General features: G+C 73.3%; 32 protein-coding genes and 2 pseudogenes. 19 read left to right on the forward strand and 15 right to left on the reverse strand.

Annotated features, from left to right (window positions below):
• Positions 1–88 precede the first annotated feature (88 nt).
• Both ABZY33_RS29485 and ABZY33_RS29490 read right to left on the reverse strand, forming a co-directional pair.
• On the reverse strand, positions 89–736 hold the full coding sequence (locus ABZY33_RS29485) for an MBL fold metallo-hydrolase (RefSeq protein ID WP_356494742.1): 648 nt from the start codon (positions 734–736) through the stop codon (positions 89–91).
• Positions 736–1,821: an S-(hydroxymethyl)mycothiol dehydrogenase gene (locus ABZY33_RS29490; protein WP_356494743.1), complete on the reverse strand. Its 1,086-nt coding sequence runs from the start codon at positions 1,819–1,821 to the stop codon at positions 736–738. The genes ABZY33_RS29485 and ABZY33_RS29490 overlap by 1 nt, the downstream gene beginning before the upstream one ends.
• A gap of 177 nt (positions 1,822–1,998) precedes the next feature.
• Here ABZY33_RS29490 and ABZY33_RS29495 point away from each other — a divergent pair, with 177 nt between their 5' ends.
• Positions 1,999–2,784, forward strand: coding sequence for an ABC transporter permease (locus ABZY33_RS29495; protein ID WP_356494744.1), 786 nt, complete (start codon positions 1,999–2,001; stop codon positions 2,782–2,784).
• A 55-nt stretch (positions 2,785–2,839) separates the two neighbouring features.
• On the opposite strand, the gene ABZY33_RS29500 is transcribed toward ABZY33_RS29495, so the two are convergent.
• From ABZY33_RS29500 to ABZY33_RS29510, 3 genes are all read right to left on the reverse strand, one after another.
• Complete coding sequence (locus tag ABZY33_RS29500) at positions 2,840–3,328, reverse strand: glutathione peroxidase (RefSeq protein WP_356494745.1); 489 nt, start codon at positions 3,326–3,328, stop codon at positions 2,840–2,842.
• Positions 3,329–3,421: 93 nt separating this feature from the next.
• Entirely contained in the window at positions 3,422–3,634 is a 213-nt protein-coding gene (locus tag ABZY33_RS29505) for a hypothetical protein (protein WP_356494746.1), read from the reverse strand.
• 49 nt (positions 3,635–3,683) lie between these two features.
• A complete protein-coding gene (locus ABZY33_RS29510) occupies positions 3,684–3,887 on the reverse strand; it encodes a hypothetical protein (RefSeq protein WP_356494747.1) in 204 nt (67 codons plus the stop codon).
• A 76-nt stretch (positions 3,888–3,963) separates the two neighbouring features.
• Between ABZY33_RS29510 and ABZY33_RS29515 the strand changes: the two genes are divergently transcribed.
• Both ABZY33_RS29515 and ABZY33_RS29520 read left to right on the forward strand, forming a co-directional pair.
• Complete coding sequence (locus ABZY33_RS29515) at positions 3,964–4,533, forward strand: AAA family ATPase (RefSeq protein WP_356494748.1); 570 nt, start codon at positions 3,964–3,966, stop codon at positions 4,531–4,533.
• 61 nt (positions 4,534–4,594) lie between these two features.
• Positions 4,595–6,106 carry an MFS transporter gene (locus tag ABZY33_RS29520; RefSeq protein WP_356494749.1) on the forward strand — a complete coding sequence of 504 codons (1,512 nt, stop codon included), beginning with the start codon at positions 4,595–4,597 and terminating at the stop codon, positions 6,104–6,106.
• A 37-nt stretch (positions 6,107–6,143) separates the two neighbouring features.
• On the opposite strand, the gene ABZY33_RS29525 is transcribed toward ABZY33_RS29520, so the two are convergent.
• Positions 6,144–6,587: an SsgA family sporulation/cell division regulator gene (locus tag ABZY33_RS29525; RefSeq protein WP_356494750.1), complete on the reverse strand. Its 444-nt coding sequence runs from the start codon at positions 6,585–6,587 to the stop codon at positions 6,144–6,146.
• 260 nt (positions 6,588–6,847) lie between these two features.
• On the opposite strand from ABZY33_RS29525, the gene ABZY33_RS29530 reads away from it, so the two are divergent.
• The 8 genes from ABZY33_RS29530 to ABZY33_RS29565 all read left to right on the forward strand — a co-directional run bounded on the left by ABZY33_RS29530 (position 6,848) and on the right by ABZY33_RS29565 (position 17,331).
• Positions 6,848–8,404, forward strand: coding sequence for an ATP-dependent DNA ligase (locus tag ABZY33_RS29530; RefSeq protein WP_356494751.1), 1,557 nt, complete (start codon positions 6,848–6,850; stop codon positions 8,402–8,404).
• A gap of 151 nt (positions 8,405–8,555) precedes the next feature.
• The gene (locus tag ABZY33_RS29535; protein ID WP_356494752.1) at positions 8,556–9,041 is read left to right on the forward strand and encodes a TrkA C-terminal domain-containing protein; all 486 of its coding nucleotides are present in this window, start codon (positions 8,556–8,558) and stop codon (positions 9,039–9,041) included.
• A gap of 4 nt (positions 9,042–9,045) precedes the next feature.
• The gene (locus ABZY33_RS29540) at positions 9,046–10,287 is read left to right on the forward strand and encodes a cation:proton antiporter (RefSeq protein ID WP_356494753.1); all 1,242 of its coding nucleotides are present in this window, start codon (positions 9,046–9,048) and stop codon (positions 10,285–10,287) included.
• 140 nt (positions 10,288–10,427) lie between these two features.
• On the forward strand, positions 10,428–11,960 hold the full coding sequence (locus tag ABZY33_RS29545; protein WP_356494754.1) for an MFS transporter: 1,533 nt from the start codon (positions 10,428–10,430) through the stop codon (positions 11,958–11,960).
• A gap of 149 nt (positions 11,961–12,109) precedes the next feature.
• Positions 12,110–12,637, forward strand: coding sequence for a GAF domain-containing protein (locus ABZY33_RS29550; protein WP_356494755.1), 528 nt, complete (start codon positions 12,110–12,112; stop codon positions 12,635–12,637).
• Between the two features lie 98 nt (positions 12,638–12,735).
• Positions 12,736–13,212, forward strand: a complete 477-nt coding sequence (locus ABZY33_RS29555) for an NUDIX domain-containing protein (protein WP_356494756.1) — start codon at positions 12,736–12,738, stop codon at positions 13,210–13,212.
• A gap of 96 nt (positions 13,213–13,308) precedes the next feature.
• Positions 13,309–14,703, forward strand: coding sequence for an NADP-dependent succinic semialdehyde dehydrogenase (locus ABZY33_RS29560; RefSeq protein WP_356494757.1), 1,395 nt, complete (start codon positions 13,309–13,311; stop codon positions 14,701–14,703).
• A 144-nt stretch (positions 14,704–14,847) separates the two neighbouring features.
• Positions 14,848–17,331, forward strand: a complete 2,484-nt coding sequence (locus tag ABZY33_RS29565; protein WP_356494758.1) for a polysaccharide lyase 8 family protein — start codon at positions 14,848–14,850, stop codon at positions 17,329–17,331.
• Here ABZY33_RS29565 and ABZY33_RS29570 read toward each other — a convergent pair.
• The 3 genes from ABZY33_RS29570 to xylA form a co-directional block, all read right to left on the reverse strand.
• Positions 17,312–18,421: a substrate-binding domain-containing protein gene (locus ABZY33_RS29570; RefSeq protein ID WP_356494759.1), complete on the reverse strand. Its 1,110-nt coding sequence runs from the start codon at positions 18,419–18,421 to the stop codon at positions 17,312–17,314. The two genes, ABZY33_RS29565 and ABZY33_RS29570, sit on opposite strands and share 20 nt — an antisense overlap.
• Positions 18,422–18,564: 143 nt before the next feature.
• Positions 18,565–19,023 carry a hypothetical protein gene (locus ABZY33_RS29575; RefSeq protein ID WP_356494760.1) on the reverse strand — a complete coding sequence of 153 codons (459 nt, stop codon included), beginning with the start codon at positions 19,021–19,023 and terminating at the stop codon, positions 18,565–18,567.
• A 63-nt stretch (positions 19,024–19,086) separates the two neighbouring features.
• Positions 19,087–20,253: a xylose isomerase gene (xylA, locus tag ABZY33_RS29580; RefSeq protein WP_356494761.1), complete on the reverse strand. Its 1,167-nt coding sequence runs from the start codon at positions 20,251–20,253 to the stop codon at positions 19,087–19,089.
• A 170-nt stretch (positions 20,254–20,423) separates the two neighbouring features.
• On the opposite strand from xylA, the gene xylB reads away from it, so the two are divergent.
• The 6 genes from xylB (at position 20,424) to sph (ending at position 28,854) form a co-directional block, all read left to right on the forward strand.
• A complete protein-coding gene (gene xylB / locus ABZY33_RS29585) occupies positions 20,424–21,860 on the forward strand; it encodes a xylulokinase (RefSeq protein ID WP_356494762.1) in 1,437 nt (478 codons plus the stop codon).
• A gap of 813 nt (positions 21,861–22,673) precedes the next feature.
• Positions 22,674–23,867, forward strand: a complete 1,194-nt coding sequence (locus ABZY33_RS29590) for an ROK family transcriptional regulator (RefSeq protein WP_356494763.1) — start codon at positions 22,674–22,676, stop codon at positions 23,865–23,867.
• 305 nt (positions 23,868–24,172) lie between these two features.
• A complete protein-coding gene (locus tag ABZY33_RS29595; RefSeq protein ID WP_356494764.1) occupies positions 24,173–24,778 on the forward strand; it encodes an N-acetylmuramoyl-L-alanine amidase in 606 nt (201 codons plus the stop codon).
• A 174-nt stretch (positions 24,779–24,952) separates the two neighbouring features.
• Positions 24,953–26,215 (forward strand): GAF domain-containing protein, encoded by a 1,263-nt coding sequence (locus ABZY33_RS29600; RefSeq protein WP_356494765.1) that lies wholly within the window; start codon positions 24,953–24,955, stop codon positions 26,213–26,215.
• A 77-nt stretch (positions 26,216–26,292) separates the two neighbouring features.
• Positions 26,293–27,816 carry an aldehyde dehydrogenase family protein gene (locus ABZY33_RS29605; RefSeq protein ID WP_356494766.1) on the forward strand — a complete coding sequence of 508 codons (1,524 nt, stop codon included), beginning with the start codon at positions 26,293–26,295 and terminating at the stop codon, positions 27,814–27,816.
• A 54-nt stretch (positions 27,817–27,870) separates the two neighbouring features.
• Positions 27,871–28,854, forward strand: coding sequence for a sphingomyelin phosphodiesterase (gene sph / locus ABZY33_RS29610; protein ID WP_356494767.1), 984 nt, complete (start codon positions 27,871–27,873; stop codon positions 28,852–28,854).
• Positions 28,855–28,909: 55 nt separating this feature from the next.
• Here sph and ABZY33_RS29615 read toward each other — a convergent pair whose 3' ends face one another.
• On the reverse strand, positions 28,910–32,464 hold the full coding sequence (locus ABZY33_RS29615) for a choice-of-anchor D domain-containing protein (RefSeq protein ID WP_356494768.1): 3,555 nt from the start codon (positions 32,462–32,464) through the stop codon (positions 28,910–28,912).
• Between the two features lie 421 nt (positions 32,465–32,885).
• On the opposite strand from ABZY33_RS29615, the gene uppS reads away from it, so the two are divergent.
• Together uppS and ABZY33_RS29625 are read left to right on the forward strand one after the other, a co-directional pair.
• The gene (gene uppS / locus ABZY33_RS29620; RefSeq protein WP_356494769.1) at positions 32,886–33,611 is read left to right on the forward strand and encodes a polyprenyl diphosphate synthase; all 726 of its coding nucleotides are present in this window, start codon (positions 32,886–32,888) and stop codon (positions 33,609–33,611) included.
• 77 nt (positions 33,612–33,688) lie between these two features.
• Positions 33,689–35,119: pseudogene (locus tag ABZY33_RS29625) on the forward strand (oxygenase MpaB family protein).
• Between the two features lie 13 nt (positions 35,120–35,132).
• Here ABZY33_RS29625 and ABZY33_RS29630 read toward each other — a convergent pair.
• From ABZY33_RS29630 to ABZY33_RS29650, 5 genes and pseudogenes are all read right to left on the reverse strand, one after another.
• Complete coding sequence (locus tag ABZY33_RS29630; protein ID WP_356494770.1) at positions 35,133–37,748, reverse strand: SpoIIE family protein phosphatase; 2,616 nt, start codon at positions 37,746–37,748, stop codon at positions 35,133–35,135.
• Between the two features lie 102 nt (positions 37,749–37,850).
• Positions 37,851–43,184: a pullulanase-type alpha-1,6-glucosidase gene (gene pulA / locus ABZY33_RS29635; RefSeq protein ID WP_356494771.1), complete on the reverse strand. Its 5,334-nt coding sequence runs from the start codon at positions 43,182–43,184 to the stop codon at positions 37,851–37,853.
• 141 nt (positions 43,185–43,325) lie between these two features.
• On the reverse strand, positions 43,326–45,026 hold the full coding sequence (locus tag ABZY33_RS29640) for a carbohydrate-binding module family 20 domain-containing protein (RefSeq protein WP_356494772.1): 1,701 nt from the start codon (positions 45,024–45,026) through the stop codon (positions 43,326–43,328).
• A 293-nt stretch (positions 45,027–45,319) separates the two neighbouring features.
• Positions 45,320–46,405 carry a LacI family DNA-binding transcriptional regulator gene (locus ABZY33_RS29645; protein WP_356494773.1) on the reverse strand — a complete coding sequence of 362 codons (1,086 nt, stop codon included), beginning with the start codon at positions 46,403–46,405 and terminating at the stop codon, positions 45,320–45,322.
• Positions 46,393–46,603, reverse strand: a pseudogene (locus ABZY33_RS29650) (alpha-glucosidase); the annotation flags it as partial. The gene ABZY33_RS29645 and the pseudogene ABZY33_RS29650, both read right to left, overlap by 13 nt.

The raw sequence follows: 46,603 nt of genomic DNA on the forward strand, positions 1-46,603 counted from the left end.
GGCGTACCGGTCCGCCATCTGCTCCTTCACGGAGGTCCAGGTCCCGGCGATCACCGACGGACCGCCGCCCGGCCGCACATGCACGCCGTCAGTGACCGCGCTGGATCCACGCGTCGAGGTTCGGTGCCTCCGCGCCGATCGACGTGCTGTCCCCGTGTCCGGTGCGGACCTCGGTCTCGGGCGGCAGGGTCAGCAGCCGGTCGCGGATCGAGGCGACGATCGTCGGGAAGTCGCTGAAGGTGCGCCCGGTCGCGCCGGGGCCGCCCTGGAACAGGGTGTCGCCGGTGAAGACCGTGCCGAGCGCGGGCGCGTACAGACTCACCGCGCCGTGGCAGTGGCCCGGCGTGTGCAGCACGGTCAGCTCCACGCCGGCGACCGTCAGCCGCTGCCCGTCCGCGAGTTCGCCGTCCGGCGCCCGGTCGGGGTGGGTGCGCTTCCACAGCTCGGTGTCGGCGGGGTGCAGCAAGACCGGCGCGCCGGTGCGGGCGGCGAGGGCGGGCGCCGCGTCGATGTGGTCGTCGTGCGCGTGGGTGCAGACGATCGCGACGAGCCGCCGGTCGCCGACGGCCGCGGCGATGGCGTCGGCGTCGTGCGCCGCGTCGATGACGAGCACCTCGGAGTCGTCGCCCACGAGCCAGACGTTGTTGTCGACGTCCCACGTGCCGCCGTCGAGGGAGAACGTGCCGGACGTGACCAGGTGCTCGATCCGGGCCCCGGTGGAAGCGGCGGCGGCCATCAGAACATCACCACCGAACGCAGCACGTCACCCTGGTGCATCCGCTCGAACGCCTTCTCCACGTCCTCCAGGGCGATGGTCTCGGTGACGAACGCGTCGAGGTCGAGACGGCCCTGGAGGTACAGGTCGATGAGCATCGGGAAGTCGCGGGAGGGCAGGCAGTCGCCGTACCAGGACGACTTGAGCGCGCCGCCGCGTCCGAACACGTCGAGCAGCGGCAGTTCGAGCCGCATCTCCGGGGTGGGCACGCCGACGAGCACCACGGTCCCGGCCAGGTCCCGTGCGTAGAAGGCCTGTCGGTAGGTCTCGGGGCGGCCGACCGCCTCGATGACGACGTCCGCGCCGAAGCCGCCGGTCAGCTGGCGCACCGCCTCGACCGCGTCGGTGGAGCGCGAGTTGACGGTGTGCGTCGCCCCGAGCGAGCGGGCCGTCGCCAGCTTCCTGTCGTCGATGTCCACGGCGATGATCTTCGCGGCGCCGGCCAGGGCGGCGCCGACCACCGAGGCGTTCCCGACGCCGCCGCAGCCGATGACGGCGACGGAGTCGCCACGGCCGACCCCGCCGGTGTTGATGGCGGCACCGAGCCCGGCCATCACGCCGCAGCCGAGCAGTCCGGCCGCCGCGGGCGACGCGGACGGGTCCACCTTGGTGCACTGACCCGCGGCGACCAGCGTCTTCTCGGCGAACGCGCCGATGCCGAGGGCCGGGCTGAGCTCGGTGCCGTCGGCGAGGGTCATCTTCTGCCGCGCGTTGTGGGTGTTGAAGCAGTACTGGGGCCGCCCGCGCCGGCAGGCCCGGCACTGGCCGCAGACCGCGCGCCAGTTGAGGATCACGAAGTCACCGGGGGCGACCTCGGCGACCCCCTCCCCCACGGACTCGACGACCCCCGCCGCCTCGTGCCCCAGCAGGAACGGGAACTCGTCGTTGATCCCGCCCTCCCGGTAGTGCAGATCGGTGTGGCAGACCCCGCACGCCTGGATCTTCACGACGGCTTCGCCCGGTCCCGGGTCCGGCACCGTGATCGTCTCGATCGCCACCGGTGCGCCCTTGGCTCGCGCGATCACGCCCTGCACCTGCTGTGCCATGACGGTCAGCCCTCTTTCTTCTCGGCGTCGTCCTTCTACGCTCTGTGCCCGCCCATCGTCCCGCACGGACGGGGCCCGGAACAGCACCGGTGCCCAGGTGGGAGCGGTTGACGCGGGCTCGGGCCGAGACACTGCCCGCCCCGGGGCGAGCGATCGCCCCGGCTCTAGGCTGCCGGGGTGCCCGAGCGACCGGTGGCCGCGGCCACCCTGCTGCCCGTCGACGGCGTCCTCGCCGCCGCGCTCCTCGTGCTGCTGCTCGTGGCCGTGGCCACCGCCGCGGTGTTCCGGCTCGCCCCGGACGCCTCGGGGCGGCGAGCCCGGGAGATCGCGGTGGCGGGCGTCCGCGCGGCGGTCCAACTCGGCGCGGTCTCCCTGGTGATCGGCTGGGTGGTCCACCACGGGGCCGCCCTGTCGGCGTTCGTCCTGCTCATGTTCGGGGTGGCGGCGCGGACCGCGGGGCGCCGCATCACGGCGGACCGCGGCTGGGTGTGGGCGGCGCTGCCCATCGCCGGGCCGGTGGCGCCCGTCATCGGCGCGCTGATCGCCGCGGGAGTGCTGCCGGCGCGCGGGATCGCCCTGATCCCCGTCACCGGCATCCTCATCGGCGGGGCGCTCACCGCGACGGTCCTCGCCGGCCGCCGCGCCCTGGACGAGCTCACCACCCGCCGCGGCGAGGTCGAGGCCGGTCTTGCCCTCGGCCTCCTCCCCCGCGAGGCCCGCCTGGAGATCGCCCGCCCCGCCGCGTCCGACGCGCTGCTCCCCGGCCTCGACCAGACCCGCACGGTCGGCCTGGTCACCCTGCCCGGCGCGTTCGTCGGGATGCTCCTGGGCGGCTCGTCCCCGGTCATGGCCGGCGCGGTCCAGCTCTTCGTCCTGGTGGCGCTCCTCGCCGTACAGGCGATCGCGGTGGCGGCGACGGTCGAACTGGTGGCGCGGGGCCGGCTGCGCCGACCCCGCGCCTGACCGGCGCGCCGGGGACGGACCCCGGGCGCGCCGGCGGCCGCCGCGGACACGGAGGTCAGCGGGGCAGCACGGCCTCGACTGCCGAGGTGACCTCCGCCGCGTCGGGCTCGGTCTGCGGGGAGAAGCGGGCCGCGACGGTGCCGTCCGGGGCGATCAGGAACTTCTCGAAGTTCCACCGCACGTCACCGGTGTGCCCCTCGGCGTCGGCGGCGGCGACGAGCTGCTCGTAGAGCGGGTGCCGCTGCGCACCGTTGACGTCGACCTTCTCCGTCATGGGGAACGTCACGCCGTACGTGGCCGAGCAGAACTCGGCGATCTCGTCGGCCGTCCCGGGCTCCTGGCCCATGAATTGGTTGCAGGGCACGCCCAGCACCGTGAAGCCGCGGCCGGCGTACTGCTCGTGCAGCCGCTCCAGAGCCGCGTACTGCGGGGTGAGGCCGCACTTGGAGGCCACGTTGACGATCAGGACGGCCTGGCCCTGGTACTGGTCGAGCCGGGCGGGGCCGCCGCCGAGGGCGCCGATCTCGGTGTCGAGGACGGACATGGAACTCCTTGTGTGTCGGGGGCCGGCGGAGTGCCGCCGGTGCGCCCATTGTGCGCCGGGCCCCGGCCCCCTCCGCGCGCGGGCCCGGCCGCGTCAGCCCGCCGCATACTCGTGCGCGGGCGCGCCGCGCCACTCGATGTGCGGGGAGTCGCCGAGCACGAGGTCCTCCGCGTTCTCCAGGCCCGCGCGGCGCAGGAACTCGATGACGTCCGCGTCCGAGTGTGCGAGTCCGAGGGGCACGGCGTGCACCGTGACGGTGCGCCCGCCGCCCGCGGACGGCCGGTGGACGACTACCACTGCGGCCACGGATCCACCCCGCTGCCGGCGCGGCGGACGGAGGCCGGGGACGGGACCGTCATGACGCACCTCCGCTCTCCCGGGCCCGGCGGAGCAGTTCCTCCGTGGCGGCCGGGGTCAGCCGCTCGCCGGCCAGCACCCGGGACAGCCGCAGCAGGCGCCGGCGCAGGGCGGTGCGGCCGGGCTGCTCGGCCAGCCGCCGGTAGGTCTCGGACCATTCCTGCCGGGTCCGTACGAGGTCGTCGGTGATGGTGTGCCGCATACCTGGGATTAGATCGCATGTTCGAATTTACGTGCAAGCGGGGTCCGGCCGCCCGGGCGCGTGTGATCATGCCCGCATGACCACGGGCCGCATCATCTTCCTCAACGGCACGTCCAGTTCGGGCAAGTCGAGCATCGCCCGGGAGCTGCTCGATCTCCTGGACGACGGGGTGTTCTTCCATCTGGCGGTGGACGACTTCAACGCGATGCGCACCAAACGGGAGCTGGGGCCCGAGGAACTCGACGCGGCGCTGCGCCGCACCCGCACCGGCTTCCACCGCGCGATCGCGGCGATGGCCGTGGCGGGCAATGACATCGTCGTGGACCACGTGCTCAGCGAACCGTGGCGGCTGCGCGACTGCCTGGACGTCCTGCCCGCCGAGAGCGTGCTGTTCGTGGGCGTCCACTGCCCGCTCGGGGAACTGACCCGCCGGGAGCGGGTCCGCGGCGACCGCCCACCCGGCCTCGCCGCCCTCCAGTACGACCAGGTGCACCGGCACGGCCTCTACGACCTGGAGTGCGACACCGGCACGCTGAGCCCGCGCGCCTGCGCCGAACGGATCCGGGACTTCCTCCCGCACCGCCCGCACCCGACCGCCTTCACCCGGCTCAGGGAACGCGACCTGGGCGCGCTGCCGGTCTCCTAGCCGGGCGGCCCCCTCGGGCCGTCTCTCGCGTCCGGGCCCCGCGTCCCGCAGAATGTGCCCGATGACTGCCACGGCGCACCCCGCCCCGGAGGCCGCCCCGCAGGTCCGGCTCTCGTCGGCGCGCGGGCGGTGGATCCTGGCGTGCGTGGTGCTCGCGTCGGGGATGGCGATGCTCGACGGGACGGTGGTGAACGTCGCCCTGCCGACCATGGGCCGCGACCTCGGGGCCTCGCTGTCCGCGCTCCAGTGGGTCGTCAACGCCTACATGCTGACGCTCTCCGCCTTGTTGCTGTGGGGCGGGGCGATGGGCGACCGGGTGGGCCGGCGGCGCACCCTGGTGCTCGGCGTGGCCTGGTTCGCGCTCGCGTCGGCCCTGTGCGGACTCGCCCCCGGCGAGGGGACGCTGATCGCGGCGCGGGCCCTGCAGGGCATCGGCGCGGCGCTGCTGACGCCCGGGTCGCTGGCGCTGGTGCGGTCGGTCTTCCACCCCGACGACCAGGCGCGGGCCGTGGGCGCGTGGTCCGGTCTGACCGGGGTCGCGGGGGCGCTCGGCCCCTTCCTCGGCGGCTGGCTGATCGACGGGCCCGGCTGGCGGTGGATCTTCCTCATCAACGTGCCGCTCGCCGCGGCCGTGCTCGCGCTGGCGCTGCGGTACGTGCCCGAGAGCCGGGACGCCGCGGCCGCCGACGCGCCCTTCGACCTGCTCGGCGCCGTGCTCGCCGCGCTCTGCCTGGGCGGGGTCAGCTACGCGCTGATCGGCGCGTCCGGCACCGCGTCCGCGGTCTCCACCGGCCTGCCCGCGCTCGTCGGAGCCGCCGCGGGCAGCGCGTTCGTGCTCGTGGAGCGCCGCCGGGCGGCCCCGATGCTGCCGCCGTCGCTGTTCTCCTCGCGCCTGTTCAGCGCGGCGAACGCGATGACGCTGTGCCTGTACGCGGGGATCGGCGGCACGCTGTTCCTGCTGCCGGTGCAGCTCCAGGTCGCCCTCGGCTACGACGCGCTGCAGGCCGGTACGGCGACGCTGCCGGTGACCGTGCTGATGCTGCTGCTCTCCGCCCGGGCCGCCGATCTGGCGCACCGCGTCGGGCCGACGACGCCGCTGGTCGTCGGCCCGCTGGTGGCCGCGGCCGGGGTGCTGCTGATGCTGCGGATCGGCCCCGGCTCCGCGTACGTGACCGGGGTCCTGCCCGCGGTCGCCGTGCTGGGCCTGGGGATGAGCCTGTTCGTGGCCCCGCTGACGGCGACCGTCCTGGCGTCGGTGGACCCGGAGCGCGCCGGGCTCGCGAGCGGGGTGAACAACACGGCCGCACGGGTGGCTCAGCTGCTGGTCGTCGCCGCGCTGCCGCTGGCCGTGGGTCTGTCGGGGGCGGCGTACACCCGGCCCGCCGCGGTGAACGCCGCGTTCCACCGGGCGGCCTGCGCCTGCGCCCTGCTGTTCGCGCTGGCGGCCGTGGCGGCGGCGCTGTTCGTGCGGCCGCGCCATGTCCGCCCGCGGCTCGACGAGGCGCCGCGGCCGCAGTGCCGGTCCCATCTCGGCGTCGGGGCACCGGCGCTGGAGCCCGGCGACGACCGGTGACCCGGCCGGGGCGGCCCGGCTGAGGGGGCGCTCTCGCTCACGGCCCGCCGGGGTGGCCGAGGAGCGCGGCGAGCGCGCGGTCGACGCCACCCGTCACATCCTCCGCGCCCGCCGCTACCAGGGCGTACGTGCGCCGCAGGAAGCGGTGCAGGGTCGAGGTGTCGAAGTGGACGACGGCCATCCCCTCGGGCGCGTGCAGTTCGATCACGGTGCGGGCCCCGTCCCAGGGCCAGACATGCACGTCACCGGCGCCGGCCGGCCTGCGCAGCCCCTCGTCGAGGAGGGTGCGGGCGAACTCCCAGGTGACGTCGGTCCCGGCCAGGGTGACCGCGGCCGGGAAGACCAGGTGGACCGCGAGCGGGTCGGCGCAGGCGTAGCGGAGGCTGACGGTGACGGCGCGCTCGGGGCCGCCCGGCCCCTGGGCGGCGACCAGACGGGCGCGGGCGGGCTGGGCGAAGGCGGGGGGCAAGGTGGTCGGCATGGCGGGCTCCCTCTGTGCGCTGAAGTACCTGGTGCCCGTTGGAGGTGGCAGCGGGGCGGCGCGTGACGGCGGAACGCGAGCAGTCCGGTGCGGCCTGCACCGCGGGCTCTGTCCTCGCTCTGCCCTCCCCTCTATATTCCGGCATATCTCGTGAATGGTTCAAAGGCGGCGCTCGTTTCCTGGCCGAGCCCTTTCACCACCGCCCGTCCGGCCGACGCCCTACTGGTGCGCGGGCCGCGCGCCCGTAGCACCATGGCTCCATGCTCTTTGCCCGGCTGGCCCAGGTGTCCCAGGAGGTCGCCGCCGCTTCGGCGCGGTCCCGGAAGATCGAACTGCTCGCGGAGCTGTTCCGGGACGCCGACCCGGACGACGTGCCGATCGTCATCCCGTACCTGGCGGGGCGGCTCCCGCAGGGACGGCTCGGCATCGGCTGGCGGGTGCTGGGCGAGCGCGTGGCGCCGGCCGCCGAGCCGCGGCTGAACGTGCAGGACGTCGACGCGGCGCTGACCGCGCTCGGCGATGTGGCCGGCGCCGGATCGCAGGCGGAGCGGCGGCGCCTGGTGGGCGAGCTGATGGGGGCCGCGACCGAGGACGAGCAGCGGTTCCTGTTCGGCCTGGTGACCGGCGAGGTGCGCCAGGGCGCCCTGGACGCGGTCGCGCTCGAAGGACTGGCCCGGGCCACCGGCGCGCCCCCCGGGGACGTACGGCGCGCGGTGATGCTGGCGGGCGGGCTGCAGCCGGTCGCGCGGGCGCTGCTCGCGGCGGGGCCCGGCGCGCTCGCGGAGTTCCGGCTCACCGTGCGCCACCCCGTGCAGCCGATGCTGGCGCACTCCGCGGGCTCGGTCGGCGAGGCCCTCGACAAGCTGGGGGCGTGCGCCGTGGAGGAGAAGCTCGACGGCATCCGCGTGCAGGTGCACCGGGACGGCGACGAGGTCCGGGTCTTCACGCGCACGCTCGACGACATCACCGACCGGTTGCCGGAAGTGACGGCGGCGGCGCGGGAGTTGCCCGGCGAGCGGTTCATCCTGGACGGCGAGGTCATCGCGCTGGACGACAGCGGGCGGCCGCGCGCGTTCCAGGAGGTGGCCGGGCGGGTCGGGTCCCGGGTGGACGTGGCGCGGGCCGCCGGCGCGGTGCCCGTCTCCGCGGTCTTCTTCGACGCGCTGTACCTGGACGGGGACGATCTGCTGAACCTGCCCTTCGCCCGGCGGCACGAGCGGCTCGTGCTGCTCGTGCCGGAGCCGATGCGAGTGCGGCGGACCGTCGTCGAGGACGCCGCCGAGGCGGAGCAGCGGGCCGCGGCGCAGGAGTTCTTCGACGCGACGCTGGAGCGCGGTCACGAGGGGGTCGTCCTCAAGGGCCTGGAGGCCCCGTACAGCGCGGGGCGCCGGGGCGCGTCCTGGCTGAAGGTGAAGCCGGTGCACACGCTCGACCTCGTGGTGCTCGGCGCCGAGTGGGGGCACGGGCGGCGGACCGGAAAACTGTCGAACCTGCATCTGGGGGCGCGGCGGGCGGACGGGTCGTTCGCGATGCTCGGCAAGACGTTCAAGGGGCTCACCGACGCGCTGCTGGCCTGGCAGACGGAGCGGCTGCGGGAGCTGGCGGTCGGGGACGACGGGCAGGTGGTCACGGTCCGTCCCGAGTTGGTCGTGGAGATCGCGTACGACGGGTTGCAGCGGTCGACGCGGTATCCGGCGGGGGTGACCCTGCGGTTCGCGCGGGTGGTCCGGTACCGCGAGGACAAGACGCCGGAGCAGGCGGACACGGTGGAGACGGTGCTGGCGGCGCATCCGGCCCTGGGGGCGGACGCGGACTGACGCGGCGGACCGCTGACGACGATCCGCGACAGCTGACTATTTCTTTGCCAAAACATGAACCGTATAGGGTGACACTCGCACCGAAAGGTGCATCCGCCACCCACCGCCCGCCGGGACCACGGTCCGGCCACGCACGGACAAGGGGAGAGACGTGCCCGCTTCACGCCTGAGCAGGACACCATTGCCGGGAATCGGCTTCCGCTACGACCTGACCACGCGAGAACGGCGCCGGCTCTCCGTCGTCGCCCATCGGGACGGGGGCCGCACCCTCAACGCCTACCAGGCCGACGACCCGGACGCCTGCGCCCTGTCGCTCCGGCTCTCCGCGGGCGAGGCGGCGTACCTCATCGACGCGCTGATGCCCTCGCACCACAGCCCGAACCTGCTGCACACCACCGACCTCGGTCTGGTGGCCGAGCGGATCGAGATCCCCGGGGTGTCGCACTGGAACGGGCGGGTGCTCGGCGAGACGCATCTGCGCACCGAGACGGGTGCCTCGATCGTGGCGGTGCTGCGCCGGGCGGAGGCGATCCCGTCTCCGACGCCGGACTTCCGGCTCGCGGGCGGCGACACGGTCATCGTGATCGGCACCCGCGAGGGCGTCGAGGCGGCGGCCGCGATCCTGGGGCGGGAGTGACCGGATGCACTCCGCTGTCTTCCTCATCGAGTTCGGGGCGATCATCCTGGCCCTCGGTCTGCTGGGCCGGCTGGCCGGACGGATGCGGTTCTCCCCGATCCCGCTCTATCTGCTGGCGGGGCTCGCGTTCGGCGAGGGCGGGCTGCTGCCGCTCGGCGCGAGCGAGGAGTTCGTCGCGATCGGCGCCGAGATAGGCGTGATCCTGCTCCTGCTGATGCTCGGCCTGGAGTACACCGCCAGCGACCTCGTCAGCAATCTCAAGACGCAGTACCCGGCGGGGCTCGTCGACATGACGTGCAACGCGCTGCCGGGCGCCGCGGCCGCGCTGCTCATGGGGTGGGGCCCGGTCGCGGCCGTCGTGCTCGCCGGGGTCACCTGGATCTCGTCGTCGGGTGTGATCGCCAAGGTGCTCGGGGACCTGGGCCGGCTCGGCAACCGCGAGACGCCGGTCATCCTGAGCATCCTGGTCCTCGAAGACCTGGCGATGGCCGTCTACCTGCCGATCATCACCGCGCTGCTGGCCGGGGTCGGCTGGGCCGCGGGCGGGCTCACGCTCGCCATCGCGCTGGGCGCCGCCGGCCTCGTGCTCTTCGTGGCCGTGCGCTACGGGCGGCACATCTCCCGGTTCGTGTCGAGCGACGACCCGGAGAAGCTCCTTCTGGTCGTCCTCGGCCTGACGATCCTGGTCGCCGGGCTCGCCCAGCAGCTCCAGGTCTCCGCCGCCGTCGGCGCGTTCCTCGTCGGCATCGCCCTGTCCGGCGAGGTCGCCGAGGGGACCCACACGCTGCTCTCGCCGCTGCGCGACCTGTTCGCCGCCGTGTTCTTCGTCTTCTTCGGCCTGCACACCGATCCGGCGAGCATTCCGCCGGTACTGCTGCCCGCGCTGCTCCTCGCCGTGGTCACGGCCTGCACGAAGATCTTCACCGGATACTGGGCGGCGCGCCGGGCCGGGGTGTCGGTGAAGGGCCGCTGGCGGGCCGGGGGCGCGCTGGTCGCGCGCGGCGAGTTCTCCATCGTGATCGCGGGGCTCGCGGTGACGTCCGGCATCGAACCGCGGCTCGGCCCGCTGGCCACCGCGTACGTGCTGATCCTGGTGATCGTGGGCCCGCTCACCGCCCGCTACACCCAGCCGCTGGCCCAGCGGCTGGGGGCCCGGCGCTCCCCCGCGGCCACCGCCACGGGGGCCGCGGTGCCGGGGCCGCGGGCGGCGGAGGATGCCGCGCCGGTGGACGAGCAGATCGGCTGACGAGCGCGCGGAAGCAGCCCGAGGACGGCGGCCGGGGAGGAGAACAGGGCGTTCTCCTCCCCGGTCGCCGTCCTCGGGCGGGGCGCTTAGCGTGGTGGAGAGCTGGATCAGGGGGTGTACCTGGACGCCTGGAGGCCACCATGGATCGCCCGTCCGACTCCGCCGCGGAGCCGCCCGAGCCCGGCGTGCGGGCCACCGCGCCCGAAGGCGGCTCGGCGCCGCACACCGGCGGCGGGAAGCACGAGCACCGATGGCTGATCCTCGCCGTCATCGGCATCGCCCAGCTGATGGTCGTCCTCGACGCGACGATCGTGAACATCGCGCTGCCCTCCGCGCAGCAGGACCTAGGCTTCAGCGACGGCAACCGGCAGTGGATCGTCACCGCGTACGCGCTGGCGTTCGGCAGCCTGCTGCTGCTCGGCGGGCGGATCGCCGACCTGGTGGGCCGCAAGGCCGTCTTCATCGCCGGGCTCGTCGGCTTCGCGGCGGCCTCGGCGCTGGGCGGCGCCGCGACCAGCTTCGGGATGCTGGTCTTCGCCCGCGCCCTGCAAGGCGTGTTCGGCGCGCTGCTCGCGCCGGCCGCGCTGTCGCTGCTGACGACGACCTTCACGGACCCGCGTGAACGCGCCAAGGCGTTCGGTATCTACGGCGCCATCGCGGGCGCGGGCGGCGCGGTGGGGCTGCTGCTCGGCGGGGTGCTGACCGAGTACCTGGACTGGCGCTGGTGCCTGTACGTGAACCTGATCTTCGCCGTGGTGGCGATCGTCGGCGGCGTACGGCTGCTGCACGGCGGGCGCCCCAAGGACCGGCCGGAGCTGGACGTGCCGGGCACCGTCCTGGTCTCCGTCGGCCTGTTCTGCATCGTCTACGGGTTCTCGAACGCCGAGACGCACTCCTGGGGCAACTGGCTGACCTGGGGCTTCCTCGTCATCGGGGTGGCGCTGCTGGCCGCGTTCACCTGGTGGGAGCTGCGCGCGCCGCATCCGCTGCTGCCGATGCGCGTCATCCTGGACCGGGACCGCGGGGCGTCGTACCTCGCGATGTTCATCTCCGGTGCGGGCATGTTCGGCGTGTTCCTGTTCCTGACGTACTACTTGCAGCAGATCCTCGCGTACTCGCCGGTGATCACCGGCGTGGCGTTCCTGCCGATGGTGGCCTGCATGGTGTTCTCGTCCGTCGTCACGACGAACTTCCTGGTCCCGCGGCTGGGGCCGAAACCCATCGTGCCGCTCGGCATGGCCCTCTCCGCGGGCGGCATGGGCTGGCTCACCGCGCTCGATCTGCACAGCACCTACGCGGCGCACGTGCTGCCGCCGCTGCTCGTCGCCGGTATCGGGCTCGGCCTGATCTTCGCCACGGCGATGAACCTGGCCACGGCGGGCGTCGCCGACCACGACGCGGGGGTCGCCTCCGCCATGGTCAACACCAGTCAGCAGGTGGGCGGTTCGATCGGCACGGCGCTGCTCAACTCCCTGGCGACCACCGCCGCGACCAACTACCTCGTCGGCAAGCGGCCCTCGCCGCTGGTGCGGGCGCAGGCCTCGATGGAGAGCTACTCGACCGCGTTCTTCTGGTCCGCGCTGTTCTTCGCGGTCGGCTTCGTGGTGACGCTGGTGCTGTACCGGCCCGGCGTACCGAAGTCGGCGGCGGCCGCAGACGCCGTGCCCCTGTGACCGCGGCCGGGTTCCGGGCGTCCGGGACCCGGTTCGGGGCATTCCCTCACGGGGCATACCCCTTCTGCAAAGTCCGCCCGCCCGGCCGTGCGCCGGGCGGGCGACGCCGCCTGTAGGGGGCAGCCGTCAGGGGAACAGGGGGACGGGCCGTGCGCAACGTGCCGTACGAGACGTATCAGGTGGACAGCGAACAGCTCGCGACGGCGTTCGTCGAAGTGGCGGACGCGGCGGTCCGCGGCGCCGCCCAGGCGCTGGCCGCCCTCGTCGGCTGCTGTCCCTCGCTGCTCGGCGTGCCGACCGCCTCCGTGGTGCTCAAGCCGCCGACGGGGCGGGTGGACGTCGCCGCGTCGGACGACCGGGGGATGCGCCTCGAGCGGGCCTCGCTGTCCTGGGGCGAGGGCCCCGGCGCGGACTGCCGCGCCTCGGCCCAGCCCATCCGGGGCGTGCCCCTGGCACACCCCTACGCGCGGGCCAACTGGCCGTCGTACACGGCGATGGCGCGCTCCCTGGGCTTCGCGGGCGTGGTCGCGGTCCCGCTGCGCGCGGCGGACCGGGCGGTCGGCTCCCTGAGCCTGCTGTCGGACCGGGCCGGCCCGCCGGACGCGCTGCAACTGCGGCTCGGCCAGCACCTGGCGGACGCGACGGCCCTCGGCGTGCTGCCCCGCTGCCCCTCCTGACCCCGGCAGCGACCCGCTCACGTCCGGTGCGGGCCGCGCGGGAACGCGACCGCCACGCGTACTCGCGGTCCCGCGGTGTCCGCGGCGACACTGGCCTCATGGCTGACGGGACGAAGCGAACGAAACGCAGTGCGGGTCTGCTCCTCTTCCGCCGCGCTCCGGGCGGGCCGGAGGTGCTGCTGGGGCACATGGGCGGCCCGTTCTGGGCGCGCAGGGACGCCGGGGCGTGGAGCGTCCCGAAGGGTGAGTACGAGCCGGACGAGGCGCCCTGGGACGCGGCGCGGCGCGAGTTCCAGGAGGAGCTGGGGGTGCCCGCGCCGGAGGGTGTCGCGCTGCCGCTCGGCGAGACGGTGCAGGCCAACGGCAAGCACGTCACCGTCTGGGCGATGGAGGCGGACTTCGACCCGGCGGACATGGTGCCCGGCACCTTCACGATGGAGTGGCCGCGGGGCTCGGGCCGCATGACGGACTTCCCCGAGCTGGACCGGGTCGCGTGGTTCGGCCTGGACGCGGCGCGGGCCGCCGTGGTCAGGGCGCAGACGGTCTTCCTGGACCGGCTCGCCGCGCAGGTCTGAGGGCGCCCGGGCCGGGTACGCGGAGGTGCCCCCCGCGTTGCGCGGCCTGGCGCCGCGCGGGAAGGTCGAAGGAACCGCGCACAGGAGGTCGCCCCCATGCCCATCGCGACGGTCAATCCCGCGAACGGCGAGACATTGAAGACGTACGACGCACTCTCCCCCGAGGACGTCGAACAGAAGCTGGCCCTGGCGGCCCGGACGTTCGCGTCGTACCGCACGACGTCGTTCTTCGACCGGGCGCGGCTGCTCCAGCAGGCCGCCGACCTGCTGGACGCGGACACCCCGGACATCGCCCGCGTCATGACGACGGAGATGGGCAAGCCGATCGCCGCGGCCCGCGCCGAGGCGGCGAAGTGCGCGAAGGCGATGCGCTGGTACGCGGAGAACGCGCAGCACCTGCTGGCCGACGAGCACCCCGCGGAAGCGGATGTGAAGGATTCCGGGGCGGCCCGCGCGCACGTGCGCTACCGGCCGCTGGGCGTGGTGCTCGCGGTGATGCCGTGGAACTTCCCGCTGTGGCAGGTCGTCCGGTTCGCGGCGCCCGCCCTGATGGCCGGGAACGTCGGTCTGCTCAAGCACGCCTCGAACGTCCCGCAGACCGCGCTCTACCTGGAGGACCTGTTCCGCCGGGCCGGGTTCCCCGAGGGCTGCTTCCAGACGCTCCTGGTCGGCTCGGACGCCATCGAGTCCATTCTGCGCGACGAGCGGGTGGCGGCGGCGACCCTCACCGGCAGTGAGCCGGCCGGCCGCTCCGTCGCCGCGATCGCCGGTGACGAGGTGAAGAAGACGGTCCTGGAGCTGGGCGGCAGCGACCCGTACCTGGTCATGCCGTCGGCGGACGTCGCCAAGGCCGCGAAGACGGCGGTGACGGCCCGGGTGCAGAACAACGGCCAGTCGTGCATCGCCGCGAAGCGGTTCATCGTGCACGAGGACGTCTTCACCGAGTTCCGGGACGCCTTCGTCGAGGGCATGCGGGCGCTGAAGGTGGGCGATCCGCTCGACGAGTCGACGGACGTCGGCCCGCTCGCCAGCGAGCAGGGCAGGAAGGATCTGGAGGAGCTGGTGGACGAGGCCGTCGAGTCCGGGGCCACCGTGCTCTGCGGCGGACAGCGGCCCGAGAACCTCGCGGAGAGCGGCTGGTTCTACGAGCCGACGGTCCTCGCCGACATCCGGCCCGAGATGCGCATCCACCGCGAGGAGACGTTCGGCCCGGTCGCCACCCTGTACCGGGTCGCGGACCTGGACGAGGCCATCGCGGTGGCCAACGACACGCCGTTCGGGCTGAGTTCCAACCTGTGGACCGGCGACGAGGACGAGATCGAGCGGTTCGCCCGGGACAGCGGGGCGGGCGGCGTCTTCATCAACGGCATGACGGCCTCGCACCCGGCGCTGCCCTTCGGCGGCGCGAAGCGGTCCGGTTACGGGCGCGAACTCGCGGGTCACGGGATCAAGGAGTTCTGCAACGTCACCACCGTGTGGGTCGCCGCCTGAGCCACACGTCGGGCGGGCAGCGGCGAGGCCCGTCGGCGAACGATCAAAACGCTCACCTTGGTCGATCCTCTTGAGCGTTTGAAACTCCGGATGCTAGAAACCGCTTACTCCCCCCGCGGTCCCTCCAGCATCCGGAGTTCTTCCATGACGTCGCAGACGCCCGCTCTCCCGCTCTCCGCCGCGCCGTGGTCCCGGCGCGGTTTCCTCGCCTCGACCGCGGCCGCCGGGGCGGCGCTCACCGTCGGCCTCCCCCAGCGGGCGACCGCCGCCGCCGGGGACGCGCCCGGCGCGGCGGACGACGAGTTCGCCACGCTGCGGGCCAAGTGGCGGGCGCTCTACCTGGGCGCGGGCTTCAGCCCGACCGCCGAGCCCTTCCGGTCGAAGCTCGCCACGCTCGGCACCCAGGCCGCCGCCTGGCGCGACGCCATGGCCCCGGCCGACGGCTCGCTGTGGCCGGACGCGGTCTTCGGCGACCCGGACCCCGACACGGACACCGAGTCCTACGGCTACTCGGAGAAGATCCAGACCAGCTACGAGCGCATCCGCGTGATGGCGGAGGCGTTCTGCCAGCCCGGCACCGGCCTCACCGGCGACGCCGCCCTGCGGACCGCCGTCCTGACCGCCGTCGACCACATGAGCGCGCAGGTCTACCACAAGGACCGCGCCCAGTTCGGGAACTGGTACAACTTCCAGATCGGCGCCCCGCAGCGGCTGCTCGACATCGCGATCCTGATGTACGAGCACCTCAGCGCCGCGCAGCTGACCGCCGCGGTCGAGGCCGTCGACCACTTCGTCCCGGACTCGCTGGTCGCCAAGTACACCGGCACCAGCACCGGCGCCAACCGCATCGATCTGTGCCGCGTCCTCGCGCTGCGCGGCATCCTCGACGGCACCGCCGCGAAGGTCGCGCTCGCGCGGGACGCCGTCTCGCCGGTCTTCCCGTACGTCACCTCGGGCGACGGCCTCTACGCCGACGGCTCGCTGATCCAGCACACCTACGTGCCGTACACGGGCTCCTACGGCGCTGTCCTCATCGACGGCCTGAGCAAGCTGTTCGCGCTGCTCGGCGGCTCCACCTGGGCGATCACCGACAGCGGCCGGCAGCTCTTCCTGGACTCGGTGGAGGACGCGTACGCACCGTTCCTGCACGACGGTCTCATGATGGACAACGTCTCGGGGCGGGCGATCAGCCGGGGCCTGGTCGCCGGCGATCCCCTCAAGGTCCAGCAGGACGACCACGCGCGCGGGCACGCGATCATCGCATCGGTCCTGCTGCTCGGGCAGGGGGCGAGCGCCGGGGAGAACGCGCGCTGGCAGGCGCTGGCCAAGGGCTGGTACACCCGCGACCGCTACAGCGACGTGACGACGGGCCGCACGCTCGGGGTCGCCGCGCTGTCCCGGGTGACGGCTCTGCTGGCCGACTCCGCCGTGAAGCCGGCCGCCGAACCGGTCGGCCACCGGGTGTTCCCGTCGATGGCGCGGGCCACGCACCGCAGCAAGCGGTTCACGGCCTCGGTGTCGATGTCCTCGAAGGCGATCACCTTCTACGAGAACGGCAACGGCGAGAACGTCCGCGGCTGGCACACGGGTTCGGGGCTGCTCTCGTGGTGGGCCGAGGGCGACAGCGCCGGCGGCGGCCAGTACAGCGACGGCTTCTGGCCGACCGTGGACCCCTACCGGCTGCCCGGCACGACGGTCTCTCGCAAGCCGCTCGCGGACGGGGAGGGCGGCACATGGGGCGCGGCGCGACCCGACACGACCTGGGTCGGCGGCGCGACGGACGGCACCTACGGCGTGCTCGCCCAGGACGTGCGGGGTCTGTCGTCGACGCTGCGGGCGAAGAAGTCGTGGTTCTTCCTCGATGACGCGGTGGTGTGCCTGGGCGCGGGCATCACGAGCACCGACAGCGCCGGGGTGGAGAGCGTCGTCGACAGCCGCAATCTGGGGGCCTCCGGTACGGCGCGCCTGACGATCGACGGGCGCCCGCAGCCGGCGCGCCATCCCTGGAACGCGGCGTTCCCTCGCGCCCGGTGGGCCCACGTCGCGGGGCACGGCGGCTACGTCTTCCCCGGCGGCACGTCCCTGACGGCGCTGCGCGAGGAGCGTACGGGCACGTGGAAGTCGATCAACGGCGGTGGCGCGGCCGACCCGGTGACGCGCCGGTACGTGACGCTGCTCGCGGACCACGGCAGCGACCCGGCGGACGCGTCGTACGCCTACGTGCTGCTGCCCGGGGCGAGTGAGGGGCGCACGGCGGCGCGGGCGGCGGACCGCCACTGGCTGGCCGTCGACGTCAACTCGGGGGCGCGGCAGGGCGTGCGGGTGCCCTCACTGGGCTTCACCGGGGTGACGTTCTGGGAGCCCGGGACGGTCGGCGCGGTGACGGTCGACGCGCCGCTCGTCGTGCAGGTCCAGGAGAAGCGGGACGGTACGGCGACGGTGTCGGTGAGCGACCCGAACCGCGCGGTGAAGGCGGCGACGCTGGTCTGGCGGCGCCGGGTGCGGTCCGTGACGTCCAGGCCGGGGTCGGTGACGGCGGCCGGGACGGGCCGCGAACTGCGGCTCACGTTCGGCGACCTGAGCGCGACGGGCGGCGGCACGCAGAAGGTCACCGTCCGGCTCGGCTGACCGGCGGCGCGGCGCACGAGGCCCGCATGCGCAGCTCCGGGAGGACATCGATGTGCTGGCCCGCCTCGCTGGCCTGTGGCGCCTCGGTGAGCCGGGTCAGCAGCAGTTCGGCGGCGCGCCGGCCCACCGTCCGCTTGGCCGGGGCGACCGCCGTCAGCGGCAGGTCGGCGAGCGCGGCGATCTCGTCGTCGTACGTGATCACGGACAGGTCCTCGGGGACGCGGACGCCGTGGGCGCGCAGCCGGGGCACGAGGACGATCGCGTCGGCGTCGCTGTGCAGGACCGCGGCGCTCGCCCCGTGCTCCGCGACGGCCGCGCGCAGGAAGGCGAAGGTCCGCTCGAACCGCTCGGCCTCGGTGGCGGCGGGCTCCCGCGCCGGGTCCGGTCCGGGGGCGGCGCGCAGCCCGAGCGCCGCCACGGCCGCCTCGAAGCCGCGCCGCAACTGCGCGGTGGTGGGCGATTCCTGGGCCACCAGGACGAGGGTGCGGTGGCCGAGCGCGGCCAGGTGCCGGACGGCCTCGGCGGCGCCGTGGGCGTGGTCGGAGCGGACCCGGTCGAGGGCGGCGGCCGGGTGGCCGAGCGGTGCCGAGCGCTCGACCAGGACCGTGGGCACGGGCCGCTCCGTGATCCGCAGCCCCTCCCCCGGGCCCGGCACGCCCCGGTCCCAACTGGGCGTCAGGAGCAGCCCGTCGGCGCCGGCCGCGAGCAACCGGTCGACCTGGGCGGAGTCCTCGCCCGGCAGGTACCGCGACAGCGCGACCACGAGACGGGCGCCGCGCTCCTCCACGGCTTCCCGCGCCCCGCGCACGACTTCCGCGTAGTAGTACTCGGTGGTCGGCACCACCATGCCGATCACCGCGCCCTCGGCCGTCCGCGCGGCGGGCCGCGGGAGTTCGGCCGTCTCGCCGGGCCAGACCACGGCGCCGTGCAGGCGCTGGAGGCGGCCCTGGGCGGCGAGGGTCTCGACGTCGCGGCGCAGGGTGACCGGGGAGACGTCCAGTTCGCGGGCGAGGTCGGCGACGCGCAGCGTGCCGCGTTCGCGCAGCAGTTCCAGCACGCGTGTGTGGCGCCGGTCGACGTGCAGCCGCATGAGTCCGGCCCTCCCCGTTGCTCCTGCCCGGTCCACCGGCCGTCCCCGGCGGGCGCGTCATCGTATCGATCATCTGCGCTCAGAACGATCCCCGGAACGGACCCTCGGGCGGTGCGACGCGCGAAGCCCGTGTCCGGGGTGGCTCAGGGGCCGTCCTGTTCGGGCAGCAGGGATGCGACGTCGCTGGGCAGGAGGCCGCTGGGGAAGGCGCTGGGCAGTTCGCTCGGCAGCTCGGTCGGCAGACCTGACGGCAGCTCGCTCGGCAGCTTGCTCGGCACCGCGCTGGGGAGTTCACTCGGCAGCTCGCTCGGGAGACTCAGCGACGGTGAGGGCGCGCCGGTGCGGCTGCTCCCGTCCGGCGAGGGCTTGTCGTCGCCGTCCGAGGAGCGTGTCATGACGAGCACGACGACGCCGACGATCACCACGGCGGCGAGCAGTACGGCGATCCACACGTACGGGCGGCGCGGCCCCGGGCGCGGGGGCTCCGGGGGCGGCGGAGCGCCGAACGGCCCGCCGGGGGGCGGGCCGAACCCGCCGCCCCGGGGCGGCCGGTCACTGGGCGGCGGAGGTGGCTGGTGCGGGGGCGGCGGGGGCGCGGACATGCCCCCAGCTTCCTCGCCCAGGGGGCCGGCGCGCGACCCCCTGGCGTGACTTCGGACGGTGGGTCAGCCGCGCGCGGCCAGCAGGTGGTCCATCGCGAGCTGGTCGAGGCGCTCGAACGCCATGCCGCGCTCGGCGGCGGCCTCGACGTCGAACTCCTCGTACGCGCTCTTGTCCGCGAGCAGCGCGGCGACCCCGTCGGCAGCGGTCGGCTGCGCCAGTTCGTCCAGGCGGGACGCGCGCAGCGCCTCCTGCACCTCGGGGTCGGCGCGGAAGGCGGCCGCGCGATCCTTGAGGATCAGGTAGTTGCGCATGCAACCCGCGGCGGACTCCCAGACGCCGTCGAAGTCCTCGGTGCGCGGCGGCTTGAAGTCGAAGTGCCGGGGGCCCTCGTAGCCCGCGGTCTCCAGCAGGTCGACGAGCCAGAACGCGGCGCGCAGGTCGCCCGCGCCGAAGCGCAGGTCCTGGTCGTAGCGGGTGCCGTGCTGGCCGTTGAGGTCGATGTGGAAGAGCTTGCCCGCCCACAGGGCCTGGGCGATGCCGTGCGGGAAGTTGAGGCCCGCCATCTGCTCGTGGCCGACCTCCGGGTTGACGCCGTACATCTCCGGGCGCTCCAGGCGCTCGATGAAGGCGAGGGCGTGCCCGACGGTGGGCAGCAGGATGTCGCCGCGCGGCTCGTTCGGCTTGGGCTCGATGGCGAACTTGAGGTCGTAGCCCTGCTCGATCACGTACTCGCCGAGGAGGTCGAAGGCCTCCTTCATCCGGTCCAGGGCGAGGCGCACGTCCTTGGCGCCGCCGGACTCGGCGCCCTCGCGGCCGCCCCAGGCGACGTACGTCTTCGCGCCCAGTTCCGCGGCGAGGTCGATGTTGCGGATCACCTTGCGCAGCGCGTAGCGGCGTACGTCGCGGTCGTTGGCGGTGAAGCCGCCGTCCTTGAAGACCGGGTGGGTGAAGAGGTTCGTCGTGGCCATCGGCACGACCATGCCCGCGGCGTCCAGGGCCTGGCGGAAGCGCTTGACGTGGGACTCGCGCTCGGTGTCGGAGGACCCGAAGGGGATCAGGTCGTCGTCGTGGAACGTGACGCCGTACGCGCCGAGCTCGCCCAGGCGCCGCACGGACTCGACCGGGTCGAGCGCGGGCCGGGTGGCGTCGCCGAACGGGTCGCGTCCCTGCCAGCCGACGGTCCACAGACCGAAGCTGAACTTGTCCTCGGGGGTGGGCTGGTACGTCATCTTGCGGCTCCCTCGCCGTTCGCGGACATGGCAATGTCGTGCCGCCCGCCTATTTCGTCATGGCACTTTACAAATTAGTATGCAGGCACGCCGCTGGGAAGAGCCGGCCCGGATCGGACCTTCTCGCCTACGTCCCGGTCCCGGGACCGCCGGAAGATCAGGAGAGCCGCATGTCAGCTGCCGATGGACCCTTCGTCGTCGGGGTGGACAGTTCCACGCAGTCCACGAAAGCCCTGGTCGTCGACGCCGCCACGGGCGCGGTCGTGGCCAGCGGGCAGGCGCCGCACACGGTGACCTCGGGCGCGGGCCGCGAGAGCGACCCCGAGGAGTGGTACGCCGCGCTGTGCTCGGCGCTCGCCCAGTGCGGTGACGCGGCGCGGCGGGCGGCGGCCGTCTCCGTCGGCGGGCAGCAGCACGGGCTCGTCACGCTCGACGCGGCCGGCCGGCCGGTGCGCCCCGCGCTGCTCTGGAACGACGTGCGCTCCGCGCCGCAGGCCCGGCGCCTGACCGACGAGCTGGGCGGGGCACGGGTGTGGGCCGAGCGCTTCGGCAGCGTGCCCGGCGCCTCGTTCACGGTGGCGAAGTGGGCGTGGCTGGCCGAGCACGAGCCGCAGGCCGTCCGGGCGACCGCGGCGGTGCGGCTGCCCCACGACTACCTGACGGGCCGGCTGACCGGCACGGGCACCACAGACCGCGGTGACGCGTCCGGCACCGGCTGGTGGGCGTCGGCGACCGAGGCCTACGACGAGGACGTGCTCGGCCGGGTCGGACTCGATCCGGCGCTGCTGCCGAGGGTGGTCCGCCCCGGCGAGGTCGCGGGCACGGTCCACGCCGCCGCGGGCGAACTCCCCTTCGCCCCGGGCACGCTGGTGGCCGCGGGCACCGGGGACAACGCGGCGGCCGCGCTCGGCCTCGGGCTGCTGCCGGGCACGCCCGTGCTGAGCCTGGGCACCTCGGGCACGGTGTACGCGGTGTCGCGGCGCCGGCCCACGGACGCGAGCGGGACCGTCGCCGGGTTCGCCGCGGCCCACGGGGACTGGCTGCCGCTCGCCTGCACCCTGAACTGCACCCTCGCCGTGGACCGGATCGCGGCCCTGCTCGGCCTCGACCGCGAGGCGGTCGAGGAGGGCGGCGGCGCCACGATCCTGCCGTACCTGGACGGTGAGCGGACCCCCGACCTCCCCCATGCCTCCGGCCTGCTGACGGGGTTGCGGCACGACACGACGGGCGGACAGCTGCTCCAGGCGGCGTACGACGGGGCGGTGCACGCGCTGCTCGGCGCCCTCGACCGGGTCCTGGACGAGGACGCCGACCGGACCGCTCCCCTGCTGCTCATCGGCGGCGGCGCGCGCGGCACGGCCTGGCAGCAGACGGTACGACGCCTGTCGGGACGGCCGGTCCAGGTCCCCGAGGCCCGTGAACTGGTGGCCCTCGGCGCCGCCGCGCAGGCCGCGGGCCTGCTGACCGGCGAGGACCCGGCCGCGGTCGCCCGCCGCTGGGACACCGCGCGGGGGCCGGTCCTCGACGCCGTTCAGCGGGACGAGGCGGCGCTGGAGCGGATTTCGGGGGTGTTGGCGGGGGCGGCGTCGTTGTTGGAGGGGGCGTGAGGGGGCGGGTCGCGGGGTGCTGGTGAGGGGGTTCGTTGTTGGAGGGGGGCCGGGGCTCTGTCGATTGCGGGGTGGGGCCCTTGGGGTCGCGGGGCGGGGTTCCCGTGCTCGCGGGGCGGCGGTGGCCCGGGCGCCCGGTGCGCGGTTGCGGGGTGCGGTGGTCCGGCCCGCCCGGTGCGTGGTCGCCGGATGCGGTGGTCTGGCCATCTGGTGCGTGGTCGCGGGGCACGGCGGTCCAGCCGCCTGGTGCTCGGTCGCCGGGTGCCCGGTGGTCCAGCCGCCTGGGGCTCGGTCGCCGGGTGCCCGGTGGCCCAGCCGCCCAGTGCTCGTTCGCCGGGTGCCCGGTGGTCCAGCCGCCTGGGGCTCAGTCGCCGGGTGCCCGGTGGCCCGGCCGCCTGGGGCTCGGTCGCCGGGCGCGCGGTGGTCCAGCCGCCTGGTGCTCAGTCGCCGGGTGCCCGGTGGCCCAGCCGCCCAGTGCTCGGTCGCCGGGTGCCCGGTGGTCCAGCCGCCTGGTGCTCAGTCGCCGGGCGCGCGGTGGCCCGGGCGCCCGGTGCGCGGTCACGGGGCGCTGTGGCCCGCGGGCGCTGCGGTCGGCCACCCGCTGCCCGGCTCCCGGACACGACGACCCGCCCACCCGATACGCGGCCACAGGGCACCACGGCCCGACCACCCCACGCACGACCACCGAGCACGATGGCCCCGCCACCCGGCCCGCGCCCACCGAGCACGACGGCCCGCCCACCCGACGCGCGGTCGGGGCCGCCCGGCCGACCTGCGCGCGTCCCCCCGCACACTCACTGGGAACATGACCCCATGACCGCACCACTGCACCGGCCCCGCCCGGGGACGCCCGACACCCAGCAGGGCATGCGACGCCGCAACCTGTCCCGTGTGATGTACGCGGTCGCCGGTGAGGGCCCGCTGTCCCGGGCCGCGGTGGCGGGGCACATCGGGTTGACCCGGGCCGCCGTCTCCACGCTCGTCGACGAGCTGATCCGGGCGGGGCTGCTGGAGGAGCTGGGGCCGCAGCGGCCCGGTGGCGTCGGCCGCCCCGGCTCCGCGCTCGCGGTCAGCGGCCGGGGCCCGGCCGGGCTCGGCGCCGAGGTGGGCGTCGACCATCTCGCCGTGTGCGCGGTGGACCTGCGCGGCGAGGTACGGGCCCGCGCCGAGTTGCGGACCGGCAACCGGGGGCGCGCGCCACGCCCCGTCCTGACCGATCTCGCCGCGCTGGTGCGCGAGGTGAGCGAGGCAGCCACCGCCGAGGGGCTGCGGCCCGCGGGGCTGGCCGTCGCGGTCCCCGGCCTGGTCGCGCGCGGCACCCACACCGTCGTCCGCGCCCCGAACCTGGACTGGCACGACACGGACGTGGCCGCGCTGCTGCCGGACGGCATCCCGTTGCGCGTCGACAACGAGGCGAACTTCGGCGCTCTGGCCGAACTCTGGCTCGCCACCGACGCCCCCGCCGACTTCTTGCACGTGTCGGCGGAGATCGGCATCGGCGCGGCCCTCGTCGTCGACGGCCACCTGCTGCGCGGCACGCGCGGGTTCGCCGGGGAGCTGGGCCATGTGCCGGTCCGCCCCGAGGGCCCGGCCTGCCCGTGCGGCGGGCGCGGCTGTCTGGAGCAGTACGCGGGTGAGGAGGCGGTGCTGCGTGCGGCGGGTGTCGCACCGGGTGCGGACCGGGTGAACCTGCTCGCCGAACGGGCCGCGGCGGGCGACGCGGACACCCGCCGCGCGCTGCGCGACGCCGGTACCGCACTGGGCATCGCGCTGACCGGCGCGGTGAACCTGCTCGACCCGCGCGCGGTGGTCCTGGGCGGCGCGCTCTCCCGCCTGGCGCCGTGGCTGCTTCCGTCCCTGGAGCGGGAGTTGACGCGCCGTACGGCGACGCCCGCGGACGGGGTCGCCGTCTCCCGGTTCGGCTCGGACGGCCCCCTGCTCGGCGCGGCGCACTCCGTGGTGCGAGCGGTGCTCGACGATCCGATGGGCGTGACGCAGGAGGCGTGACACGGCGCCGGGCGGGCCCTGCGGGGCGTCAGGCACGTACGGCGCCGGTGGACGCGCGGCGGGCTCCGGGCGCGTACTCCGCGTTCCGGATGCCAGTGGTTCGGACCTCTGACGTGCGGTTGTTCACATCTCGTGGGTTGTCCACAGGTGCGCCGCGTCCTCTTCCGCCCTCCCCGGCGGGGCCCGTAACGTGAGCCGGGCGAACCGACCCGAGAACGCTCGCCGTGCGGCCGCGCGCCCGCTCCGGTTCCCCCCACCGTCCGACGCCCGTCGTCATGCCGTTCGTCCAGAGAGGCAGGATCGTCATGGACCGCGCAAGACACCTCCCCCACCCCAGCCGCCGCCGTCTGCTCCAGGCCGGTGCGCTGGCCGCCGTCCCGGGTGTGCTGCTGCCCGCGGGCCGGGCCGGCGCCCAGGCCGCGGCCGTCGACTACCCGTCGGCCGAGTCCGTCCCCGCCAGCACCTCCAACTACACGGTGTCCAGCCGCCCGTCGACCTACCGCGTCGACCGCGTCATCATCCACGTCACGCAGGAGACGTACGCGGACTCCGTCAAGATCTTCCAGAACCCGGCCAAGCAGGTCTCCATCCACTACCTCGTGCGCTCCTCCGACGGGCACATCGCCCAGTGCGTGCGCGAGAAGAACGTCGCCTGGCACGCGGGCAACTGGGGCTACAACACCCGCAGCATCGGCATCGAGCACGAGGGCTGGGTCGACAAGCCCGAGTACTTCACCGACGCCATGTACGAGAAGTCGGCGGCCCTGACGGCCTCGGTCTGCGCGCGGTACGGCATCCCGATGGACCGCGCGCACATCCTCGGCCATGTCGAGGTGCCCGGGACCGATCACACCGACCCGGGCCCGTACTGGGACTGGTCGCGCTACATCCGGATGGTCAACTTCGCCTGACACCCTCCGCAGCCGGGCGGCGTGGCCGAGGTCCGGCCCGTTCCTGACACTGGGCGGTCCCGGTTCCCGTCACGGACGGCATGTGCCACCTCGGGCGATCCGTGTCCCGCTCCTTGTCGGCCGGCACCACCGGGGCGACGATGGCCCCACCGCATCGCCGTCCTGGAGGCCGAGTTGACCGATCCCTGGGTCGCACTGGAACCGGGCACCGATCCCTGCGAGCGGGTCCGGACGGTGCGCCGCGCCCACGACCGGTTCACCGAGACCGGCACGGTCGTCCACCCGGTGCGCCCGGTCGTCGCCGACTCCTGGCGCCGGTCGGCGGGCGCGCACGTCAGCCCGGACGCCTCGGCGGCGGTCGAGCTGGCCGACGGCGACCTCGGGGCGTACCGCGCGGACCATCCCCTGGCCCGCGTGATGCCGCTGTTCCGCGAGTTGATGGGCACGTTCGCCACCGACGGGGAACATCTCCTGGCCGTCTGCGACGCACAGGGCCGGCTGCTGTGGGTCGAGGGCCATCCGGCCACCCGGCGGCGGGCGGTCGGCATGAACTTCGTGCCGGGCGCCCGCTGGTCGGAGTCGGCGGTGGGGACGAACGCGCCGGGTACGGCGGTCGCCGTGGACCGGGCGGTGCAGGTGTTCGCCGCCGAGCACTTCATCCGCCGGGTCCAGCCGTGGACCTGCGCCGCGGCCCCCGTGCACGATCCGCGCTCGGGGCGGTTGCTCGGTGCCGTCGACATCACCGGCGGGGACCGGCTCGCGCATCCGCACAGCCTGGCCTTCGTGCAGGCAGTCGCGCGCGCCGCCGAGTCCCAGCTGGCACTGCTCGTACCCCGTCCCGCGGCCGGACCCCGCCTGCACCTGAGCGCGCTCGGCCGTGACGAGGCGCTGCTGCTCACCGGCGCCGGCGCGCAGACCCGGCTCAGCCGCCGCCACAGCGAGTTGCTCGTCCTCCTCTCCCACCACCCGGAGGGCCTGACCGGCGACGAACTGCTGTGCGGCCTGTACGAGGACGAGTCGGTCACGCCGGTGACGCTCCGGGCCGAACTGGCCCGCCTGCGCCGGGTGGTGGGCCCCGACGTCCTGGCCTCGCGCCCCTACCGCCTCGCCGTACCGGTCGACTCGGACCTGACGACGGTCGAGCGGCGGCTCGGTTCGGGCGCGGTGACGGCGGCGTCCGCCGCGTACGCGGGCCCGCTGCTCCCGTCCTCCCGGGCCCCGGCGGTGGCCCGGATCCGGCGCCGGCTGGCCGACGGGCTGCGGGCGGCGCTGGTCGCGCGCGGCGACCCGGATCTGCTCGCGGACTGGGCGCACGCGCCGTGGGGCGAGGACGACCTCGGCGTCTGGCAGGCACTGGCGGCGGCGCGCCCCACCCCGCAGATCCTGGCCCGCCTCGCCGCGCTCGACGAGGAGCAGCGCGCGCCGTACGCAACGTAGCCGCAACGTCCCGGTGCCTAGCCTTCCGCGCGGACGGCTGCCCGACGGCGGGCGGCCCGCACCGGAGGCCAGCCACGATGACCCGTTACACCGCGCCCGGCACGCAGGGCTCCCTCGTCTCCTACCAGGCCCGCTACGACCACTTCATCGGCGGGGAGTACGTGCCGCCGGCCCGCGGTCAGTACTTCGAGAACCCGAGTCCGGTCAACGGGCAGCCGTTCACGGAGATCGCACGGGGCACCGCCGAGGACGTCGAGCGCGCCCTCGACGCCGCGCACGCCGCCGCGCCCGGCTGGGGCCGCACCTCCCCCGGCGCCCGGGCCGACGTCCTGTGGAAGATCGCCGACCGGATGGAGCAGCACCTCGACGAGCTCGCCGTCGCCGAGAGCTGGGAGAACGGCAAGCCGGTCCGGGAGACCCTCGCCGCCGACATCCCGCTGGCCATCGACCACTTCCGCTACTTCGCGGGCGCCGTCCGCGCCCAGGAGGGCAGCCTCTCGGAGCTCGACGACGACACGGTCGCGTACCACTTCCACGAGCCGCTCGGTGTCGTCGCGCAGATCATTCCGTGGAACTTCCCCATCCTGATGGCGACGTGGAAGCTGGCGCCGGCGCTCGCGGCCGGGAACGCGGTCGTCATCAAGCCGGCCGAGCAGACGCCCGCGTCGATCCACTTCTGGATGAGCCTGATCGCGGACCTGATCCCGCCGGGCGTCGTCAACATCGTCAACGGCTTCGGCGTCGAGGCGGGCAAGCCGCTCGCGTCCAGTCCGCGGGTGGCGAAGGTGGCGTTCACCGGCGAGACGACGACGGGCCGGCTGATCATGCAGTACGCGTCCGAGAACATCAAGCCGGTCACCCTCGAACTCGGCGGCAAGTCCCCGAACCTCTTCTTCGACGACGTCTGGGCCCAGGACGACGACTTCCGCGACAAGGCCCTCGAAGGCTTCACGATGTTCGCCCTCAACCAGGGCGAGGTCTGCACCTGCCCGTCCCGCGCGCTGATCCAGCAGGGCCACTACGACGAGTTCCTCGAAGCGGCCATCTCCCGCACCGAGGCCATCACGCCGGGCCACCCCCTGGACACCGACACGATGATCGGCGCCCAGGCCTCCAACGACCAGCTCGAGAAGATCCTCTCGTACCTGGACATCGGCCGGCAGGAGGGCGCGAAGGTCCTCACCGGCGGCCGGCGCGTCGAGCACGACGGCGAACTGGCGGGCGGCTACTACGTCCAGCCCACCATCTTCGAGGGCGCCAACCGCATGCGCGTCTTCCAGGAAGAGATCTTCGGTCCGGTCGTCTCGGTCGCCTCGTTCACCGACTTCGACGACGCCATCACCATCGCCAACGACACCCTGTACGGCCTCGGCGCGGGCGTCTGGACCCGCGACATGAACACGGCCTACCGAGCGGGCCGCGCGATCCAGGCGGGCCGCGTCTGGACCAACTGCTACCACGCGTACCCGGCACACGCGGCGTTCGGCGGCTACAAGCAGTCGGGGACCGGGCGGGAGAACCACAAGATGATGCTGGAGCACTACCAGCAGACGAAGAACCTCCTGGTCTCCTACAGTCCACAGAAGCTCGGGTTCTTCTAGCACCCCGGGCCGGGATCCACCGACCTCAACAGGCCCCCACCACCAGGAGTTGCCGTGCCGCGTCCCCCGCACCACCGCCTGCGCCAAACCCTTCCGGCCGCGTTCATCGCCTTGGTCGCGGTCGCGGCCGGGGCGCCCGGCGCCCATGCGGGGGCGGCGGCTCCAGCGCTGCGCGTGCTGACGTACAACACGTTCCTGATGAGCCAGACCCTGTATCCCAACTGGGGTCAGGAGCACCGCGCGACCGAGATTCCCCGGGCGTCGTTCTTCCGGGGCAATGACGTCGTCGTACTCCAGGAGGCCTTCGACAACTCCGCCTCGGACATCCTCAAGCGCGCGGCGTCCGGCGCCTACCCCTACCAGACTCCCGTCGTCGGACGCGGCACGAGCGGGTGGGACGCCACGAGCGGGGCGTACTCCTCGACCACGCCGGAGGACGGTGGCGTCACGCTCCTCAGCAAGTGGCCGATCGTGCGTAAGGAGCAGTACGTCTACAAGGACGCCTGCGGCTCCGACCGGTGGTCGAACAAGGGGTTCGTCTACGCGGTTCTCGACGTGAACGGCGCCAAGGTGCATGTCGTCGGGACGCACACGCAGTCGACCGACTCCGGTTGCGGCGACGGTGAGGCGCAGGCCGACCGCGCCGGGCAGTTCCGGGCCATCGCGGCCTTCCTCGCCGCGCGCGGCATCCCCGCCGGCGAGGAGGTGATCGTCGCCGGGGACATGAACGTCGACTCGCACGGCCCGGAGTACGCCTCGATGCTCGCGAACGCCGGTCTGGCGGCCCCCGACAGCCGTACCGGACACGCCTACTCCTTCGACACCCAGGACAACTCCGTCGCCCGCTACCGCTACCCCGACGACCCGCGCGAGGACCTCGACCACGTGCTGTTCAGGCAAGGGCACGCCCGCCCGGCCCGCTGGGACAACGAGGTGATCGCCGCGCACAGCGCCCCTTGGACCGTGTCGAGTTGGGGCAAGATCTACACCTACACCGACCTCTCCGACCACTATCCGCTGCTGGCCTCACCCCGCTGACGCCCCGTCCCCCGGCCCGGCGCATGCGCGCGGCGCCGGGCCAGGGGTGGTGGCGTCAGGAGTCCCAGACCTGGAACTCCGAGAGCTGACCGGCGGGCCAACCGGTGTTCGCCGTGAAGTTCAGCCGGAAGTAGCGCCGGCTCGTCGCGGGGAACGTGAGGGTGAGGGTGTTGTCGGCGGACGGGGTGAAGGAGTAGGCGGCGGACGCCTTGACGGTGGTGAAGGTCGTGCCGTCGGTGCTGCCGGCCAGGGACAGGGTCTGGCTGCGGGCCCCCCAGGTCGCGGGGAGCTGGAGAACGACGCGGCTCGCGCTCCTGTTCGCGCCCAGGTCGACCTGCACCCATTGCGGGAAGGCGTTGCCGGCGCTCTCCCAGTATGTGTTCTGGCTGCCGTCGGTGACGTGGGACGACGGGTAGACGTCGGCGTGGCTCGACTCGGAGGTCGGGCGGCCCGCCGCGAGGTTGGTGCCGGCCGAGCCGGATCCCGTACCGGACAGGGCCACGGTCAACGGGCTGTTGGCCGCGGAGCTGTTGACGGTGAGGGTGCCGGTACGCGTGCCGGGCGCGGTCGGCTTGAAGGTGACGCTGATGGTGCAGGAGGCACCGGCGGCGAGCGCCGATCCGCAGGTGTTGGTCTGGGCGAAGTCGCCGGTGGCGGCCACGGAGGAGATCGCCGCGGACGCGTCACCGGAGTTGGTGACCCGCACGGTCTGCGCGGCGCTGGTGCCGCCGGGCGCCGTGCTCGCGAAGGCCAGGGAGGTCGGTGAGGCGTCGAGGCCGGCCGCCGGTGAGGTGCCGCCGCCGGGGAAGATCTGGAACTCGGAGAGCTGGCCCGCGCCCCAGCCGGTGTTGGCGGTGATGGTGGCCCGGACGTAGCGGGCGTTGGCCGCGGGGAACGTGAGGGTGACGGTGTTGCCGGAGGCGGGGTCGAAGGTGTAGGCGGCCGCTGCCTTGAGGGTGGTGAAGGAGGAGCCGTCCGTCGAGCCCTGGAGCGACAGGGTCTGCGAGCGGGTGGCCCAGGCGGCGGACGGCGGCAGCTTGAGGACGACCTTGCCGACGCTCCAGGACTTTCCGAGGTCGACCTGCGCCCACTGCGGGAAGGAGGTGGCGCTCTCCCAGTAGCTGGAGGCGTCGGAGTCGGTCAGGTTCCCGGGGACGTAGGGGCTGTTGCTGGCGCTTGCGGACGCGCTGCGGCCGGCCGCGATGTTGGTGGAGCTGTCGACGCCGGTGCCGCTGAGGGACACCTTGGTGGGACTGTTGTTGGCGTTGCCGCTGACGGTGAGGGTGCCGGTGCGGGGACCGCCGGCGGTGGGCTTGAAGGTGACGGTCACCGCGCACGAGCCGCCGGCCGCGATGGACGTGCAGTTGTTGGTCTGCGTGAAGTCACCGCTCGCCGCGACCGAGGAGACGGTGGCCGCGCTGGTGCCGGAGTTGGTGAGGGTGACGGTCTGCGCGGTCGCCGTGGCGCCGACGGCGGTCGCCGGGTACGAGAGGCTGCCCGGTGCGGCCGAGACGACCGGGCCCGGCGCGGTGCCGGTGCCGGAGAGGGCCACGGTGTCGGTGACGCCGCCCGCGTTCACGGTCAGCGTGCCGCTGCGGGAGCCGGTCGCGGCCGGCTTGAAGGTGACGCTCACCGTGCACGAGCCGTGCGCGGCGATGGCCGAGCCACAGGTGTTGGTCTGGGCGAAGTCGCCGCTCGCCGCGATGGAGGAGACGGCGGCGGCCGAGCCGGTCGGGTTGGAGACGGTCACCGTCTGCGGGGCGCTGGTCGCCCCGCTCGCCACGGCGCCGAAGTCGAGGGCGCCCGGTGAGGCGCTGACGCCCTCGGCGGGGTAGGGCGGGTAGTCGGGCGCCGGCCAGGGGCCGCAGACCGGGGTGCCGCTGATGCCGGAGTTGCCGCCGCCGTCGGTGACTTTGAAGTTGTCGCCCTCGCAGCTGTAGACGGGGCTGGAGGCGCCGACGCCCGTCGCCGTGACGTTCGTGAAGCCGGCCGCGCCACCGGTCTGTTCCTGTAGAGCGAAGGTGCCGGTGCCCTGGATGGTGACGTTCTTGAGGTTGACGCCGCTGATGGTCCCCTCGACCCACTGCACGGCCTCGTACGGGCTCTGCTGGATCAGCGCGTTGGTCACGTTGACCGGGCCGGTGATGGCGCCCTGGCTGCCGTCGAACCAGAGAGCGCCGACGCCGAACTGCCAGTTCGGGTCGAGGCTTCCCGCCCGCACAATCGTGTTGTCGGAGATCGTCGTGGTGCCCACGGGGGTGGAGTTGAAGCGCTGGCCGACGTGGATGCCGCCGCCCTGCGCGAGCCCGGTGTCCTTGACGAGATTGCCGCTGACGGTGTTGTCGTGGCCGCCGTAGATGGCGATGGCGTTGGCGAGGATCTGCAGCTGGACGGTGTTGTGGGAGATGGTGTCGTAGGCGTCGGCGCCGAGCGCGGAGTCGGCCCAGGTCGCGATGGCGTCGTCACCGGTGTTGCGGATGTCGCTGTTGGTGACCGTGGAGTTGGTGACGCCGCCGTGGAAGTTGACGCCGTCGGCGGTCGTGTCGCGGATGCGCAGCCCGCTGAGCGTCAGCTTGTCCATCGGCCCGTCCATCCAGGCGCCGACCTTCACGTGCTCGATCCACAGGTTCGACACGGACGAGTTGCTCATCGCGCCGCCGACCGCGTTGACCTGGGCGCTGTCGTCGCGTTCCTGTACGTCGCCGAAGATCGCGAAGTTCCGGAGGTGGACGTCGGTGCTCGGTGACGGCGCCGACTTGCCGTAGAAACCGGGGGCCGCGCCGGTGACCGTCGAGTACCACATGCCGGCCCCGGCCACGGTCACGTCGTCGACCGCGATGTGGCCCGGGATCTTGAACGTGCCCGGCGGTATCCAGACCGTGCCCCCCGAACCGGCTGCCCGGACGGCGGAGTTGAAGGCATCGGTCGAGTCCTTGACACCGCTCGCGTCCGCGCCCTGCGCGACGACGGAGACCGAGCCGGAGGGCTGGGTGAGAGCCGCGCCGACCTGCTCGAAATCGGCGAGGTCGATCGTGTACGAGGAGGCGGTGGCGTTCGCGTCGACCTTCAGCTGGAAGGTGGTACCGGCCGGGTAGGTCGTCGGGAAGAGGCGGTGCGCCTCGTCGTAGAAGTGGTGCGGGTTGCTGCCCGGTGTGTTGGTGAAGGGGTAGCTGCCGTAGTACCAGCTGTAGGCGTTGGTGAGGGTGAAGTCGCTCTGCTTGACGCCGTTCACGTACAGCGACAGCGGAGCGGTGTAGACCGAACCGCCCGCGGTGTCCGGGATGCTGTAGCGGAAGTCGAACGAGTTGGTGGCGACCGGGGTGGTGAAGGTGACGTACTGGCCACTGCCCTTGAGGGTCACGGCCTTGCGGTACGAGGCCTCGTCGGCGAGCTGGCCCTGGGTGTAACTCGGCCCGATCACCGTGCCGTTGGTGGCGGAGTTCTCCGCCTGCACTTCGACGTAGGGCAGATCGGCGCCGGTGCCGCCGGTCGCCGCGGACGCCGCCGCGGACGCGGGCGCGGTGGCCGCGAACGCGCCTGCGGCCACCAGCGTCGAGGCGCTCACCGTCAGGGCGAGCCACCGTCTGAGACCTCTGAACGACTGAACCACCTGAGCTCCTTGGGGGGACGGGTAAGCCGGATCGGGCCGTCGGCACCGCGGGCCGGACGCAACGCTGCGTTGGAGCTGCGGATCAGTGAGCGGTGGAGCACGGGGCTGAGCGCGGGGCGCAGGAGCCGGCGCGGAGAGGAGCGGCGGTGTCGGCGCAAGGGGGACCGTAATGACTTCGACGCCGGAGCGCAATATTCAGATACTGGATTGCAGATTTCTTACTGTCTCTTGGAAGACTCTTCCCGTCGCGCCTGTGTCCCGGTGACGGTCACGGGCCACGGCCTCCCCCACGGCCGGGTAATCGGGCAGATGAGTCAAGGGTGACGGCCCGCCCGTTCGGCGGCCGATCCCCTTCGGCTCCGTCAGACTCCGGTGACGGGAGCCTGCGAAAGGGCACGTGGATGAGCGATGCGGGGTGGCCGTGACGGCGCGTGCGGTGCCGCGGCACGTGGCCTGCGTGATGGACGGCAACGGCCGGTGGGCCCAGCGGCGCGCACTCCCCCGCACCGCGGGCCACCGTGCCGCGGAGACCACCGTCATCGACATCATCGAGGCGGCCCGGGCAGCCGGGGTCGATTGGCTGAGCCTGTACGCCTTCTCCACCGAGAATTGGAACCGGCCGGGCGGAGAGGTCGACTACTTGATGCGCCTGGTGCGACAGGTGGTGCGCAAGCACGCGCCGCTGCTGCTCGCCCGCAATATCCGCTGCCGCTTCCTCGGCGCCGCGGACCCCCGCATCCCCCGCGCGCTGGCCCGCGACTTCGAGGACCTGGCGACGGTGACCGCCGGCAACCGCGGCATGACGCTGACCGTCGCCTTCGACCACGGCGGACGCCAGGACATCGTCGAGGCCGCCAGATCGCTCATCCGCAGTGGGACACCGGCCGAGGAGGTCACCGAGCGGCTCTTCGCGAACCATCTGCCGTTCCCCGACACCCCCGACGTGGACCTCGTCATCCGCACCTCCGGCGAGCAGCGCATCTCCAACTTCATGCTCTGGCAGGTGGCCTACGCCGAATGGATCTTCCCCGAGGTCTTCTGGCCGGATTTCCGCGCCCCCGATTTCCTTGCCTGCCTGCACACCTACCGGCGCCGTGACCGCCGCTTCGGCGGCGTGCCGCCCCAGACCACGGGAGATCCGTCATGACCCCCGAGAGCCCCGAGATCCCGCAAACCCCCGCGTCCCACGCGCCCCCCGGGGCGCACGAAACCGCCGCAGCGGACCTGTTCGGTGCGGATTCACAGTTCCGCGCCCTCTTCGACGACCCGCGCTGGGCGCTCGCCATGATCCGCGCCACCGTGCTGGAGGCCGCCCACCCGCAGATCGGTGCCGCGCTCGCCGACAACTCCACCTTCATGGCCCACCCTTGGCGTCGCCTGCGCAACACCTTCCTCAGCATGCGGCGCATGTTCGACGCCGACCCGGCGTCACGCGCGAGGGAGGCCGCCCGCCTCAACCGGCTGCACGCCCGCATGAGCGGCTCCGACTCCCGCGGGCGCGCCTACGACGCCATGGACCGCCCGGCCCGCGCCTGGGTGGTGGCCACCCTCTTCGACAGCGCTGTCACCATGTGCCGGCTGAGCGGCCAGCCGCTCGAACCGGACATCGTGGAGCGCATGTACGGCGAGTACCGCATGTTCCTCGCCGCGCTCGACGGCGACGCCGATGAACTGCCCGCGGAGTTGCGGGACTTCTGGCGGTACTTCGACAGGGTCGTCGAGAACGAGCTGGAGAACACCGAGGCGGCCCGCGTCATCCTCTACCGCCTCTTCGACCACCTGCCCGCTCCCGCGCTGCTCGACGGCGCACCGGCGTTGTGGGCCGCGGGCCGGGCCGTCGTCGGCCCCGTGCTCGGCGCGATCACCGTCGCCTCGCTTCCCGAACCCTACCGGCGCCGGGCCGGCCTGCCCGAGATGCCCGGGGCGACCACCCTCATGCAGGGCGCCTACCTCGCCGCCGGGCTCACCCGTTTCCTGCCCCAGGGCTGGATCAACGCCGAAACCATCATCGAGACCCTCTCCCTGTCACCCGACAGCGACGACCCCCGCGCCCGGACCGTGACCGCGCTGCGGGCGCGCATGAAGCGGGCGGCGGCACTGCTCCGTCTGCTGACCCCGCTGACCGGTGGCGGTGACCCCGGTCCCGGCACCGGCCCGTCGGCGGCCGCCGAAGAAGGCCGGCGCTCAGCACAGGAGTTCTTCCGTCAGGTGCTGGACCAGACCGGCGACGGCCACCTCGACTGGCCCGATCTCGCCGCCATGGCACGCGAGCTGGCCACCCGCCTCGACCTGGACGAACCCGAGGAGACCCGCCTCTACGACGCCTTCGCCGCCTGGTAGCGCGAGCTCCAGGCCGCTCTGGACACCGACGGCGACGGCCGCGTCAGCGCCGACGAGTACGCCGCGGCCGTGCCCTCGCTCGCCGGTCCCGCGCTCATCCGCGTGGCCGAGGTCCTCTTCGACGCCACGGACAAGGACGGCAGCGGAACCATCGACGCCGAGGAACACCGGGCGCTCTTTCGCACCGGTTTCCACCGCGACCTCGCCACCACCGACGGCACCTACAGCCGCAGCGCCTTCGTCAGCGACTTCCTCTCCTTCATGTCGGGCCGCCGCACGAACACCCCGTACGACCCGCTGCTCGCGGACGCCTGACGGAGGTGGCGCGTCAGAGGGAGGGCGGGGTGGGACGCAGGGCGAGGAGGGCGATGTCGTCGGTGCTGCCGGCACCGAGGCTGAGGATGAGTTCGTCGCAGAAGACGTCGAGGGGGGCCCGGGCCAGGGCGGCGGTGTGCCGGCGCAGGCGTGCCAGGGAGTCGCTGAGTGATTCTCCGGGGCGTTCGATCAGCCCGTCGGTGTACATGAGCAGGGTGGAGTGGGGCGACAGCGGGTCGCGGGCGGTGGGTCTGGGCAGGGTGCTGTCCACGCCGATGAGGAGACCGGAGGCGGAGTCCAGGTAGCGGGTGTCGCCGTCGGGATACGTCAGCAGCACGGGAAGGTGGCCGGCGGACGAGTGGTGCACTTCCCAGGGGCCGCTGTGCGGGCCCTTGACGACGGCGTAGGCGCAGGTCGCGGTGGAGTGCGGGGAGAGGGTGAGGGTCGCGAGGTCGAGGCGGCGCAGGACCTCCGAGGGCTGGTCCTGGCAGTCGACGGCGATGCCGCGGAGCATGTTGCGCAGCTGGCTCATGGTCACGGCGGCGGTCAGGTCGTGCCCGGCCACGTCTCCGATGACCAGGGCCGTGTCGCCGTCGGGCAGGGTGAAGGCGTCGTACCAGTCGCCGCCGATCTGGGCGGTGGTGCTGGACGGGGCGTACCGGGCGGTGATCTCCATGGACGGGATGTGCGGGAGGCGGGGCAGTAGCGAGCGTTGCAGGCGTTCGGCCGCGGTCCGGGTGTGCTGGTACAGACGGGCGTTGTCGACACTCAGTGAGATGCCTTCCACGAGGTCGGCGACGAGGAGCGCGTCCTGTTCGGTGAAGGGGGCGTCGTGTCCGGTGCGTACGACGATCAGGGCGCCCAGCACCTCGCGGCGGGCCCGCAGCGGAGCCATGATCGTGCTGTGCGCGTCCAGCTGCTCGAACAGTCGCAGCTGCCGGGCGTCCAGGGCGTTCTCGGCCTGGTCCGGGGTGGGGATGTCGGTGATCAGCAGGGGTCCCGCGCCGCGCAGGACCCGTGCCAGCGGTCCCTTCGCGTTCTCGGACACCGAGGGCAGTCTGCCGAGGTCAACCCCGCCGTTCAGGGCGTGCGGCTCGCGGTGGACGACGCAGACGCGTTCGGCGTCCCCGTGCTCGTCCAGCAGGTCCACCACGCACCAGTCGGCCATCTCCCGGGTCAGGACGCGGCACACGCGGCGCAGCCCCTCCCGCAGGTCGAGGGTGCTCGACAGCGCGCCGGCGGTGTCCGCCAGCAGGGTCAGCCGCTGCCACGCCCGGGTCGCCTCCTCGCCACTGGACACCGGCGCCGCCGCGCCGGTGTGCAGCCGCACCGAAGGCTGAGGCGGGGGTGGTGCCACCGGCCGGTGCTCGCCGGGCGCCGTCACCGCGGGCATGAACTGGCCGACCCGGACCGTGCGGCCGTCCACCGCCTCATGGCTTCGCACATGCAGCCGCACGTGGACGAGGCCGCCGTCGCGGTGCAGTGCGGGCAGCGGGATGGAGCGGCCCATGATGCGGGAGCGGCCGGTCAGCCGCAGGGCGGTGAATCCGGCCCGGTGGCGCTCGCGCAGGTGGTCGGGGATGAGCACGGCCAGCGGCCGGCCGATCAGCTCGTCGCTCTGCCATCCCAGCAGATCGGCCAGGGCGGCGTTGGCCGCGATGATCCGGCCGTCGTCGTCGGCGGCGACCGTCGGCGCGCTGTTGTCCGCCACGTCACCGGCGTCCCACGGCGTAAGTTCCACCGACGTCGCGTCCGGGCCGCCCGGTTGCAGCGTCCACGCGGTGGGCGGGCCTCCGGAGAGCTGGGTGACCAGCTGGTCGAGCAGCCACTGGCGGTGGCTTCGTACGTGCGGCGGGGCCGGGAGGGTGAGCAGGGAGCCCAGCTGCGCCGCCGCGTCACCGTGTTCGAACACGCGCCGCAACGTGTCCACGGCGGGTGCGGCGTCCAGGGGGACCGCGATGTCCACCGTCACCGTGGCGCCGCGGGTGACCGTCTCCTCCAGCGCGGATGTCAGGCACGCGTTCATCAGGTTGGCGGTGTCGCCGGCCACGAGCAGCTCCACGCCCGACACCCCGACGCGCTCCTGGACGCGGGTGGTCAGCATCAGTTCGCGCAGCATCTCGTCACCGTGCTGCTGCGCCGCGCGGAACACGATGTGCGGCATGTCGATCAGGGTCACGGTCGTGGTCCGCCCGTCGCTCAGGGGCACGCACTCCCACCCGGACGTCGGCGGCACCGGAGCCTTGGGCCACAGCTCGAACCAGACCGTCTTACGGCCCTTCCCGACGTGGGCGCCATGGCTGGAGGCCAGCTCCTCGACGACCGTGAGGCCCCGCCCGGTGGCCGCGTACGGCCGGGCCTCCCGCGGCACGAGCGGGCGGTCCGGCCGGCCGTCGCTGACGCGCACGCGCACATGTCCGTCGTGCGACCAGACCTGCACCTCCACCTCGGTACGCGCGTGCAGCACCGCGTTGGTCACCAGCTCGCTGGTGAGCAGCTCGGCGGTCTCCACCGCTTCCTGCGCGACACCGCGCAGCGCCGACCGCACGAAGTGCCGGGCCAGCGGCGCGCTGCGGCGCTCGGGAGGCAGACGCCGGACGAGAACTCCGGATGAGCTAGGGCTGTCCATAGCACCATCAATCCCTCCGGACCGCGCGAATCTAACGCGCGCGGCGCAGCCGAACGGAGGCGGGACTCTCGCCCCGCCCCCGCCCCGCCTCCGTCCTCCCGCTCAGCGCGTGAAGACCGCGACCGTCCGCGCGGGCACGGTGAAGGTGCCCGAGCCCGTCGCGTAGGACGCCGACTTGACGACCGGGTCCGAGCCGGTGGCCTGCGTCGGGTGCAGCCGGTACCCGGTTCCGGCGAGTGCCGCGACCGTCTGGCGCTGCCGCTGCGGCGTCGCGTTCAGGACGACCACCAGGTCACCGAGGCGCAGGGTGATCACGCCCGGTGTCTCGTCCGTCCCGGAGAGCGGGAAGGAGAGGTTCTCCTGGACCTCACCGGCCGTGCCCAGGTGGAAGGCCCCTTCGGCCGTGCGGATCCGCAGGAGGTCCTGGTACGCGGCGGACGCGGTGCCGATGGTGGCGCAGCCGGGCACCGGCACGGACGTGAGCAGCGGCCCGGCGTAGGGCCACTTCGCCTGGTTGTCGGCGGCCGGGGGCAGTCCGCGGCCGAACCCGTTGCCCGCAGCGCAGTCCCAGTGGATCGCGTTGAACCAGTCGCCGCTGTCGAAGGAGTTGCGGTCCAGGGACTTGGAGCGGAGCAGGTCCGTGCCCGCCTGGGAGAGCGCGGGGCCCTGCGACAGTGCCGCCGTGGCCATCGCGAGGACCTGCATGCGCGCGCGGTCCGCCGCGCTCGTCGTGGCCGGCAGTTTGTACGTCAGCGCGTCGTACAGCGACTCGTTGTCGTGCGCGTCCGCGTAGGCGAGGGCGTCGCCGGGGGCGGCCGCGTATCCGGCGGGCGCGCCGTTGTAGTCGACGCCGGCGCCCGTCACCTTCTTCCCGTCGGTGTCGGTGAACTCGTAGCCGGCCAGGTTGCCCGACAGGCCGACCTTGATGAGGTCCTGATAATGCAGGAGGCGGGCCTTCTGTTCGGCGGGCGTGCCGTTCGCCGGCGAGGAGTTGGGGTCGGTGAACAGGCCGGAGGCGAAGCCCTGGACGCCCGGGTCCTCGTCGAAGGGGCTGCCGCCGCGTACGGCGTCGCGGGCCCGGTCGGAGAAGGTGGCGATGCCGGTGCCCGCCATGTTCTTCTGCGTGGCCTGCACGAAGCGGGCGTCGTCGGCGACCTCGCCGAAGTTCCAGCCCTCCCCGTAGAGGATGATCTTCTTGCCGTCGACGCCGTCCTTCTGGACCGTGAGCCCGTCCAGGGCCTTTCTGACGGCGAGGATGCCGGCCTTGGGGTGGTGGCCCATCAGGTCGAAGCGGAAGCCGTCGACCTTGTACTCCTTGGCCCAGGTGACGATCGAGTCGACGACGAGCTTGCCCATCATGGCGTTCTCGGGCGCGGTGTTCGCGCAGCACGTGGAGGTGGCGACCGAGCCGTCGGCCATCAGCCGCTGGTAGTAGCCCGGCACGATCCGGTCCAGGACGGAGGTCCGCACCTGTCCCGCGGCCGCCGTGTGGTTGTAGACGACGTCCATGACGACGCGGAGGCCGTCCTCGTTCAGGGCCTTGACCATCTGGCGGAACTCGACGGTGCGCCGGGTGCCGTCCGGGTCGGTGGCGTACGAGCCTTCGGGGACCGTGTAGTGGTACGGGTCGTAGCCCCAGTTGTACGCGTCCTTGGCGGCACTCTTCGCCACGCACGCCTGCTGCTGTTCACTGCCGGCGGGGAGGGACGCCAGATCGCAGGCGGGGGTGGCCTGGTCGGACTTCTTCTCGGGGACGGTCGCCATGTCGAAGGCCGGCAGCAGGTGCACGTACGAGGTGCCTGATGCGGCCAGCTCCCGCAGGTGCCGGGAGCCGGCGCTGCCGGTGTCGGTGAAGGCGCGGTAGGTGCCCCGGTCCTGCGCGGGGACCGTCGGGTCCGCCACCGAGAAGTCGCGGATGTGCAGTTCCTGGATCTGCGCGTCCTTCATGGCGACGGCCTTCGGCTTGGCCAGCTTCGACCAGTCCTTCGGGGCGAGCTTCTTGTCGGCCAGGTCGACGACGAGGCCGCGCTCGGAGTCCGCGGTGAGCGCCACCGCGTACGGGTCGGTGACCTTGTTGGTGACGAGCTTGTGCACGCTGGGCGCCCAGACCGTCACGGCGTAGCGGTACTCCTTGCCGCGCCAGGACGCGGCCGGGCCGGTGACGGACCAGACGCCGGTGGCGGTGGAGCGGCGCATCGCGCGCTGTGTGCCGCCCAGTTCGAGGCGGACGTTCTGCGCGGTCGGTGCCCAGACGGAGAGGGTGACCTTGCCGTTCTTGAACACCGGGCCGAGGCGGGCCTGTTCGGCGCCCTTCGCGTACAGGTCGTCCAGGACGCCCGGGAGCTGGACGCCGGTGGCCGTGAGCAGGGCGCCGTTCGCCGCGCGCTGGGTGGCGATGACCTGGCCGCGCAGGGCCTCCCGCACCCGGTCGCGGTCGCGCGGGTCGACGCTGAACGCCGTGTACTCCTTCAGCTGCGGGTACGCGGCCCGCTGCGCGTCGCTGAGCTGCGCGGGCAGCAGGCGCAGCCAGCGACCCTCGCTGGTCAGCGCGGCGTCCCGGACGGCGAGGGAGCCCGCGCGGTCGTAGACGAGCTGCGTGGACCGGGCCGACGACGCGGCGACGGAGCCGGGCAGAACCACGGTGCCCGCGTCGATCCACTGGGCCTGTGCCCGGGTCACGTCCAGGTCCGGGGCCGAACCGACCGAAGGCAGCAGGTAGTCGGCGTCCCCGGAGTTCAGCCACACCTCGTTGCCGTACGTGGCCAGGTCCAGGGAACGGTCGCTGGGGATGTCCTTCTCGTCGCCCTTGTGCAAGATGTAGCTGAGCGAGGTCGCACCGGCCGCGAGGGGCACCTCGAAGGTGATGCCGTACGCGTCCTTGCCGGTGGGCCGGAGCGGTTTCGTCCACTCCGTCTCCTGGGCGGCGCCGGTCCAGGTGTGCAGGCCCCAGCCGTCGTAGTCGCCGTCGGCGCGGTGGACGTGGATGACCGCCTTGCTCGTGTCGGGCGCCGGGTAGACCCCGTCGGGCCTGGCCGTGCGCTGGCCGTCCTTGCCCTGTTCGACCCAGACCTCACCGCTCTGCGCGAGGTCGAGGGTGCGGGCCCCGCCGTCGGCGGCTCCGTCCTTCTCGACGGTGTACGTCACCGACTCCGCCCCGTCGGGAACCTTCACCCAGGCGAAGGCGCCGTAGGCGTCCCGTCCGGTGAACTCCCCGGTGCTCTCCCCCGACTTGAGGACGGCGCCGTCGTAGTCGTCGTCGGCCCGCTTGTAGTGGACGACCGCGTAGGCGCGTTCCACCGCGCTCGGCTTCTGGGGCGCCGGGGCCTGTCCGGCCGTCGAGGCGGCCAGGGCGCTCGCGGTGCGTCCCGCGCGGTCCACCACAACGGCCTTGTAGCGCAGCGGGGTTCCGGCGGCGACGGTGTCGGGCACCTTCTGGGTGACCTGGTACGGAGCGTGGTCGGCGGTGCCGAGGGTCCGCCATGCGCCGTCGCCGGTCTGCGCGGCGAAGACGACCCGGGCGGACGCGGTCTCCCCCGGGTCGGCGGAGACGGTGACCGTGCCGGTGGCCCCGGCCGCCGGGGCGGTGAGGTGCAGCGACGGTCCGGCGGTGGCGGACGGCAGCCGGCTGTCGGCGCGCAGGACGAGCGACGACAGAGCGGGGACGGTGACCGTCACCTTGCCGCTCTTGGCGCGGGTCGTGCCCGAACCCCCGTACAGGGCCCGGAAGGCCGCGGACTCCACGTCCAGCTGGACCGTCTTCGCCGTCGTCGCGTTGTTCGCGGCGACGACGTACTCGCGGCCCTCGCCCGTGCGCGAGAAGGCGTAGACCGAGTCCTTCGCGTACAGCTCCTTCTGTACGCCGTCCGCGAGCGCCGGGTGGTCCTTGCGCAGCTTCGACAGTGCGGCGATCGCCTTGTACAGCGGGTGGGCCGGATCGTAGGCGTCGCTCGCGTGGGTGCGCGTGGTGCCGATCTGGTCGTCGTCCAGGTAGTCCGCGACCTTGGACGCGAACAGCGTCTGCCGGGCGTCCTTGTCGCCGCCGGCGCCGGTGAAGCCCTGCTCGTCGCCGGAGTAGACGACCGGGTTGCCGCGGTCGAGGAACATCAGCTCGTGGGCGAGGCGGTCGCGCCGCAGGAGTTCGGCGTCGCTCGCGTCCGGGTTGTCGGACTTCAGGAACGAGCCGATGCGGCCCATGTCGTGGTTGCCGAGGAAGGTGACCTCGTTGTACGCGTTGGCCTTGTCGGTCGTGTACCGGTAGTCCTGCGCGAGGACGTCGCCGAGCCCGGTCGCGGGCCCGCCCTGGGACGCGAAGCCGCGTACCGCGTTCTGGAGCGGGAAGTCGAGGGTCGCGTCGAGACGGCCCTCGGTCACGTACGGCGCGGTGACGGACGGGTCCGCGGAGAACGTCTCACCGAAGATGAAGAAGTGGTCGCGGCCCTGCTTCGCGGCATACGTGTCGAGGGCGGTGGCCCACTTGGTCCAGAACGCCATGTCGACGTTGCGGACGGTGTCGACGCGGAAGCCGTCGACGTCGAAGTCCTTGACCCACTTCTCGTAGATCCGCTCCATGCCCGTCACGACCTCGGGGCGCTCGGTCCACAGGTCGTCCAGGCCGGTGTGGTCGCCGTACAGGCCGCTCTCGCCGACGAAGGTCGAGTCGCCGCGGTTGTGGTACATGGCCGGGTCGTTGAGCCAGGACGGCACCTTGGCGTTCTTCTCCGGTGCCGCGATCTGCGGCGGGTACGGGACGGAGTCCGCGTCGACCTTGCGCCCGGGTTCCTTCGTGTCGTCGAAGGGGCGGCCTTGGGTGTCCAGGTACGGGTAGGCGCCCTTGCCGCGGTAGCCGGACGGCTGCCCGGTGTGGGTGATGACGTCGGCGGTGTGGTTCGTGATGACGTCGAAGTAGACCTTCATGCCCTTGGCGTGGGCTTTGTCGATGAGGGTCGCCAGGTCCCTGTTGGTGCCGAAGTGCGGGTCGACCTGGGTGAAGTCGGTGATCCAGTAGCCGTGGTAGCCGGCGCTGTCGCCCTGGACCGGCTTGTTCTTGAAGATCGGCGCCATCCATAGCGCGGTGGTGCCGAGACCCTTGATGTAGTCGAGTCTGCCGGTCAGGCCCTTGAGGTCGCCGCCCTGGTAGTAGCCCTTGTCCGTGGGGTCGAAGCCGGTCGCCGAGCGGCTGCCGGTCAGTCCGCCCCTGTTGTTGGCCGTGTCGCCGTCGGCGAACCGGTCGGGCAGCACGAAGTAGAACTGCTCGCGGGTCGCGTCGTCCCGGCCGGGTTGCGCCGCGAGCGTGCGGTCGGACGGGGGCCCGGGGGGCGCGGGGGCCGCCGACGCCGACGTCGCGGCGTGCAGCGCCGTGGCGAGCAGCGCGGCAACCGCGACCGCGGCCACCGTCTTCCGTGGCGCGCCGGGCGTGCGGCCTTGTCTTCGGTTCACCTTGTCGGGCCTTTCTGGAGCTGAGCCGTGTGCACTGCGGTGGCGCCCGGCAGGGCGCCGTCGGCGGAACGTTGCGGGGCCGCGCGGGCCGCCCGGTGCCTGCGGGGAGGCGGGACACCGGGCGGTCGTGCGGTGGGACGATCAGTCGCGCCAGGTGTCGTTCAGGGTGACGGCACCGGTGGCGGAGACGGTCGCGGTGCGGTTGGCGCCGCTCTCCCAGGTGACGTTGCCGTTCGCGTCCTTGCGGAGGTACTTGTACGCGAAGGTGGTGCCGGCGGGCAGCGCCACGTCACGCTTCCAGACCGGGTAGGCCGCCGGGTCCAGCTTCAGCGCGTCGGCGGTGTTCCAGTTGCCGAACGCGGCCCGGTCACCGGTGACGTAGACGTTCTGGCCCCAGGCGGTGGTGGCGGCCACCTGGAAGGAGGCGCCGGTGGCCGGCTCGGTCGTGCCGCCGCCCACCTCGCCGCCGCAGGTCCTGGCGCCGATGTGCAGCGCGAGCGCGGTATCGGGGCCGAGGGTGGCGGTGAACTGTCCCGCGGCGCTCACCGTGACGCCCTTGCCGCTCTGCACGTCGCAGTAGTCGCCCGCCGGCAGCGACGTCTGGAAGGTGCGGGTCAGCGACGACGACTCGTGGTTGATCGCGACGTACGCCTTGGCGCCGCGACCGAACGCGATCCGGTCGTCACCGTCGTCCCACCAGTCGGTGACCGCCGCGCCGCGCGCGGTGTTGCGCCAGGCGACCATGCTCGCGATCTCGCGCCAGGCGTGCTGGCACTTCCAGCCGTCGGTGTAACAGGCGTTCACCCGACCGCCGTTCGGGCCGCCCTCGTCGCCGCTGAACTCGTAGCCGGAGTGGACGTCCGGCGCGCCGTAGGGCCAGGCCAGCGAGAAGATCTGGGCGAGCGTGTAGGTGGCCCCGTCCTTGTAGCTGAGGGTGGCGCCGTTGCGCTCGGTGTCGTGGTTGGTGACGAAGACGGCCGCCTTGTCGCTGGGCAGGTAGCCCCAGGACTCACCGAAGTTCTTGAGGGAGGCGAGCTTGTCGCTGCCGAACATCCGCTTGAGGTCGTAGGCGTACCGGAACTCCTGCGGGTCGCCGACGCCCGTGTACTCGGTGGGCTGCACGGCCTCGCCGGCGGCGCCGATGGTCTCCAGCTTCAGGTACGCGTCGGGGTTGGTCAGCCGCGCCTTGATGTTCGCGAGGTCCTCGACGGCGATGTGCTTGGCCGCGTCGACCCGGAAGCCGTCGACGCCGAGCGCGAGCAGATCGTTCAGGTACCCGGCGAGGGTCGCGCGGACGTGCTCCTCGCCGGTGTCGAGGTCGGGCAGGCCGCCCATCTCGCAGTGCTGCACGTTCCAGCGGTCCGCGTAGTTGGTGATGTCGGTGGTGCAGTCGTCCAGGTCGGCCTTGGAGTACGTGCCCGGGTAGTCGTACTTGCTGTACGGGGAACCGCCGGTCCCGGTCCCGGCCCCGTTCGCCATGTGGTTGATGACCGCGTCGGTGACGACCTTCACCCCGGCCGCGTGGCACGTGTCGATCATGTTCTTGAAGGCGGCGCGGTCGCCGAGCCGGGTGGCGATCTTGTAGCTGACCGGCTGGTAGGCGGTCCACCACGGGGCGCCCTGGATGCGCTCGTTGGGCGGGGAGACCTGTACGTAGCCGTAGCCGGCCGGGCCGAGGGTGGTGGTGCACTCCTTGGCGACGGAGGCGAAGTTCCACTCGAACAGCACGGCGGTGACGTCCTTCTGGCCCGGCGGCGCCGCCTGGGCGGGGGCCGGGACCGTGACGGCTGCGACGGCTCCCGCCAGGACGGCAAGCGCGGCAGCCACGGACTTTCTGGCCATGGTTCCTCCTGATTCGAGGGCAACGCGCCATGCCCGTAAGACCGTTGAATCTTGCTGCAAATGATTGCGGGGCGACCGTACGAGCCACCGCCGTCGCGGTCAACCCTCTGGGCACGGAGAGCTCGACCGGGCGGTTCCGGCCGCGAAAAATCGGCAGACGCCGCCTGCAAGGTCTTACGCAAAGGTTGCGCCGGTGTTACGTTCAACCACGCTTCCGGTCCGGCGCCGAGGGCCCGACCGCGTCGGGTCCCACGCGCCCGGCGTCCGGACCGGAGCGCACCACCACCGGCCGGTTACGACTGCGGCGCCTCGCCGACCCGCGGCGGCGCCGGCTGCGCGGTGGAGCCCCGGACCACGAGCTCGGGCTGGAAGACGTACTCCGTGCGCTGCACGGGGGTGCCGCCGATCTCCTCCAGGAGCGCTCCCACCGCGGCGGTCGCCATCGCCTGCACGGGCTGGCGCACCGTGGTCAGCGGCGGGTCCGTGAACGGGATCAGCGGTGAGTCGTCGAAGCCGATCACCGAGACGTCCCGGGGCACGTCGAGGCCGCGTTCGCGCACCGCCCGGATGACCCCGAGGGCCATGGGGTCGCTCCCGCAGACGATTCCGGTACAGCCCTGGTCCAGGAGCGCGCCGCCCGCGGCGTGACCGCCCTCGACGGTGAACAGGGTGCGCTGGATCAGCTTCCCGGCCTCGTCATGGGGCAGCCCCAGCAAGGTGTGCAGGGCCGCCACGAAGCCCTCCGCCTTGCGCCGCGACGGCACGAACCGGGTCGGCCCGACGGCCAGACCGATGCGGGTGTGCCCCAGATCCCGGAGATGACGCACGGCCATCCGCGCCGCCGAGCGGTCGTCGGGCGACACGAACGGCGCGTTGACGTGCTCGTTGAAGCCGTTGATGAGCACGAACGGCACCTTGCGCTCGGCGAGCCTGGCGTACCGCCTGGTGTCCGCGGTGGTGTCCGCGTGCAGGCCGGACAGGAACACGATGCCGTTGACGCCCCGCTCCTCCAGCTGCTCGACGAGCTCGTCCTCGGTGGACCCGCCCGGCATCTGCGTACAGAGCACGGGCGTGTACCCGTACCCGGCCAGCACCTGCTCGATGACCTGCGCGAACAGCGGGAAGATCGGGTTGGTCAGCTCCGGGATGACCAACCCGATCAGCCCGGCGCTGCGCTGCCGCAGCCGTACGGGACGCTCGTAGCCGAGCACGTCCAGCGCGGCCAGGACCTTCTGCCGGGTGGCGGCCGCGACCCCGGTCCTGCCGTTGAGGACACGGCTGACGGTGGCCTCGCTGACGGCGGCCTGCGCCGCGATGTCGTGGAGCCGAGGGGCGCCGCTGTCGGCGCCCCTCGGCACAGGGACCGTCACACCGCCCACCAGACGGTGGTGTCGGCGGGCAGCTCGACCGCGCCGTCCACCACGTCGACGGGGGCGCTGGCGAGCAGCGGGGAACCGGGGGCCGGGATACAGACCGCGGCATCGGTGGTGTTGACGGTGCAGGCGAAGCCGGGCCGCTCGAAGTGGAGGAGCCCCTCGGGGGCGTCGTCGCGCCACCGCACGTCGGCGCCGGCGCCG

The organism is Streptomyces sp. NPDC006552, assembly GCF_040611655.1.
Taxonomy (GTDB): Bacteria; Actinomycetota; Actinomycetes; order Streptomycetales; family Streptomycetaceae; genus Streptomyces.

Bases quoted from the DNA above. Each gene is read 5' to 3' on its own strand.
- ABZY33_RS29485 (WP_356494742.1), bottom strand. From the start codon at position 736: ATGGCCGCCGCCGCTTCCACCGGGGCCCGGATCGAGCACCTGGTCACG.
- ABZY33_RS29490 (WP_356494743.1), bottom strand. From the start codon at position 1,821: ATGGCACAGCAGGTGCAGGGCGTGATCGCGCGAGCCAAGGGCGCACCG.
- ABZY33_RS29500 (WP_356494745.1), bottom strand. From the start codon at position 3,328: ATGTCCGTCCTCGACACCGAGATCGGCGCCCTCGGCGGCGGCCCCGCC.
- ABZY33_RS29510 (WP_356494747.1), bottom strand. From the start codon at position 3,887: ATGCGGCACACCATCACCGACGACCTCGTACGGACCCGGCAGGAATGG.
- ABZY33_RS29515 (WP_356494748.1), top strand. From the start codon at position 3,964: ATGACCACGGGCCGCATCATCTTCCTCAACGGCACGTCCAGTTCGGGC.
- ABZY33_RS29520 (WP_356494749.1), top strand. From the start codon at position 4,595: ATGACTGCCACGGCGCACCCCGCCCCGGAGGCCGCCCCGCAGGTCCGG.
- ABZY33_RS29525 (WP_356494750.1), bottom strand. From the start codon at position 6,587: ATGCCGACCACCTTGCCCCCCGCCTTCGCCCAGCCCGCCCGCGCCCGT.
- ABZY33_RS29530 (WP_356494751.1), top strand. From the start codon at position 6,848: ATGCTCTTTGCCCGGCTGGCCCAGGTGTCCCAGGAGGTCGCCGCCGCT.
- ABZY33_RS29540 (WP_356494753.1), top strand. From the start codon at position 9,046: ATGCACTCCGCTGTCTTCCTCATCGAGTTCGGGGCGATCATCCTGGCC.
- ABZY33_RS29545 (WP_356494754.1), top strand. From the start codon at position 10,428: ATGGATCGCCCGTCCGACTCCGCCGCGGAGCCGCCCGAGCCCGGCGTG.
- ABZY33_RS29555 (WP_356494756.1), top strand. From the start codon at position 12,736: ATGGCTGACGGGACGAAGCGAACGAAACGCAGTGCGGGTCTGCTCCTC.
- ABZY33_RS29560 (WP_356494757.1), top strand. From the start codon at position 13,309: ATGCCCATCGCGACGGTCAATCCCGCGAACGGCGAGACATTGAAGACG.
- ABZY33_RS29565 (WP_356494758.1), top strand. From the start codon at position 14,848: ATGACGTCGCAGACGCCCGCTCTCCCGCTCTCCGCCGCGCCGTGGTCC.
- ABZY33_RS29570 (WP_356494759.1), bottom strand. From the start codon at position 18,421: ATGCGGCTGCACGTCGACCGGCGCCACACACGCGTGCTGGAACTGCTG.
- ABZY33_RS29575 (WP_356494760.1), bottom strand. From the start codon at position 19,023: ATGTCCGCGCCCCCGCCGCCCCCGCACCAGCCACCTCCGCCGCCCAGT.
- xylA (WP_356494761.1), bottom strand. From the start codon at position 20,253: ATGACGTACCAGCCCACCCCCGAGGACAAGTTCAGCTTCGGTCTGTGG.
- xylB (WP_356494762.1), top strand. From the start codon at position 20,424: ATGTCAGCTGCCGATGGACCCTTCGTCGTCGGGGTGGACAGTTCCACG.
- ABZY33_RS29590 (WP_356494763.1), top strand. From the start codon at position 22,674: ATGACCGCACCACTGCACCGGCCCCGCCCGGGGACGCCCGACACCCAG.
- ABZY33_RS29595 (WP_356494764.1), top strand. From the start codon at position 24,173: ATGGACCGCGCAAGACACCTCCCCCACCCCAGCCGCCGCCGTCTGCTC.
- ABZY33_RS29605 (WP_356494766.1), top strand. From the start codon at position 26,293: ATGACCCGTTACACCGCGCCCGGCACGCAGGGCTCCCTCGTCTCCTAC.
- ABZY33_RS29630 (WP_356494770.1), bottom strand. From the start codon at position 37,748: ATGGACAGCCCTAGCTCATCCGGAGTTCTCGTCCGGCGTCTGCCTCCC.
- ABZY33_RS29640 (WP_356494772.1), bottom strand. From the start codon at position 45,026: ATGGCCAGAAAGTCCGTGGCTGCCGCGCTTGCCGTCCTGGCGGGAGCC.